Source organism: Pseudomonas sp. Ag1 (genome assembly GCF_000278565.1).
Classification (GTDB): Bacteria; Pseudomonadota; Gammaproteobacteria; order Pseudomonadales; family Pseudomonadaceae; genus Aquipseudomonas.
On record NZ_AKVH01000106.1, the window covers coordinates 1 to 56,004 of the forward strand.

Below are 56,004 nucleotides of genomic sequence, written 5' to 3' on the forward strand. Positions count from 1 at the left end.
AGGAGCCGAGTGGTGGGGCAAGAGCGTTTTGCTTACTTTTGCGCTGTTCAAAAGTGAGCCGCTGTAAGAGCGGAACCAATCTCAGCCATCACCAAAATAACGGATATTCACCCACCACCGGCCGTAATAAACCGCCGCGCCAAAAACCCATACAACAGATACCCAAACGCCAATACCAGCGTCGCACCAAACACCGCCTCCTCACCACACGCGTAAATCGCATACAGCGAATACCCCACGGCAATCAGCAACACCGTGGTATTGCGCGCATACACCACCGCCGCCACCCGCGCCTTGTGCATCATCACCAGCAGCCCAGTCAGCGCAGTGACGTAAGGAATCAAATTAGTCACCACCGCCAGGTTCACCAGCTTGCCGAACTGGGCGCTGGCGGTGGGCGAGATGGTCGACAAGGCAATCAGGCTCTGCAACGCCGCGCAGGCAATCAGCCCCAACACCGGCGCGTGGGCGCGGCTGACCCGGCTGAAGAAGCGCGGAAACAGACGCTGGTCCGCCGACATCTTGGCCGTTTGCGCCAGGGTGAATTGCCAGCCCAACAGCGAACCAATACACGCCACTACCGCCAGGGCCATGATGATATCGCCCACCAGCGGCGTGAAGATCTGCGCATACACCAGGGCAAACGGCGCGGAAGACTCGGCCAGTTCGGCGTTAGGCACGATGCCCTGGATCACGCTGGTGGACAGCACATACACCAGCGCCGCGCCGAGGGTGCCCAGCAGGCAGGCCAGCGGCACGGTGCGCTTGGGGTCTTCCACCGCGTCATAGCCCTGGGCCGCGGACTCCATGCCGAGGAACGCCCAGAGGGTCAGCGGGATACTCGCGCCAATCGCATCCCACAGTTGCAGTTGGTTGGGGTTCCAGGCATTGCTGAACACCTCGGCCTTGAAATAGAACCAGCCGATCACGCTCAAGCCCGCCACGGGAATGATCACGCCCCATACGGTGATCACGCCGATCCGCCCGGTCAGGCGCGGCCCGCCGAAGTTGGCCACGGTGGTCAGCCAGATCAGCCCGAGGGTGCCGATGAACAAGGGGATGGGGCCGCTGCCCAGCCACGGGATGAAGGACGACAGGTAGCCCACCGCCGAAATCGCAATCGCCACATTGGCGATGATCAGCGACAGGAAATACAGGAACGAACAGAGGAAGAACCCGGACTTGCCGTGGGCCTCTTCGGTGTAGGCCGACATGCCGCCGGTGCGGGTGCAGAAGAGGCCGCACTGGGCAAAACAGTACGCGATCGCCATCGAGCCCACGGCGGTGATCAGCCACGACAGCAGCGAAATCGCACCCAATTGCGCCATGCTGGCGGGCAGCATGATGATGCCCGAGCCCATCATGTTGATCGCCACCAGGGTGGTCAGGCCCATCAGGCTCATCTTTTTGCTTGGCTCGGCCATCGGCAACTCCTTGTCGTGGGGGCGTGCGATGGCAGGCTAGCACGTTGTGGTCAGCGTGCCTTCGGGCTCCGGTTTTCTCCGAGGATTCGCGCGGCATCGCGAGCCGGCGGCAGGCCGAACACCCGGGCGTAATCGCGGCTGAACTGAGTGGCGCTTTCATAGCCGACTTCGAAGGCGGCGCTGGTGACGTTCCTGGCGCCGCCCACCATCAGCGTGCGCGCCTGTAGCAGGCGCACGCGCTTCTGGTACTGCAACGGGCTCAGGTTGGTGACGGCCTTGAAGTGGCGGTGAAAGGCCGACACGCTCATTGCGGCTTTCTGTGCCAGGGCTTCGACCCGGATCGGTTCGGCGAAGTCTCGGCGGATCCACTGGATGGCCTGGCTCACCCGGGCCATGGCGGTGTCCGGCGCGGCGATTTCACGCAGCATCCAGCCGTGGGGGCCTTGCAATACGCGGTAGAGGATCTCGCGCTCGTATACCGGTGCGAGGGCTGTGATCGCCTCAGGGTTGCCCATCAGCCGCAGCATGCGCAGCCAGGCGTCCATCAGTTCGGGGGTGACGGCGGCCACGGAAAAACCCGCATCGTGGTCGTAGCGCCCGGCAGGTTTGGGCAAGTCGCTCAGTAGCGTCGCGAGTACCGTCGGGTCGAGGGTCAGGCTGACCGCCAGGTAGGGTTCGCCGGTCACCGCCGGGTGCACGGTGCCCACGGCGGGCAGTTCGATGGACATCACGAAATAGGTCGCCGGGTCGTATCGCAGCCTGCGATCACCCACCGTCATGGATTTGCTGCCCTGCAGGATCAGGTTGATCATCGGGTCGTACACCGCGGCCAGCATGTGCTCGGGAATCGCGCCCTGGACCATGGCCACTCGCGGGATGCCGGTTTCAGTGCGACGGTTTTCAGCCTTGGCGGCCAGGGTACGCAGTTCGATCAGTTGTGTGTTCATGCCGGGCATGCTGAGCGCCCAGGTGTGCCCTGTGCAAGCAAAAAGCAGAAACAGGCAGGTTTCGAGCAGGAACGGCTGCGTCGGCGCAGGCGCGCAAGCCTACTGTTGTGACTCATTTGAGCAAGCAGTGGAGCCACACATGGGCGTTATCCTTATCACCGGCGGCAGCCGTGGCATTGGTGCCAGCACTGCAGAGTTGTGTGCCCGGCAAGGCATGGGCGTGATCCTGACTTACAACAGCCATCCAGAGGCCGCACACGCCGTAGTGCAGAAGATTGAGGTTGCAGGCGGCAAGGCGGTCGCGCTGCCATTGGATGTGGCTGACGTCGGCGCCTTCGAGGGTTTTGCCGAGGCGGTAAAACGGGCGTTGTCGGCGACCTGGGGCGTAAGTGGCTTGAGTGGGCTGGTGAATAACGCCGGTTATGGACTGTTCAATCCCCTGGAATCGGTCACCGAGGCCCAGTTCGACGGCCTGCTGAATGTGCACCTCAAAGGGCCGTTTTTCCTGACTCAAACCCTGTTGCCGCTGCTGCAAGCCCACGCCTGCATCGTCAACCTCACCAGCGCGACAACTCGCGTCGCCACCGCTGGCGTAGCACCTTACGCAGCCTTCAAGGGCGCGCTGGATGTACTCACCCGTTACATGGCCAAGGAGTTTGGCGAGCGGCATATCCGTGCAAATGCCGTCTCTCCGGGAGCCATCCGTACCGAACTGGGCGGCGGGCTCAATGATGAGTTCGAAGCGCTGCTGGCTGCACAAACCGCCCTTGGTCGGGTTGGGGAGCCAGAGGACGTGGCGCGTGTGATCGCCATGTTGCTGTCTGACGAAGGCCGCTGGATCAATGCCCAGACGATCGAGGTCGCGGGCGGTTACCTCATCTGAAAAGCGAGGCTGAACTATGCTGGATCATCTGTTTTTGTCGGTCAGCGACATACAACGCTCGATTGATTTCTACCGTGCTGCACTTGCGCCGCTGGGCATCACCACGCGCCACGACTACGACGGCAAGGACGGTCCGCCGGGCCACCCGGACCTCAAGGGGTTCGGCGCGAACGGGCGGATCTTCTTCTGGTTGCGCGAGGGCGCGGTCGAGGGGAGGGCGGTGCATGTGGGGTTCGTCGCCGGCAGCCGGGTCGAGGTCGATGCGGCTTACCTGGCGGCGATGAACGCGGGCGCCGTCGACAATGGAGCCCCTGGGGCACGATTGCACTATGACCCGAACTACTACGCGGCCAACGTGCTGGACCCCGACGGCTACAGCCTGGAATTTGTCTACAAGAACTGGCAGCACATCTAGCGGTAGCCGTCGATGATCAGCCCGCGGCCTGCGGCTGCATCCGCAACTCACCTTCCACATCCTTGACCAACCCACTGGCCAGGAACAGCGGCGCCACGCGCTTGTGCAGCTGCGGCTCGACAAATTCCTTCACCGTGTCCAGCGCCAGCGCGCCGCTCAACGGCAGCTCGGCCTTGGTGTAAGACAACCAGGCTTTCTTCAGTATCAGCAGCACGTCGCTGCCGGCGGTGGAGGCGAAGCGGCGGTGGGTTTTTTTGCCGTCGAAATCGAAGGTGTGCTGAAACTCGTAACCGGCCTCGTTGCCTTCGCTGGCGACGCAGCGGATGCAGGTGCAGGGGCCATCGCCGAAGGCACTGCGCAGGTAGTTGTTGAAGTCCACCACGGGCTTGAGTGACAGGCGCTTATCCACCTCGAACAGGTCCCCGGTCATTTTTTCGTCAGTGTTCAAGGTCCATTTCCTCGCAGCGGTTTTTTCAAGGGCGGCACGATACCAGCCGAAGGGCGTGGGCGGGTAGTTTTTGGTCGCCTCAGTGGGGACGTCCATTCGCCAATGCCCTTGTTACAGTTTCCTTAAATCATCGCCCAAGGAAACCGACATGAGCAGCAAATCCACGATCTACAACCACGGCGTTTCATGGGAAGAGGGCAACAGCGTCAGCCAGGGCTACCGCGTCAATGGCACGATCTATATTGCCGGGCAGTTTTCTCACACCCTGGAAGGTGAGTTCGTTGACGGTGATGCCGCCGCCCAGACCCGCCAGACACTGGAGAACCTCGACCATGTGCTGGCCGGCTTCGGCGTTGGCCGCTCGAACATTGCCGCGGTGGATTTCTTCCTGGTGCATGCCAAGCGCGATTTTGAAGCGGTGGTCAATGTGTGGAAAGAATACATCGGTGAGCATCGCCCGGCCGCGACTCTGGTCGGCGTGAATTACCTGGCGTCCGATGCACAGATCGTCGAGATCAAGGTGATTGCCCACGCCGACTGATCAGTCCGCCAGCTCATCCACCATCAGGTCGATAAAGCGCCGTACCCTAGGCTCCAGGAAGCGTTTGCTCGGGTACATCGCCAGGATCTCCACGTCCCCGGCGTCCAGGTCGGGCAGCACCTGTGCCAGGCGTCCGGCGGCCAGGTCCTCGGCCACTACGAAGTCCGGCAGCAAGGCGATGCCCAGCCCGGACACGGCAGCGTCGCGCAGTGCTTCGCCGCTGTCCAGGCTCAGGCGGCTGCGCCCGTACGCCTTGACCCAGGTGCCGTCCGCTTCGCGAAAGCGCCAGCTTTGCTTGCGCGTGCGGCTGCTGAAATACAGGCAGTCGTGGTGGGCGAGGGCGTCCATGTCGCGGGGTATGCCGCGCTCGGCGAGATAGTCCGGTGCGGCGCACAGCAGCGCCTGATAACGAGCGACCACCCGGGACACCAACTGGCGGTCGGTGTTGGCGCTGCCGATGCGGATGGCCAGGTCGAAGCCGTCCTCGACGATATCGGCGGTGCGGTCGCTGAAGCTGACTTCCACCTGCACCTCGGGCCAGGCGCGCAGGTATTTCTTCAACAACGGCAGCAACACCTTGCGCCCGAACGCATCGGGCAGCGTAAGCCGCAATAAACCGCGCGGTACCCCGGTGGGCTGGCCGATGCGGCTTTGGGCGTTGTCCACTGCGGCGAGGATCTCCAGCCCCTGGTCATACAGCGCGCGGCCTTCGTCGGTGAGGCTCAAGGTGCGGGTGGTGCGGTTCAACAGGCGCACACCAAGGCTGTCCTCCAGGCGCGCCACCGCCTTGCCGGCCGCCGAGCGCGTCAGGCCCATCGCCTGGCCACCGGCGACGAAGCTGGCGCCATCGACCACCGCCATGAAGATCAGCATCTCGTTGAGGTTGGTGCGCAGCATGCAGAGTGGCTCCGGGGATGACATCAGGCACAGGCGCGCAATATAGCAGCGCCGGCGGGCAGTGTTTTTCGTATATCCATAGATCGCGATATTCTTTTTCGCACTGTACGTGGGCCGCTACGCTCGCAACCCTTCTCAACCTCGCGGCAGCGTTCTCATGATAATAAAACGACCCACCCTGACGCTCCTGGCAGCAGCCAGTGCGCTCCTCAGCCTTGGTGCACACGCCGAAGGCAAGATCAGCATCGCCCAGCAATTCGGCATCGGCTACTTGATCCTCGACGTGGTTCGTGACCAGAGCCTGATCGAGAAACACGGCAAGGAGCAGGGCCTGGACATCAAGGTGGAGTGGAACAGTATCTCCGGCGCCACCGCGATGAACGAGTCGCTGCTGGCCGGCGCGCTGGACGTGGTGTCGGCGGGTGTGCCGCCCATGCTCACGCTGTGGGACCGCACCAAGGGCAAGCAGAACGTCAAGGCCATCGCCTCGCTGGGCTCGATGCCCAACTACCTGCTGACCAATAACCCGGATGTGAAGACCCTCAAGGACTTCAGCGAAAAAGACCGCATCGCCGTACCGGCCGCCGGTGTGGGTTTTCAGTCGCGTACCTTGCAGATTGAAACCGCCAAGCAGTTCGGGAACGACAACTACAAGAAGTTCGACGATATCTCCATCAGCCTGGCGCATCCGGACGCCACTGCGGCGCTGATTGCTGGCGGTTCGGAGATCAACGCGCATTTTTCCAGCCCGCCGTTCCAGTACCAGGAGTTGTTGAATCCCAAGGTGCACAAAGTGCTGAGTTCCTACGACATTCTCGGCGGCCCGGCGACGTTCAACGTGCTGTACACCACCGAGAAATTCCACGACGAGAACCCCAAGACCTACAAGGCGTTCTATGACGCGTTGGCCGAGGCCGAGAAAATCATCAAGGCCGACAAGCCGGCAGCGGCCCAGGCTTACATTCGTGTAGAGCAGTCGAAGCTACCGCTGGCGCTGGTGGAGAAGATTGTCCAGGACCCGGAAATCGACTTCACCATCGTGCCGCAGCGTACCTATATCTATGCCGAGAAATTGCAGGAGTTGGGGGTGTTGAAGAACAAGGCGGGGAGCTGGAAGGATTACTTCTTTGAAGAGGCGCACGGCGGGAACGGCAGCTGACTCCATTCTGAATTGAAACGCACACAAAAATGTGGGAGCGGGCTTGCTCGCGAATGCGGTGGGTCAGTCGATACATGTGCTGGCTGAACCACCGCATTCGCGAGCAAGCCCGCTCCCACATTGGATCTGCGGTGTTTTCAGGTTCCCGCAAGGTTGTTCTTGATCCAGTCGTACAAGTGATTCCCCTCGCTCGACAACTCGCTGTTGGCCCGCCGGCACAGGTAGTACTGGCGGCCATCATCGACCTGTAGATCAAACAGCTTCACCAACTCCCCATTTGCCACATGCGGCGCCACCAGTGGCGCGCGCAGCAGTGAGCAGCCCAATCCGGTCAGCGTGGCCGTCAGCGCCAACTGACCATCCTCCAGCAGCAAACCATTCAACGCGGTCCCGTGATGCACGTCGGCGGCCTGGAACCATTGGCTCCAGGTGCCGCGCTCTTCGTCGTGCAACAGCGGTAATTCACTCAGCGCCTCAGGTGTGTCGATCGGCCCGTGTTGCTCCAGGAATGCGCGGCTGCAATACGGCGTCACCGCCCCGGAAATCAGCGGCTCGCTGTGGTACCCCGGCCAGTGCCCGGTGCCGAAGCGGATCGATAAATCGGCAGCGTCGCTGGGGTAGCTGCGGTGGTTGGCGTAGGTGACGTTGATGTCCAGCGCCGGGTGGTCCTTGAGGAACTGTGCCAGGCGCGGGATGAACAGGTTGATGCCGAACAGCGGGATCAGGCTGATGGTGACCTGGCGTGTGGCGCTTTTTTCCCGCACGTGTTCGGTGGCGCTGCGCAGTACGGCGAAGGCCGAGCGAATTGCGCGGTAGTACTCGCGGCCTTCTTCGGTGAGCACCAGGTTGCGGCCCTGGCGCAAGGTCAGCGGTTGCTGCAGAAAGCTTTCCAGCAGGTGCAATTGATGGCTGACGGCGGAGGGCGACACGTCCAGCTCGCGGGCGGCGGAATTCACTCCGCCGTGGCGGGCAAACGCTTCGAAGGTGCGCACGGCACGCAACGGCGGGTCATTGGCTAACTGTTCTAAATTATTCATGTGTTGAATTAAATACTAAGTGATATGGCAAATAAAGAGCCATAAATGCCGTATTTATGGCGGTTATAGCGCTTTATGCGTTTGGCATAACCATATGAATTTCTGATATTTGATAAAAACAGAATAGATGCTTAGTGTGCCGCCCTCGTCAGTAGTGAGGTCGATGGTTTCCATGGATGCGTTTATCCAGCAGCTGCTCAATGGTTTGATGACGGGCAGTCTCTACGCGCTAGTGGCCTTGGGTTACACCATGGTCTACGGCATTTTGCGGATCATCAACTTTGCCCATGGCGATGTGTTGATGATTGGCGCTTTGGTGGGCCTCTCGGTGATTCGCCTGTTGCAGGTGACATGGCCGGCGATGCCGCCGGTGCTGGTGCTGCTGGCAGCCACTGTGATTGCCATGGCGTTCTGCGCGGTACTCGCGGTGCTGATTGAGCGGGTCGCTTATCGGCGCCTGCGCAATGCGCCGCGCCTGGCGCCATTGATCAGCGGCATCGGGGTGTCGTTGTTGCTGCAAACCGTCGCCATGTTGGTGTGGACGCGTAACCCGCAGATGTTCCCGCAACTGCTGCCGCTGGAACCGATTGAAGTGCTCGCGGGCGCTTCGGCGCATCCGGCGATCACCAACGCTACCGCCCTGACCACCATTGCCGTCGCACTGTCGGTAATGGTCGCGCTGCTGGTGCTGGTGGAACGCACACGCTTTGGTCGGGCCATGCGCGCCGTGGCCGAGAACCCGCAGGTGGCGAGCCTGATGGGCATCAACCCGAATCGCATCATCGTGCTGACCTTTGCCATTGGCGGCGCCCTGGCGGCATTGGCCGGGATCATGATGGCGAGCAACTACGGCAGCGCGCATTTCTACATGGGTTTCCTGCCGGGCATCAAGGCGTTCACCGCAGCCGTATTGGGCGGCATCGGCAACCTCAAGGGCGCGATGCTTGGCGGCCTGCTGCTGGGGTTGATCGAGGCCCTGGGTACCGGCTACCTGGGCGCTGCCACCCAGGGTGTGTTCGGCAGCAATTACCAGGATGTGTTTGCCTTTATCGTGTTGATCGCGGTGCTGGTGTTTCGTCCTTCGGGGCTGCTGGGCGAACGACTGGCGACCCGCGCATGAACTTCCTGAATACTTCCAGCCAGCGTGCCAGCCTCGGCCTCGTGTTGTTCGCCGTGGCGCTGGTGCTGGCGCCTTGGATTGTCGGGCATGCCGGCGGCAATACCTGGGTGCGCACCCTCGATTTCGCCTTGCTGTACATCATGCTGGCCCTGGGCCTGAACATCGTCGTGGGCTACGCCGGGCTGCTGGACATGGGTTTTATCGCGTTTTACGCAGTGGGCGCGTACCTCGCCGCATTGCTGTCCTCGCCGCATCTGTTGCAGCAATTCCCGGCGCTGATGGCGCTGCTGCCGGCGGGCATGCACACCTCGATCTGGTTGATCCTGCCCTTGGCCGCGTTGCTGGCAGCGGGCTTTGGCGTGTTGTTGGGCGCACCGACCTTGCGCCTGCGCGGCGATTACCTGGCCATCGTGACCCTGGGCTTTGGTGAAATCATCCGCATATTGCTGCGCAACCTGGATCGCCCGGTGAACATCACCAACGGGCCCAAAGGTATTTCCCAGGTCGACCCGGTCAACCTGCTGGGGATCAACCTCGGGCGCACCCAGGAGCTGTTCGGCCTGCGCCTGCCTTCGGTCTATCTGTACTACTACCTGTTCGCCGCGCTGGTGGTGCTGATCCTGTTTGCCTGCATTCGCCTGGAGCGTTCGCGCATCGGGCGGGCCTGGGTGGCGATTCGTGAAGATGAGGAAGCGGCCCAGGCCATGGGCGTCAACACCTTGCGCTTGAAGCTGCTGGCGTTTGCCATCGGTGCCGGGTTTGGCGGCGTAAGCGGGGCGTTGTTCGCCTCGTTCCAGGGCTTTGTCTCGCCGGAGTCCTTCACTCTCAATGAGTCCATCGCGGTGCTGGCGATGGTGGTGCTCGGCGGCATGGGCCATATCCCCGGGGTGATTCTCGGCTGCGTATTGCTGGCGGCGTTGCCCGAAGCCTTGCGCGCGAGCATGGGCCCGTTGCAGCAGGCGCTGTTCGGACAGGTGCTGGTGGACCCGGAAATCATTCGTCAGTTGTTCTACGGGCTCGCGCTGATCCTGGCGATGCTCTATCGACCGGCAGGCCTGTGGCCAAAAGGAGTGGCGCGATGAATCAGCTGCTGTTGCAGATTGACCAGGTGAACAAGCGCTTCGGCGGCGTGGCGGCGCTGACCGACGTGAGCCTGAGCATCCAGCCTGGGGAGATCTATGGCTTGATCGGCCCCAATGGCGCCGGTAAAACCACCTTCTTCAACGTGATGACCGGCCTGTATACCCCGGATTCCGGGCGCTTCCAGCTCGACGGCGAGGACTACAAGCCGGCCAGCGTGCACCAGGTGGCCCAGGCCGGCATCGCCCGGACCTTCCAGAATATCCGCCTGTTCAACACCATGAGCGCGTTGGAAAACGTCATGGTCGGCCGCCATGTGCGCACCCGCAATGGCGTGTGGGCCGCCTTGAGTCGCCATCGTCGAGCCCGGGAAGAAGAAGCGCAAACCCGCGCCCATGCCCATCGCCTGTTGGCGTATGTCGGGCTGGCGGGGTTCGCCAATTACCGCGCCGACAGCCTGTCCTACGGCCATCAACGCCGCCTGGAAATCGCCCGCGCCCTGGCCACTGAACCACGTTTGCTGGCCCTCGACGAGCCGGCCGCCGGGATGAACGCTGCCGAGAAAGTACAACTGCGCGGCCTGCTGGAAAAGATCCGCGACGACGGCCACACGCTGCTGCTGATCGAGCATGACGTGAAGCTGGTGATGGGGGTGTGCGACCGCATCAGCGTGCTCGATTACGGCCAGGTGATCGCGGTGGGCGCGCCCGCCGAAGTGCGCCGCGACCCGGCGGTGATCCAGGCCTATCTGGGAGCCAGCGCCCATGTCTGAACCTTTATTGAAAGTCGACGGCTTGCAGGTGCGCTACGGCGCCATCGAAGCGGTCAAGTCCCTGGATTTACACATCGGCGAAGGCGAGCGAGTGACGTTGATCGGTGCCAACGGTGCCGGCAAGACCTCCAGCCTCAAGGCCCTGACCGGATTGCTGCCGGCAGCGGCGGGGCAGATTCACTTCGCCGGGCGTTCGATCCTCGGCCAGGCGCCGGACCAATTGCTGCGCCAGGGCATTGCGATGGTACCGGAAGGACGCGGGATCTTTGCGCGCATGAGCGTCCTGGAAAACCTCCAGGCCGGGGCCTTCCTGCGTCGTGACACCGAGCAGGTGAACCGCGAGATCCGCCAGTTGTTCGAGCACTTCCCGCGTCTGGAGGAGCGCCTGCAGCAGTCCGCCGGCCTGCTCTCCGGTGGCGAGCAACAGATGCTCGCGCTGGCCCGGGCGCTGCTCTCCAAGCCGCGCTTGCTGGTGCTGGACGAACCGTCCATGGGCCTGGCGCCGATCATGGTGGAAAAGATCTTCCAGGTGATCGACGACGTGTGCCGCCAGGGCATGACCCTGCTGCTGGTAGAGCAGAACGCCCGGCTCGCGCTGCAGGTCACCGACCGTGCCTATGTGATGGACACCGGGCGCATCAGCCTCACTGGCCCGTCCCATGAATTGCTCGACCACCCCGAGGTGCGCAGTGCCTACCTCGGTGAATGAATTAACCCTGACGCTACCGGACGCCCGGCGTGTTCCGACCAGCCCGTAAAGAAACAGGAACCACTGATGAAGACTTTCAAGCACACCCTAGTGATCGGCCTGGCCCTGAGCAGCCTGGCGAGTGCCATGGCCCAGGCCGACCAGACCGTATTGATCGGCCTGGCCGGGCCGTTGACCGGCCCGTCGGCGCGGATCGGCAAGGACCTGGAAAACGGCGCGCAACTGGCCATCGACGCGGCCAACGCCAAGCACCCGAAAATCAACGGTGAGGCGGTGACCTTCAAGCTGCTGTCCGAGGACGACCAGTCCGACCCGCGCACCGCCGTCACCGTGGCCCAGCGCCTGGTGGACGAAGGCGTGGTGGGCGTGGTGGGCCACTGGAACACCGGCACCAGCATTCCGGCGGCGCGGGTTTATCACGATGCAGGTATCGCGCAAGTCGCCCCGGTTGCTACCGGGCACGCGTATACCCAGCAGGGCTTCGACACCAGCTTCCGGATCATGGGCCATGACGACGATGGCGGCCAGGTGGCCGGCGACTATGCTTTGAACACCCTCAAGGCCCGGCGCATTGCGGTGATCGACGACCGCACCGCATTCGGCCAGGGCCTGGCGGACCAGTTCGTCAAATCCATCGAGGCCGGTGGCGCCAAGGTGGTGTCTCGTGAATACGTCGACGACAAGACCATCGATTTCAGCGCAGTGCTGACCAATATCCGCAGCCAGAACCCGGACCTGATTTTCTTTGGTGGCGTCGATTCCCAGGCCGCGCCTTTGGCCAGGCGTATCAAGCAACTGGGGATCAAGGCACCGCTGATGGGGGCTGGTGGGTTTGTCAGCCAGACCTTCCTGCAACTGGCGCAGAACGAAGGCGAGGGCGTGATTGCCCTGGAGCCGGGCCTGGCGGTGGCGCAGATGCCGGGTGGCAAGGCGTTCGAGCAGGCTTACAAGGATCGCTACAAGGCGCCGATCGAACTGCACGCGCCGTTTGCCTATGACGGTGTCGGGGTGTTGGTGGCGGCGATCGAGAAGGCCGACTCGGTGGACCCGCAAAAGTACCTGCCGGTGCTGCGCGCCATCAGCTATCAGGGCGTGACCGGGACCATTGCGTTTGATACCGAGGGCAATTTGAAGAAGCCGTCGTTCACCGTGTATGAGGTCAAAAGTAATCAGTGGCAGCCAGTCAGTGTGGCGGGCGGCAAGTAACAACCCACCCCTGTAGGAGCGAGCTTGCTCGCGAAAAATGTACAGTCAACGCAGCGATGCGCCTGGAATATCTTCGCGAGCAAGCTCGCTCCTACAGGTTTACGGAGGCACACAATGAGCAAGCTGGAAGGTGAACTGGGCATCCTGGCCCGGCGGCGGATCGAAGCCGAAATCATCAAGCCGATCTACGAGATCCTGGTGCGCGAGCAGGGCAAGGCCTTTGCGGCGGCGGTGATCGGCGAGGCGGTGGGCAATGCGGCGATCCAGGCCGGCAAGCACTTTGCCGAGCTGGAAGAGCAGGGCGCCGACCTCAAGAGCTTCGTCGAGCTGCAAGTGCTCTGGGAAAAGGACGATGCGCTGAAGGTCGAGATCATCGCCAGCGACGCCGAGCACTACGACTATGACGTGAAGCGCTGCCGCTATGCCGAGATGTATCACGAGATGGGCCTGGGCGAGATCGGTCACTTGCTGTCCTGCAACCGCGACGAACTGTTTATCGTCGGCTACAACCCGGACATCAAGCTGACCCGCACCCAGACCATCATGGGCGGTGCCCATCACTGTGACTTCCGCTACCGGGCCAAACCCCAGGAGCCGCGTTCATGAACGACTTGGCGCGGGTCAATGGCGAGCGCCTGTGGGGCTCGCTGATGGAAATGGCGCAGATCGGCGGCACCGAAAAGGGCGGGGTCTCGCGCCTGGCCCTCACGGATGAGGACCGCCGCGGTCGCGACCTGTTTGTGCAATGGTGCGAGGCGGCCGGTTGCAGCATTCGGGTGGATGCCATGGGCAATATCTTTGCCCGTCGCGCCGGGCGCCAGAATCACCTGGCCCCGGTGCTGACCGGTTCCCATGGCGATTCCCAGCCGGCGGGCGGCAAGTACGATGGTATCTACGGCGTGCTGGCCGGGCTGGAGGTGGTGCGCACCTTGAATGACCTGGGGATTGAAACCGAGCGGCCAATCGAAGTGGTGAACTGGACCAACGAAGAAGGCTCGCGGTTTGCGCCGGCGATGATTTCCTCGGGGGTGTATGCCGGGGTGTTTGACCTGGAGTACGGCCTGTCCCGGGAAGACAAGGCCGGGATCACCATCGGCCAGGCGTTGCAGCAGATTGGCTATGCCGGTGCGCATCCGGTGGGTGGCCAGGCGGTGCATGCGGCGTTTGAGTTGCATATCGAACAGGGGCCGATTCTTGAGGCACAGGGCCTGACCATCGGTGTGGTCACCGGCGCCCAGGGCCAGCGCTGGTATGAAGTGGAACTGAGCGGGCGCAGTGCTCATGCCGGGACGACGCCGATGGATCACCGGCTCGATGCATTGCTCGGATTTGCCCGGGTGGTGGAGGCAGTCAATCAGATCGGCCTGGAACAGGGCGCCGAAGGGCGGGCGACGGTGGGCATGGCGAATATCTTCCCCAATTCACGCAACGTGGTGCCGGGGCGGGTGTTTTTCAGTGTGGAGTTTCGGCATCCGGATGAAGCGGTGCTGGGGTATCAGGATCGGCAGTTGCAGGCGGCGGTGGCGCGGATCGCCGAGGGGATTGGTTTGCAGCACAGCGTGAAGCAGATTTTCCAGTACGCGCCGATTGCCTTCGACCCTGAGTGTGTGGAGGTGGTGCGGGCTTCGGCGCAAGCGTTGGGGTATAGCCATCGCGACATGATTTCCGGGGCCGGGCATGATGCCTGCTACCTGAACCGGGTGGCGCCGACGGCGATGATTTTTGTGCCGTGTGTGGATGGGCTGAGCCATAACGAGGCGGAGGAGATTCATCCGCAGTGGTCGACGGCGGGGGCGGATGTGTTGTTGCAGGCGGTGTTGGCCAAGGCGCAACGCTAACGGGATCAACGCGGGACAAAATGTGGGAGCGGGCTTGCTCGCGAATGCGGTGGGTCAGTCAATACATGTGCTGGCTGAACCACCGCATTCGCGAGCAAGCCCGCTCCCACGGGGGCCCTGTTCTCTTTTTGAGGTCTTTGTTGTCTGATGATCAGAGGAAGAACTCACCGGGTGTGGCGTCGAACTGCTGGCGGAAGGCGTTGATGAAGGCCGAGGTGGATTCGTAGCCGCAGGCCAGCGCCACATCGGTCACGCGTTCGCCTTGTTCCAGGGCGGGCAGGGCGCTCAACAATCGCAGGCGCTGGCGCCACGCACGGAAGGTCAGGCCGGTGTCGCTCAGGAACAGCCGGCTGAGGGTTTTCTCGCTGACCGCCAGTTTCTGGCTCCACTGCCCCAGGGTGGTTTGCTGCTCCGGGTGCAGGTTCAGGCTGCGGTAAATCTGCCGCAAGCGGCTGTCGGCGGGCAGCGGCAACATCAGGTCGACCTGGGGCGCGGCGGCCAGTTGGTCCAGCACCACTTGGGCCAGCCGTCCATCCGGGCCATCCTCGGCGTATTCCACCGGCAATTCGCTGAAGCTGCGAATCAACTCGCGCAACAGGCTGCTCACCGCCAGCACCTGGCAGCGGTCAGCCGCCCAGGCGGTGACGCTGCAATCGAGGTACAGGCTGCGCATCTCGGTATGGGGCGAACTGAACACCCGGTGTGGCATGCCGGCCGGTATCCACACGGCTCGCTGGGGTGGCGCGACGAAGCGTCCTACGCCGGTCTGGATCTCCAGCACCCCGGATATTGCGTAGGACAACTGCACCCACGGGTGACTATGGCGGCGGGTCAGCGCGCGGTTGGGCAGGGATTCGGTGCGGCCATACACCGGCCTGGGCAGGCTGGAAAGCCCGGGCACGCTGCGGCGCACGGTTTTGTCATGTCCTTTTGGCGGCATTTACTGGCTCATTGGCGTTAGTCGGTAACAAGCCGTTACGTTAGAGTCGCGACGATGCTCTTGGCAACCCCTGGAAGATTGGCCTATGACCCGCCCACGCTTTTTACCTGACAACTTCACCCTGACCCTGGTGGCCACGGTGATCCTCGCGTCCCTGCTGCCCGCCAGTGGCCAGACCGCCGTGGCCTTTGGCTGGGTGACCAACCTGGCCATCGCGCTGCTGTTTTTCCTGCACGGCGCGAAACTGTCGCGCCAGGCCATTGTTGCCGGTGCGGGTCATTGGCGCCTGCACCTGCTGGTGTTCAGCCTGACCTTCGTGCTGTTTCCGTTGCTGGGCCTGGCGCTCAAGCCGGTGTTGTCGCCGCTGATCGGTAAAGACCTGTACATGGGCATGCTCTATTTGTGTGCGTTGCCCGCCACCGTGCAGTCGGCGATTGCCTTTACCTCGCTGGCCCGGGGCAATATCCCGGCGGCGATTTGCAGCGCGGCGGCGTCGAGCCTGTTCGGGATCTTCCTGACGCCATTGCTGGTGACGTTGCTGCTGAATGTGCATGGCGATGGCGGCTCCACCGTCGATGCGATCCTGAAAATCAGTGTTCAATTGTTGCTACCGTTCATCGCCGGGCAAATCGCCCGTCGCTGGATCGGCGAGTGGGTAGGGCGTAACAAATCCTGGCTGAAGTTCGTCGACCAGGGCTCGATTTTGCTGGTGGTCTACGGCGCCTTCAGCGAAGCGGTCAACGAGGGCATCTGGCACCAGATTCCGTTGTGGGAACTGGGTGGCCTGGTGGTGGCGTGCTGTGTGTTGCTGGCGCTGGTGCTGGTGGCGTCCACGGTGCTGGGCAGGGCTTTTGGCTTCAGCCAGGAAGACCGGATCACCATTCTGTTCTGCGGCTCGAAGAAAAGCCTGGCCACCGGTGTGCCGATGGCCCAGGTGTTGTTTGCCGGGGCGAGCATGGGGGTGCTGATCTTGCCGCTGATGCTGTTTCACCAGATCCAGTTGATGGTCTGCGCGGCGCTGGCCCAGCGCTATGCCAAGCGTCCTGAGTCGATTCCCGAGCTGATGGGGCAAGTCGATCCCTGAATCGTCGTGTTACTATTTTTTGCGCGCGGCTCAAGGCCCGGCATCGGGCCGGCTTGATCTGCGCGCAAACGAGTACGACGACCTGTCAATGAGCATTTCCGCCGCAACACCTCAAGCCAACTGGCAACCGGTCTTCGCTCTCGCGTTGGCCGCTTTCGTTTTCAATACCACCGAATTTGTACCGGTCGGCCTGCTGAGTGCCATCGGCGCGAGCTTCGACATGCCCATCGCCAGCGTCGGCCTGATGCTGACCATCTATGCCTGGATCGTGTCCCTGACCTCGCTGCCGGTGATGCTGCTGACCCGTAACGTCGAGCGGCGCAAGCTGCTGATCGTGCTGTTCGGCATGTTTATCGCCAGCCATATCCTGTCCAGCGTGGCCACCAGCTTTGGCATCCTGATGCTCAGCCGGGTCGGCATTGCCCTGTCCCATGCGTTGTTCTGGTCGATTACTGCCTCCCTCGCGGTGCGTTTGGCGCCGGAGGGCAAGCAGGTGCAGGCCCTTGGGTTGCTGGCTACCGGTACTTCCCTGGCGATGGTTCTGGGTATCCCGCTCGGCCGCTTGCTGGGCGAAGCCATGGGCTGGCGCACCACCTTCCTGGTGATCGGCGCGTTTGCCGCCGGGCTGGTGTTCTGGCTGGCGCGCACCTTGCCGCTGCTGCCGAGCCAGAACTCCGGTTCGCTGCGCAGCTTGCCGCTGTTGTTCAAGCGCCCGGCGCTGGTGGCGTTGTATGTGCTGACGGCGATGGTGGTGACGGCGCAGTTCACTGCCTACAGTTATGTTGAGCCGTTTGTTGAAGGTGTTGCCGGTATGAGTGGCAATACGGTGACCCTGATCCTGCTGGTGTTTGGCGGCGCGGGAATTATTGGTTCGTTGTTGTTCAGCCTGGTGCATCGCTTTAGCCCCCATCGTTTCCTGATCAGCGCGGTGACCATACTGGCGCTGTGCCTGGCGTTGTTGCTGCCGTTGAGTGGCGAGGTGTCGTACCTGGTGACCCTGAGTGTGTTCTGGGGCATGGCCATCATGGGTTTTGGCCTGGCGTTGCAATCGAAGGTGCTGGTGCTGGCGCCGGATGCCACGGATGTGGCGATGGCGATGTTTTCCGGGATCTACAACATCGGTATTGGCGGTGGGGCGTTGATGGGCAGTTGGGTGGGCAGCCACTTTGGTTTTGCCTGGATCGGCGCGGCGGGCGGGTTGCTGGCAGCGGTGGCGTTGATTGGGTATTGCCTGGCGATTTATCGGTTTGGGCAGGGTGTGGCGCGTAGCCCTCTGTAGGAGGTAATTTTCATGGCAGTTCGTTTGATTAAACCGGCGGTATTCGCAGTGCTCGCCGGTTTTTCTGTGTTGTGGCTCAGCCCTGTGAGCCTGGCGGCCAGTTTTGACTGTGACCGGGCGAAGGCGGCTGACGAGAAAACCATCTGTGCCACGCGCTCCCTGAATGATCAGGACGTGACCATGGCGCTGCTTTATGACCTGAACCGGCACTCCATGGCCATGGGCGGGCGCGGTTCGTTGATGGATGATCAGGCTGTGTGGCTCAAGCAACGGCATACGTGCGGCGCCCAAGTCAGTTGCCTGAGCAAAGCCTATACGGAGCGTATTGCGATGTTGCGTAGCTTTATTGATGAGCGGGTGATGACGAAGGGGCCGTTCTGAATAACGGGCATAAACGTACAACGCCGGCTAAAGTCAGTTTTCTCAACAGAGTCTGAAAGCACATCAACACACCGCAGCAGGTTTGCCATGGACGAAAAACCAAACGCGTTACACATAGCGGAAATTCCCTACGAGACCGGTGAGGTTCGATTCAGGTATTCGCGTTACCTGTCCGAGGACGGCACGCAATGGATTCGACATGGGCTTTTTCGCGCCTACCACCCAAACGGCAACCTGGCTTCCGAGGGGAATTACGTGGATGGCGCCGAACACGGCGACTGGCGGGACTACCACGACAATGGACAGGTGGCGGCGCAGGGCGTTTATGAGCGTGGCCAGGAAGTTGGGCTGTGGTCGTTCTGGGATGCAGATGGATCTCTGGAGGAGTCCTCATGACCACTGAGCTTGCAGCGTCGCTGCACGAAGAGATCCAGTCGTTATGCAGTGCAGGTGATCAATTGGCCGATGACGGCCGTTATGAAGAGGCCATCGAGCAATACAACAAGGCCTGGATCTTGATCCCCGAGCCGAAAAATGATTGGGAAGCCTCCACCTGGGTATTGGCTGCCATCGCTGATGCATGCTTTGTATCCGGATTCAACGGCTCAGCCCGGGATGCCTTGGACTATGCGATGACCTGTCCGGGCGGTCTCGGAAATCCGTTTTTACATCTGCGCCTAGGGCAGGTTTTGCTGGATCAAGGCCACGATGATCAGGCCGCCGATGAATTGATGCGGGCATACATGGGCGCAGGGGCCGAGATCTTTGACAACGAGGATGGGCGCTATCTGCGCTTTCTTGGCACGCGGGCAAATCTCTAGACGCGAGGGCGGGTGTTGATGTCCACGTTGGCAATGATCCGGCAGCAATGTTTGCTTTTGAATGGCGCGCGCGCCGTTGAGCCTGGGTTTCTTGATGAGGTGCAGAGCCACCTTGGCCTGGAGCTTGCGGATGATTTTCGTGAGGCTGCCGAGTTCTTCGATGGCTCTGGAATCTACGTTTTGCCCTTGCACGCAATAGGGTGGGCGCCTGCGCCGAATGTCCTGGACGAAACCAGACGTCTTCGAGAGCGTGCCGGGCTTGCGCGGCAGTTTTTGGTATTAGCCCAGCCGCCGGCCAGTTTGATCGTGATGGATTGCTCGGGCGGAGGCGGTCGGGTGATTTGGTGTGATGACGTGGATGTGTGCCGCCTGGGTAGGGAGGCCTTGTTGACTGCGCCGGATTCATGGCCGACGTATACCGCGTTTCTTGAATACCTGATCAGTGAAGAGCAGCAAGATCGTGTGAATCTGCCCGACGATAAAGCTTGATGCTACGAGCCTGGCTGAAGTCCGGCGAGAGGGTGACGCGGAGCGTCACGGTATGCATTCCCACGCAGAGCGTGGGAACGATCAAATGCTCAAAATTTGTTATGGGCTGTCCCAACCATAGTGAAAAATTGTTGGCTCACGACATTCTCCCTAATATCAGAATGTTCGATCCTACAGATCTTGTAATAGTTTTGCATTGTAGGAAATTCTTGTTTCGCCTGTACGATTCAAGTCCTTTTTCCACAACAGGAACTACATGAACACCCTCTCGGAGCCTCCCAGTCGTCTTTCCCCAAGACATTCACTGCCGCCGTTCCCGCTGATCGCCTGCCTCCGGGCCAAGCATCCCGTCTTCCGATTGCCTACCCTTACCCGGTCCCTCGACCGTGCGTTGCCGTGCCCGGCATTCTGAAAAACTTGAAGAGATACTGAAAAATGGAATGGTTAGCGGATCCAACGGCCTGGCTCGGCCTGTTGACTTTGATTGTGCTGGAGCTGGTGCTGGGCATCGACAACCTGGTGTTTATCGCGATCCTGGCGGACAAGCTGCCGCCGGAGCAGCGTGACCGTGCGCGTCTGATCGGTTTGTCCCTGGCGTTGCTGATGCGTCTGGGCTTGCTGGCAAGTATTTCCTGGTTGGTGACCCTGACCCAACCGCTGTTCGAGGTGTTCGACAAGAGTTTCTCGGGCCGTGACTTGATCATGCTGTTTGGTGGTGTGTTCCTGTTGTTCAAGGCCACCATGGAATTGCATGAGCGCCTTGAGGGGCATGTGGCTCAGCGCACTGGCAACGTGGCCTATGCGATGTTCTGGCCGATCGTTGCGCAGATTGTGGTGCTGGATGCGGTGTTCTCCCTCGATGCGGTGATTACCGCCGTGGGCATGGTGGATGAGCTGGCGGTGATGATGATCGCGGTGATCATTTCCATCGGCCTGATGATCATTGCCAGCAAGCCGCTGACCCGTTTCGTCAACGCCCACCCGACGGTGATCATGCTGTGCCTGGGCTTCCTGATGATGATCGGTTTTGCCCTGACGGCCGAAGGCCTGGGCTTCCACATTCCCAAAGGCTATCTTTACGCGGCCATCGGCTTCTCGATCCTGATCGAGCTGTTCAACCAGATCGCCCGGTCGCGCCGCAAGAAGTCGGCCCAGGGCACGCTGCCGAGGCGTGAGCGTACGGCCCACGCGGTGATGCGTTTGCTCGGCGGGCGTAATCTGGCAGTGGAGGAGGTGGGTGAAGAGGTCGCCGACCTGCTGGACAACCCCGATGCCAACGGCGGGCCGCTGTTCGACCGGCGCGAGCGGGTGATGATCAGTGGCGTGCTGCAACTGGCTGAACGCCCGATCCGTACGCTGATGACGCCTCGGGCGAAGGTGGACTCTATAGATCTGTCGGACGATCCCGACACTATCCGCCTGAAACTGATGCATTCGTCTTACTCGCGCCTGCCCTTGATCCGCAACGGTAATGTCGACGAGCCATTGGGCTTTGTGCACAAGAAGGAGTTGCTCAAGGAATACCTGGCCGGTAACGAGCCGAACCTGGAGCACCTGGCGCGCCGGGCGGTCAACTTGCTGGAGAGTTTTTCGATTCTCAATGCCTTGGAGCAGATGCGTCAGGAGTCGACTCACATTGCCTTCGTGATCAACGAATTTGGCGACTTTATCGGGGTGTTGAGCATGACCGACATCCTCGAGTCCATCGCCGGTGAGTTGCCGGATGCGAGTGAGGTCGAAGGCCCGGATATCGTCGAGGAGGAGGGTGGTTTTCGCGTCAATGGCGCCTTGAACCTCAACCTGATCCGCCAGCGCACCGGCTTCAAGGCTGTGGCGACGGAGGATTACCAGACCCTGGCCGGGCTGGTGATGAGCCTGCTGGATCGACTGCCGGTGGTCGGTGACAGCCTGGAACATGAAGGCTGGCGCCTGACCGTGGCGGCGGTGGAGGAGCGGCGGGTCACGCAGGTGTTGCTGGCCCCTCTTTAACGGGTGAATTTCATTCGACGCTGGGCTGGCCTTTGGATAGCATCGCCGCTCACTGAACCGTTAAGGAAGGGTTACCCGAATGACTTTGGACGTGCTTAAGATTTCTGCATTCTGTGACGGCAACCAGGGCGGTAACCCTGCAGGTGTTTGGATCGGTGACAGCCTGCCGGAAGCTGTAGAAATGCAGCGTATCGCCCACGAAGTCGGGTTTTCGGAAACCGTATTTGCCTGCCCGCAGGATGACGGCTGGCGCGTGCGGTACTTCGCGCCGGAGTCCGAAGTTGCGTTTTGCGGGCATGCCACAATCGCCCTCGGTGCGGCCTTGAGCCTGGCGCTGGGCGATGGCGAATTCCACCTGGCGTTGAACAATGGCGATATCTCGGTCAGCGGTCGCAGCGAAGGCGACCTGATCGAGGCCGCGCTGCAATCCCCGCCAACCCGCAGCGCACCGGCCAACGATGCCCTGGTGGACGCGGGCCTGACCTTGTTCGGTTACACCCGCAATGACCTGGACCCGAGCATTCCGCCAGCGATCATCCATGCCGGCATTTCCCACCTGGTGCTGGCGCTCGCCAGCCGCGCCAAACTCAGCCAGATGCACTATGAACTGGAAGCCGGTCGCCGCTACATGACCGACGCCGGGCTGGGTACCGTGGTGCTGGTGTTTGCCGAAAGCCCGACACTGTTCCACACCCGCAACCCGTTTGCGGTGGGCGGCGTGTACGAAGACCCGGCCACGGGTGCCGCGACCGCTGCCTTTGCCGGCTACCTGCGGGACCTGGGCTGGCCACACAACGGGCGCATCGACATCATTCAAGGCGAGGACATGGGCAGCCGTTCGCGCTTGCAGGCGCAGATCACCGATGAGAAGGGTGCCTCGATTCGGGTTTCGGGGACGGCGCGGTTGATGTTGGAGGACTGATTCTGGTCCTGGCGAACGTCTCCCTCAGCGTTTTTTCGTCGAACCCCTCCAGCTTATTGATCATCTTGCCATTCTGGAAAACCAGCAGGGTAGGCGTGCCGGTAACCTCGGGATGCCTCGGGGTTCGGGCAGTGTCGAGCACCAGGCTCTTCACGGAGCTGGCGTATTTCCCGGCAATCCGTTCAAACAGTGGCCCGGCTTCCCCGCAGGCCGGGCAGTGCTGCGAAACAAACAGCATGAACACCGTTCTATGCGTCTTGAGCAACTGCTGATACTGCTCGGCATCGGCAATCACCGCCGTTGCAATTCCCATGATGATCTCCTTGAGCGAAAGGCCTGTCCCACGCTAATCCCGGCGATCAAAACCGTCTACTGTCAAAACTAACAGGTACCCACCTCCAACTGGCCCATTGTGGCGAGGGAGCTTGCTCCCGCTGGGCTGCGCAGCAGCCCAAAGCCTTCAGCGCTCCGCCCGCTCCCGAGCCTTCTTCGCCAGCCCCACGCACTGCTTATAGTCACCCTGATCCTTGGCATCCTTGGCCCGACGATACCCATGATGATTCTGCGTGGTGTAGTTCGTACTGAACGCCGCCTTCAGCCTGACCAGCTCGGCCTTGCATTCGCGCCGGTCATCCTTGGCGAACACCTGGGTGGCAAATGCCAGCGACAACAACATAAGGACAAGACTGATCTTCATCTGAACGCGTTCCTTGGGGGGCTCGATCATCTGCCAAGACTAGCCCAGCCACGGAATTCTTCCATCCGGCCACTGCACCGCTTTCGTGCACGGTAACGACCCGCCCGCGCACCCAAATGTGGCCTGTCACCCCGGTGTGTAGCCAACGGTAGCAATCTGATTGCAGCAGCCGGCCCAGTGCCTTATCGCTGATAAAAATCTATCCCGTTGATTTAAAAAGAAATTAATCCCGCAATATTTTTATGTTACTGCGTGTGGCACACTTTCTGCTGTCTATTCCGTTGTTACATACTAAGTTCCGGTATAGCGGAATACACAATCCCTGGAGTGCTTGTCATGCATCACCGACCTTCCGTGTTCAAAGCGTGTGTTTTTCTCTTCGCCGCATCGGCTTCCCTCGCCAGCGTAGTGCAGGCGGCGGACAGCAAGCTCGATACAGTGCTCAAGCGTGGGCACCTGATCGTGGGTACAGGCAGTACCAATGCGCCGTGGCACTTCCAGGGAGCGGATGGCAAGTTGCAGGGTTTTGACATCGACATCGGCCACATCGTGGCCAAGGGTCTGTTCAATGACCCGAGCAAAGTCGAATACGTGGTGCAGTCTTCCGATGCCCGCATTCCCAACCTGTTGACCGACAAGGTCGACATGAGCTGCCAGTTCATCACCGTCACGGCAAGCCGTGCGCAGCAAGTGGCCTTCACCCTGCCGTACTACCGCGAAGGTGTGGGCCTGCTGCTGCCGGCCAACAGCAAGTACAAGGAAATCGAAGACCTGCAGGCCGCCGGCGACAGCGTCACCGTGGCCGTGCTGCAAAACGTCTACGCCGAAGAGCTGGTGCACCAGGCATTGCCCAAAGCCAAGGTCGACCAGTACGACAGCGTCGACCTGATGTACCAGGCCGTGAACTCCGGGCGTGCCGACACCGCCGCCACCGACCAGTCCTCGGTCAAGTACCTGATGGTGCAAAACCCGGGCCGCTACCGCAGCCCGAGCTACGCCTGGAGCCCGCAAACCTATGCGTGCGCTGTCAAGCGTGGCGACCAGGACTGGCTGAACTTCGTCAACACCGCCCTGCATGAAGCCATGACCGGTGTGGAATTCCCGATGTACAAGGCCTCGTTCAAGCAATGGTTCGGTGTGGACCTGCCAGAGCCTGCGATCGGTTTCCCGGTTGAGTTCAAGTAATTCGTAAACCCTGGGGCGTCGCTGACGGCGCCCCAATCAGGTACTGCCGACCATGAACTATCAGTTGAACTTTGCCGCTGTGTGGCGCGATTTCCCCAGCTTGCTGGCGGGGCTCGGCCTCGGCCTTGAACTGGCACTGCTGTCCATCGCCATCGGTTGCGTGATCGGCCTGTTGATGGCGTTTGCGATGCTGTCCAAACACCGTGCGCTGCGCATCGTGGCCTCGGTGTATGTGACGGTGATCCGCAACACCCCGATCCTGGTGCTGATCCTGTTGATCTACTTCGCCTTGCCCAGCCTGGGTATCCGGCTGGACAAGATCCCTTCGTTCATCATCACCCTGTCGTTGTACGCCGGTGCCTACCTCACCGAAGTCTTCCGCGCAGGCCTGCTGAACATTCCCAAGGGGTTGCGTGAAGCGGGCCTGGCCATTGGCCTGGGCGAATGGCGTATCCGCGCGTACATCACCGTGCCGGTGATGCTGCGCAATGTGCTGCCGGCGCTGTCGAACAATTTCATTTCGCTGTTCAAGGACACCTCCCTGGCCGCCGCGATCGCGGTGCCGGAGCTGACCTATTACGCCCGCAAGATCAACGTCGAAAGCTACCGGGTGATTGAAACCTGGATGGTCACGACCGCGCTCTACGTGGCTGCCTGTTACCTCATTGCCATGCTGCTCCGTTACCTGGAACAGCGTTTGGCAATTCGCCGCTAAGGAGCGCCCATGTACGAATCCCCCAGCTGGCTGCATGAGTTGTGGATCGCCCGGGAAACCCTCTGGGCGGGGTTCCAGACCAGCGTCTACTGCTCGGCCCTGGCCATTATCTTCGGCACCCTGATCGGCATCGTCGCCGGCTTGGTACTGACCTACGGCAAATTCTGGATGCGCGCACCGTTTCGCCTGTACGTCGACCTGATCCGCGGTACGCCGGTATTTGTGCTGGTATTGGCGTGCTTCTACATGCTGCCGGCGCTTGGCTGGCAGATCACTGCGTTCCAGGCCGGTGCCGTGGGCCTGACGCTGTTCTGCGGCTCTCACGTTTCGGAAATCGTGCGCGGTGCATTGCAGGCCATTCCCAAGGGGCAACTGGAAGCGGGCAAGGCCATCGGCCTGACCTTCTATCAATCCCTGGGCTACGTGCTGTTACCCCAGGCGCTGCGGCAGATCCTGCCGACCTGGGTCAACTCGTCCACCGAAATCGTCAAGGCTTCCACCTTGCTGTCGGTGATCGGTGTGGCCGAGCTGCTCCTCAGCACCCAACAGGTCATCGCCCGGACGTTCATGACCCTGGAGTTCTACCTGTTTGCAGGCTTTATGTTTTTTGTCATCAACTACGCCATCGAATTGTTGGGGCGTTACATTGAAAAGCGGGTGGCGTTGCCATGAACCAACTCTCAAAAGAAAGCCAGCCACTGCTGAACATTCGCGGCCTGCGTAAACAGTACGGCCCGGTGGAAGTGCTCAAGGGCGTCGACCTGAGCATGCAGCGCGGCAACGTCGTGACATTGATCGGCTCCAGCGGTTCGGGCAAGACCACGCTGCTGCGTTGCGTCAACCTGCTGGAAGAATTCCAGGGCGGCCAGATCACCCTCGACGGCGAATCCATCGGCTACAGCGAGGTCGGCGGCAAGCGCGTGCGCCACCCGGAGCGGGTGATCTCCCAGCACCGCGCAATGACCGGCATGGCCTTCCAGCAGTTCAACCTGTTCCCGCACCTGACCGCCTTGCAGAACGTCACCCTGGGCCTGCTCAAGGTCAAGAAGATGGGCAAGGACGAAGCGGTTGCACTGGCGGAAAAATGGCTGGATCGTGTCGGCCTGCTGGAGCGCCGCAATCACTTCCCGGGCCAACTGTCGGGCGGCCAGCAACAGCGCGTGGCGATTGCCCGGGCGATTGCGATGAACCCGAGCCTGATGCTGTTCGACGAAGTCACCTCGGCCCTGGACCCGGAATTGGTGGGCGAAGTGCTCAGCGTAATCAAGGGTTTGGCGGAAGAGGGCATGACCATGTTGCTGGTCACCCACGAAATGCGCTTTGCCTATGAAGTCTCGGACAAGATCGTCTTCATGAACCAGGGCCGCATTGAAGAACAAGGGCCGCCGAAAGACATTTTCGAACGCCCGCAATCGCCGCGACTGGCGGAATTTCTCAAGAACATTCGTTTTTAAATCATCACTTCAGGAGATCCATTATGAGCATTACTCGTTACGGCACCGGCGCCACTGCAGGCGGCGGCCAGCCTCGTCCTTTCGCCCGCGCGGTGGAAGCGGATGGCTGGTTGTACGTGTCGGGCCAGGTGCCGGCGGTGGACGGTGAAATCATCACGGGCGGGATCGTCGAGCAGACCCACCAGACCATGCGCAACGTGGTGGCGATTCTCGAAGAAGCCGGCTACGCCCTGGAAGACGTGGTGCGCGTCGGTGTATGGCTGGAAGACCCACGGGACTTCTGGAGCTTCAACAAAGTCTTCGGCGAATACTTCAACCCGGAACATGCTCCGGCGCGGGCGTGTGTGCAGGCGAACATGATGGTCGATTGCAAGGTTGAGATCGATTGCGTGGCCTACAAGAAAAAAGGCTAAATGCCCGTCTCTTGAGACCACAGGAGACCCAATGTGGGAGCGGGCTTGCTCGCGAAAGCGGTGTGTCAGTGAATACATCTACAACTGATCCACCGCTTTCGCGAGCAAGCCCGCTCCCACAGGGGATCTGTGTTGATAGCTACATCTTCAAACGGGACCGACGACTGCCATGACCGAAGACACCATCAAACGCCGCGCCAAAGGCCTCGACCGGGCGTTCGATATCCTCGATTTCCTCAAGGAAATCGGCCAGCCCCTGCGCCCGAATGACATCGCCAGCGGCATCGGCAGCCCCAAATCCACGGTCTACGAATTGGTGGCCTCGCTGCTGGAACGGCGCATCCTCGAAACCGTCGGCAAGGACGGTCACGTCTACCTCGGCCGTCAGCTGTACTTCCTCGGCCAGGCCCACCTGCGCCATTTCGACCTGACCCGCGAAGCCGACCACGCCCTGCAGGAAATCGTCAGCCAAACCCACGAAACCGCCCAGATGTGCCTGCTCAATGGCCGCAAATACACCGTGGCCCTGATGCGCGAAGGCGAGCGGCATTTCCGCATTTCCTCAGACATCGGCGAGAACGCGCCGATCCCCTGGACCGCCTCCGGCCGCCTGCTGCTGGGCCACCTGAGCGACCAGCAAATCATCGACCTGATCGACTACGACGACTTCATCCTCCCGGACGGTCAGCGCCTGCCTCTGGAAACCTTCCTCGGGCAAATCCGTCAGGCCACCCTCGACGGATTCTTCTCCTTCGACAGTGTCGCCGACACCTTTACCCACTGCTTTGCCGCCCCGGTTCGGGACGCCCAAGGCATCAGCATTGCGACCCTGTGCATCGTCGCCCCACGGGCCGATGCGATCAAAAACTACAACGACTACCGCCGGGTGCTGATCGACAGTGCGAACAACCTGGCCCGTCGCATCAACGAATAGGAAACCCTTATGTCTGCCTTCAATGCCGTTGAAAAAGGCGCCGCCGCCATCGGTGCACATCTGGTCCGTGACGTCAGCCTGCCAGCCCTGGTGTTGCACCGTGACGCCCTGGAACACAACATCCGCTGGATGCAGGATTTCGTCAGCAACAGCGGTGCGCAATTGGCGCCTCACGGCAAGACCAGCATGATGCCCGCGCTGTTCCAGCGGCAGATCGAGCAGGGCGCCTGGGGCATCACCCTGGCCAACGCCGTGCAGACCCGCGCTGCGTACGCCGGTGGGGTTCGCCGGGTGTTGATGGCCAACCAACTGGTGGGCGCGCCGAACATGGCGCTGATCGCCGACCTGCTGGCCGACCCCGAATTCGACTTCCACTGCATGGTCGACCACCCGGACAACGTCGCCGACCTGGGCCTGTTCTTCGCCGCCCGTGGCCTGCGCTTGAACGTGATGATCGAATACGGGGTGGTCGGCGGGCGTTGCGGTTGCCGCACCGAACAACAGGTGCTCGACCTGGCCAAGGCGATCAAGGCCCAGCCTGCGCTGGCCCTCACCGGCATCGAAGGCTACGAAGGGGTGATCCATGGCGAGCACGCCATCAGTGGCATCCGCGAATTCGCCGCCTCCCTGGTACGCCTGGCCGTCGACCTGCAAAACAGCGGCGCCTTCGACCTGGCCAAGCCCATCATTACCGCCTCGGGTTCGGCCTGGTACGACCTGATTGCCGAATCCTTCGAAGCCCAGAACGCCGCTGGCCGCTTCCTCAGCGTATTGCGCCCGGGCAGCTACGTGGCTCACGACCACGGCATCTACAAAGACGCGCAGTGCTGCGTACTGGATCGTCGCAGCGACCTCAACGAAGGCCTGCGCCCGGCGCTGGAAGTCTGGGCCCATGTGCAGTCGCTGCCGGAGCCGGGCTTCGCGGTGATCGCCCTGGGCAAGCGCGACGTCGCCTACGACGCCGGCCTGCCGGTGCCGCTCAAGCGCTACAAGGCTGGCGTGCTGCCAGCCGAGGGTGATGACGTGACCGCGTGCAAGGTCACCGCCGTGATGGACCAGCATGCGTTCATGGTCGTCGCACCGGGAGTTGAGTTGCGCATTGGCGACATCATCTCCTTCGGCACATCCCACCCGTGCCTGACCTTCGACAAGTGGCAAGTGGGTAATCTGGTGGATGAGCAGTTGCAGGTGATCGAAAGCCTGCATACCTGCTTCTAGACCGAGTCGCGCCTTTCGCGAGCAAGCCCGCTCCCACATTCGACCGAGTTCCTTCAGTTGAAATGCATTCAAATGTGGGAGCGGGCTTGCTCGCGAAGAGGCCCTCCAGTACATCGAGAGACCCCAGGCATGAACACAAAACCCCGCATCGCCCTCATCGGCGAATGCATGATCGAACTGCAACACCGCGCCGACGGCAGCCTGCAACAAAGCTTCGGCGGCGACACCCTGAACGCCGCCGTCTACCTGCGCCGCGAACTGGGTGAACCGAGCACCGTCGACTACGTCACCGCCCTGGGCGATGACAGCTTCAGCGATGCCATGTGCAAGCACTGGGCCGAAGAAGGCCTGGGCCTGGGCATGGTCCAGCGCCTGCCCGGGCGCCTGCCGGGTTTGTACTGCATCCAGACCGATGCCAACGGCGAGCGCAAATTCCTCTACTGGCGCAATGAAGCGGCCGTGCGCGACTGCTTCACCACTCCGGCGGCCGAGCCGATCCTGGCAGCGTTGCCGACGTACGACGTGGTGTATTTCAGCGGCATCACCCTGGCGGTGCTGGGCGAAGTGGGCCGTGCGCGCCTGCTGGAAACCCTGGTCGAAACCCGCAAGCGCGGCGGCAAGGTGGTGTTCGACAACAACTACCGGCCACGCCTGTGGGCCAGCGTGGACGCCGCACGCGCGGCGTATCACGCGGTGTTGGCCGAGGTGGATATCGCCTTGCTGACCGAGGATGACGAGCGGGCGTTGTTCGGCTATGAAGACAGCGAGCAGGTGTTTGCGGCGTACCCGACGATTGCCGAGGTGGTGCTCAAGCGGGGGGCGGATGCGTGTTTGATTCGCTGGGAGGATGAGCGGTTCGAGGTGTCGGCGCTGGTGGTGGAGAAGGTGGTCGACACTACGGCGGCGGGGGATTCGTTCAGTGCGGCGTACCTGGCCAGTCGGCTCAAGGGCGGCTCGCCGCAGGAAGCAGCCTTGGCCGGGCATCGGCTGGCGAGCCGGGTGATTCAGGTGCCGGGTGCACTTATTCCCCGAGACTAACGCTGATCGTTCCCACGCTCCGCGTGGGAATGCAGCCAGGGACGCTCTGCGTCCCAAGAGCGGACGCAGAGCGTCAGGTGAGGCATTCCCACGCGGAGCGTGGGAACGATCAGCCATCAATCGCGATAAAACACTTGCACCAGGTGATACCCGAACTTGCTCTTGATCGGCCCATGAACCAGCTTCACGGGCTTCTTGAAGATCACCGCATCAATCACCCCCACCATCTGCCCCGGCCGCACTTCACCCAAATCACCGCCGCGCTTGGCGGAAGGGCAGGTGGAGTACTTCTTGGCCAACACATCAAACGCTTCGCCCTTGGCAATACGCTGCTTGAGCTGTTCGGCTTCCTCACTGGTTTTCACCAGAATGTGACGGGCTTGGGCTTTCATTGATCGGTCCTGATGTGAAACGGCGCGCGATTATGCCTGAAGTCAGGCCTCTGAGCTGATCATGCTGCGGATTTTGTTGGCCAGCAGGTCAATCGAAAACGGCTTGGCCACCATGTCCATGCCTTCCTCCAGGAACCCCTGGCGCTCGGCGGCTTTCTCGGCGTAACCGGTCATGAACAGCACCTTCAGGTCCGGCCGGTGTTGCCGGGCGATTTCCGCCAGTTGCCTGCCGTTCATCCCCGGCAAGCCCACATCAGTCACCAGCAAATCCACGCGCAAGTCGGACTCCAGCAACGGCAGCGCCGCCCGTGCATCCGCCGCCTGGTGTGCGGTGTAGCCCAGTTCATCCAGCACATTCACCACCAGCATCCGCACTGCCGGGTCGTCCTCGACCACCACCACGGCTTCGCCTTCCAGCGCCACCGGGGCTTCGCCCTGGGTAGCGGGTGTGGTCCGCTCCAGTGCCGTGCCATGCAGGCGCGGCAGGTACAGGCGCACGCAGGTGCCCTGGCCCGGTTCGCTTTGGATGGTCACGTGGCCGCCGGATTGCTGTGCAAACCCATAGATCATCGACAGCCCAAGCCCAGTACCCTGGCCGATGGGCTTGGTGGTGAAGAACGGGTCGAAGGCCTTGGCGAGGATTTTCGCGGTCATGCCTGCGCCGTTGTCGCTCACGCCGAGCATCACATAGTCGCCGGCCTTGACCGGTTCCAGGGTGGTGATGTCGGTGCCGTCGAGGTAGCTGTTGGCGGTCTCGATGCACAATTGCCCACCGTCGGGCATCGCATCGCGGGCGTTGATCACCAGGTTGAGCAGAGCGTTTTCCAGCTGGCTGGCGTCGGTGTTCACCGGCCACACGTCGGTGCCCAGTTGCACCTTGAGTTCGATGTGCGCGCCCTTGGTGCGGCGGAACAGGTCTTCCAGGGACGCCACCAATTGATTCGGGTCGACCGGCTTGCGGTCCAGGGATTGGCGGCGGGAGAAGGCCAGCAGGCGATGGGTCAGCGCAGCGGCGCGATGAGCCGAGGATACGGCGGCGTCGGTGAAACGGCCGATCTCGTCGCTGCGCCCGGCGGCGATATAGCGTTGCATCAGGTCCAGGCTGCCGATGATCCCGGTGAGCATGTTGTTGAAGTCATGGGCGATGCCGCCGGTGAGCTGGCCGACCGCTTCCATCTTCTGGGCATGGCGCAGGGCGTCTTCGGCACGCTCGCGCTCGAACATCTCGTTTTGCAGGCGCTGGTTGGCTTCGGCCAGGGCCTGGGTGCGCTGGCTGACGCGCTCTTCGAGGTTTTCGTTGAGGTGGCGCAGGGCTTCTTCGGTCAGTTTGCGCTCGGTCTCGTCGATCACAAAAATATAGAAACCGTTGACTGAACCGTCAGCGCTGAAACGCGGCAGGTACTTCATCAGCGCGTGGCGTGGCCGCCCGTCATGGTGCGGGGTGACGGTAACGAAACTGCAGGCCTTGCCCTTGAGCGCCGCCTCGATCTTGTCGACGCGCCCGGCATAGATTTCGTCGCCCACGACTTCGCGGATGCTCTTGCCGTACAACTCCTGCGGGGTCATGCCGTACCATTCCAGATAGGCACTGTTGTTCAGGCGAAAACGCTGCTCGTGGTCGACATAACCGATCAGCACCGGCATGGCGTTGATGATCAGTTGCAGCTCGGTCTGGCTTTGGCGCAGGGCCTGTTCGGTGTGCTTGCGTTCGGTCAGGTCGAGGGCGGCGCCGAGAAAACGCGCCGGTCGGCCATGGTGGTCCTTGTAGCAGCGGCCCCGGGCAAACACCCAGCGCACTTCGCCGTCGGCGCGCTGCAGGCGGTATTCCTCGGCGTACTCGGTGCCGTGGGTGATGCAGTGCTTGATGCTGCGGGCCACCATGCCACGGTCTTCGGGGTGCACGCCTTGCAGGTAGTCGCTGATGGGCAGCAGGTCGGCGTCGCACGGGTCAACACCGTGCAATTGGGCGAAATGGGCGTCGGCGATAAAGCGGTCTTCGCCGATATCCCAGTCCCAGGTGCCCACGGCATCGGTGGCGGCCAGGGCCAGCTGCAGGCGTTGCTCGGTGTTGCGCTGGGCCTTGAGGCTGTTCTCGGTGCGCTGCTGCAGTTCCAGGGCGATGCGCCGGCGCTCGTTGGTTTCGATGGCGGTAATCAGGATCCCGGCGACCTCGCCACGCTCGTCGCGGATCGGGCTGTAGGTCAGGTCGAGCCAGATCTCGGTGTCGCGGTCGTTGCGCTGCAGGACGAAACGCTGCTCGGTGAAGGTGCGCACCTGGCCCATGAGGACGGCGCTGTAGATCGGGTCGGTAAACGGCTTGAGCTCAGGCCAGATCAGGTCAGCCGGTTGGCCGAAGGCGGCCGGGTGCTTGTTGCCGGCCAGCATCGCGAAGCCATCGTTGTAGATCTGGGTGAGTTCGGCACCCCACAGCAACAGCATCGGCATCGGTGAATGGATCACGATGTCGACGGCTGTACGGAGACTTTGCGGCCAATCAATGGCGTCACCGAGGGGGCTTCGTGCCCAGTCCAGCCGCGCAATCAGTGCTGCGGCCTCGCTGCCGGTGGGTGATACGTTCATGTAAATGCCCTGCGCGTAACGCTTGAAGAATGACAAAAGCCGATTATCCCGCGACCCGGGGCCGGCTTTCCACCCTCGAAAAATAGCATGCTTGAGGGGTTTGTCTTCAAATGAGTGCTTAAAGGCTAAAACGTTTCATCTTTCTGCCAGCTCCGGTCGATCACGAAATTGCTCCAGCGCCTCGGGGTTGGCCAGTGCGTCGGTGTTCTTGACCGCCTCCCCATGCACCACGTTGCGCACCGCCAGTTCGACGATCTTGCCGCTGATGGTGCGCGGGATATCCGTCACCGCGAGAATTTTCGCCGGCACGTGGCGCGGCGTGGTGTTGGCGCGGATCACCTGGCGGATCTGCTGCTCCAGGCCGTCGTCCAGTTCGATGCCATCGTTGAGGCGCACAAACAGCACCACCCGCACGTCATCCTGCCAGCGTTGGCCGATGGCCAGGCTTTCCAGGACCTGAGGCACTTTTTCCACTTGGCGATAGATCTCTGCGGTGCCGATGCGCACGCCGCCGGGGTTGAGCACGGCGTCCGAGCGGCCATGGATCAGCAAGCTGCCATTGGGTCGCTGTTCGGCGTAGTCGCCCTGGGCCCACACGCCGGGGAACTGGCTGAAATACGAGGCCCGCAGTTTTTCCTGGTGCGGGTCATTCCACAGACCGATAGGCATTGCGGGGAAGTGCCGGGTGCACACCAGTTCGCCTTTTTCGCCCACCAGCGGGTGGCCCTGGTCGTCCCACACTTCGATAGCCATTGCCAGGCTCTTGCACTGCATCTCGCCACGGCGCACCGGCAGCACGGGGTTGCCGATCACGAAGCAGGACACGATATCGGTGCCACCCGACATCGACGACAGGCACAGCTCGGGCTTGATCTCGCGGTACACGTAGTCGTAGCTCTGGGGTGACAGCGGCGAGCCGGTAGAAATCAGGCCCTTGAGGCTGCCCAGGTCATGGCTCAGCCGCGGTTGCAGCCCGGCTTTCTCCAGGGTGGCGAGGAACTTGGGGCTGGTGCCGAACACGCTGATTTTTTCCTGGTCGATCAGGTCCATCAGGCGTTCCGGCCCGGGGTGAAACGGCGAGCCGTCATACAGCACCGCCGTGGCGCCGATGGCCAGTACCGACACCAGCCAGTTCCACATCATCCAGCCGCAGGTGGTGTAGTAGAACAGGCAGTCGTCCCGCGACAGGTCGGCGTGCAGGCCGTGTTCCTTGAGGTGGGTGAGCAGCACGCCGCCGGTGCCGTGGATGATGCACTTGGGCACGCCGGTGGTGCCGCTGGAATAGAGGATGTACAGCGGCTGATCGAAGGGCACGGCGACGAAATCGGGCTCGCCGCCGGGGCTGTAGAAGTCGTCCCAGAGTGCGACGTGGGCCCGGGTCTGATAATCCTCGGGCCGGGCTTGCGGGCGGGCATACGGCACGATGATCAATTGTTGCAGGGACGGCAGCCGTTCGAGGATTTCATTGAGCTTGCTGCTTTGGTCGATGACCTTGCCGGCGTAGCGGTAACCGGCGCAGGTGATCAGCACCTTGGGTTCTATCTGGCCGAAGCGGTCGATCACGCCCTGGGTGCCGAAGTCCGGCGAGGAGCACGACCAGATGGCGCCGAGGCTGGTGGTGGCGAGCATGCCCACCAGGGTTTGCCAGGTGTTGGGCATGCACGCGGCCACCCGGTCCCCCACGCCCACGCCGGCCGCCCGCAGGCTGCGTTGCAGGCCGGCGACATGGCGGGCCAGTTCGGCGTAGGTCAGTTGCTCGCGTTGGCCGTCTTCGCTGATCGCGACCACGGCGGGGTGATCGTCGCGGCGGCGCAGCAGGTGTTCGGCAAAGTTCAGGGTAGCGCCGGGAAACCACTGGGCGCTGGGCATCTCGGCGTCTTCGATCAGTACCGCGCTGGGCGGCGTGCGGAACTGCACGTCGAAGAACTCGACAATCGACTGCCAGAAGTCCGGGCGCTGGTCGATGCTCCACTGGTGCAGGGCCGGGTAGTCGCTGATCTGCAAGGCATGGCGATCATTGATGAAGCGCCGGAACTGGTCCATCCGGGTGTTGTGGATGCGTTCGGGGGAGGGTTGCCAGAGTATTTCGGACATAAGGAAATCTCTTTTTTATTATCTGATCTATCTAACGACACCGATCAAAATGTGGGAGCGGGCTTGCTCGCGAATGCGGTGGGTCAGTTCCAGATGTGTTAACTGATACACCGCATTCGCGAGCAAGCCCGCTCCCACATTTGAGCTGCGGTGTCTTGGGAATCGTCGTTTACTGGGCCAGCCAGCCACCGTCGATATTCCACGCCGCGCCCCGCACCTGGCTGCCGGCTTCGCTGCACAGGAACAGCACCAGCTCCCCCAATTGCGGCGGTGTCACGAACTCCAGCGACGGCTGCTTCTCCGCCAGTAAATCCTGCTGCGCCTGCTGCGGGTCAACCCCGCTGGCAATGCGGTCATCAATCTGCTTCTGCACCAGCGGCGTCAGCACCCAGCCCGGGCAGATGGCATTGCAGGTGACATTACTCTGGGCTGTTTCCAGGCCCACCACCTTGGTCAGCCCGATCACCCCGTGCTTGGCAGCGACGTAAGCCGCCTTGCCCACCGAACCCACCAGCCCATGCACCGAGGCGATATTGACGATCCGCCCCCAACCCTTGGCTTTCATGCCCGGCAGGCTCAAACGCGTGCTGTGGAACACCGACGACAGGTTGATCGCAATGATCGAATCCCAGCGCTCCACCGGGAATTCGTCCACCGGCGCCACATGCTGGATCCCGGCGTTGTTCACCAGAATGTCGATGCCGCCAAACTCGCGCTCGGCGTAGGCGATCATCTCGGCGATCTGCGCCGGGTCGCTGACGTCGGCCGGATGATGCCCGACCTTGCCGCCGAAGGCCTGCACCTGGGCGATCACCGCGCTGGCATCGCCGAAGCCGTTGAGGATCAGGTTGGCGCCGGCCTTGGCCAGGCTCAGGGCGATGCCCAGGCCGATGCCGCTGGTGGAGCCGGTGACCAGGGCGGTCTTGCCGTTCAATGTCGTCATATCAACCTCACACAATGCCGGTGGCGTAGAAAGTACCAATCACCACGAACACCGCGAGGGTCTTGATGATCGTGATGCCGAAAATATCTTTATAGGCTTCGCGGTGGGTCAGCCCGGTGACCGCCAGCAGCGTGATCACGGCGCCGTTGTGGGGCAGGGTGTCCATGCCGCCGCTGGCCATGGCCGCGACCCGGTGCAGTACTTCAAGGGGGATATTGGCCGCATGGGCCGCTGAAATAAAGCTCTCCGACATGGCCGCCAGCGCGATGCTCATGCCGCCCGAGGCGGAACCGGTGATGCCGGCCAGCAGGGTCACGGTAATCGCTTCGTTGACCAGTGGGTTGGGAATGCCCTTGAGCCAGTCCGCCAGCACCAGGAAGCCCGGCAGCGAGGCGATCACCGCACCAAAACCGTATTCCGAAGCGGTGTTCATCGCCGCCAGCAGCGCGCCGCTGACGGCACTCTTGCTGCCCTCGGCGAGCTTGCTGCGAATCGCCGAGAAGCCGAACACCAGCACCACGATAATCCCCACCAGCAACGCCGCCTGCACCGCCCAGATTGCCGTGAGCTTGGCGACTTCGGTCTGCACCGGCGCGCTCATGCCCGGCAGGCTGAGGGTGTGGGTCTTGCCGTACCACAGCGGAATCCAGTGGGTGAACAGCAGGTTCATGATGCCCACCAGCAGCAGCGGCGACAGGGCGATCCATGGGTTGGGCAGCTTGATGTCTTCGGCGGTTTCCGGCTCGTTGCGCAGCTCGGTCCCATAGCCTTCACCGGCGCGCTGGGCCTTGTTGCGCTGGCGGGCCAGGTACAGCATGCCGGCGCAGAACACGAAGATCGTGCCGATCAGCCCCAGCCACGGCGCGGCCCAGGCGGTGGTGTTGAAGAAGGTGCTGGGGATGATGTTCTGGATCTGCGGCGTGCCGGGCAGGGCGTCCATGGTGAACGAGAACGCGCCTAGGGCGATGGTCGCCGGCAGCAGGCGCTTGGGGATATTGCTCTGGCGGAACATCTCGGCGGCAAACGGGTACACCGCGAACACCACCACGAACAGCGACACGCCGCCGTAGGTCAGCAGGGCGCACACCAGCACGATCACCAGCATCGCCTGGCGGGTGCCGAGCACCTGGATCGCAGCGGCGACGATGGAGCGCGAGAAGCCGGAGATTTCAATCAGCTTGCCGAACACCGCGCCGAGCAGGAATACCGGGAAATACAGCTTGAGGAAGCCGACCATTTTCTCCATGAACACCCCGGTGAACGCGGGAGCGACGGCGGAAGGGTCGGTGAGCAGCACGGCGCCGAGGGCGGCGATGGGGGCGAACAGGATGACGCTGTAGCCACGGTAGGCGGCCAGCATCAGCAGCGCCAGGGCGGCGAGGGCAATGATCACACTCATGGTGTGTCTCCATCTGATTGTTATTTTTGTGGGGGTGAGGCGGTGGGGAGGGGCTATAGCGAGATGTGTGCCAAGTTATTAACCTGTTGAAATATATAGAGAAACTCTTGATCTGTGAGAATGTTCTCAAGTTTTGTCCCGAATTTGAGACTGTTGGAGATCAAATGTGGGAGCGGGCTTGCTCGCGAATGCGGTGTATCAGGCAGTAATTCAGGCACTGACACACCGCATTCGCGAGCAAGCCCGCTCCCACATTGGATTTTCTCTGTATTTGGAATTGTGTCTCTGTTTTGAGATTATGCGATGCCCAGCGCAACCATTTTCTTGTACAAGGTCGACCGGCCCAGCCCCAGCCGCTTCGCTGCCTCCACCACATTCCCCTCACAGTGCTTCAACGCCGCCCCAATCACCTGCCGATCAAACCGCTCCCGGGCCTCGCTGAAACTCTCGCCCTCAACGGTCTCTACCGAACTCTGCTCAACCGGGCTGAATGTACCAATTGCTGCGCGAATTTCACTGGCATCCAGCACCAGGTCATCACTCAACAGTGCCGCCCGCTCCAGCACATTGCGCAGCTCGCGGATATTCCCCGGCCACGCATGCTGCGCCAATAACGCCAAGGCCTCGCGGTCCAGCTCATGCTGGCTGCGCAACTCCTCCAGAATCGCCTCGCTCAACGCCGGCAAATCATCCAGCCGCGCGCGCAACGGCGGCACCTGGATCGGCAGCACATTCAGCCGGTAATACAGGTCCGCCCGAAACTCCCCGCGCTTGATTGCCGCTTCCAGGTCCATGGACGTGGCCGCAATCACCCGCACATCACTGTGGATCATCTCGTTGGAGCCCACCGGCTCGAACTCTTTCTCCTGCAACACCCGCAGCAATTTGCTTTGCAGTGGTAGCGGCATGTCGCCGATCTCATCCAGAAACAGCGTGCCGCCCTGGGCAATCTGCAACTTGCCGGGGCGGCCCTTGCGGTCGGCGCCGGTAAACGCGCCCGGTGCCGTGCCGAAGAATTCGGCTTCCAACAAATCATGGGGAATCGCCGCGCTGTTGATGCTCACAAAGGCTTTGTGCGCCCGAGGCGATGCACCATGAATCGCCTGGGCCAGCAGCTCCTTGCCGGTCCCGGTTTCCCCCAGCAGCAACACTGGCGACTCCGCGCTCGCACTGCGCCGCGCCCGACGTTTGACTTCCAGGCTGGCCGCGCTGGTGCCGATAAAGTGCGCGAAGTTGTATTTACTCTGCCGCGACCTCAGCAGCGACCGAGTGGAAGCCAGTTCCTGCTGCATGCTCAGGTAGCGCTCGATCAGCGGCGACAGGTTGCGCAGCTCATCAAACAACGCAAACCCGATGGCGCCGATCACCTTGCCGGCGTCGTCATGGATCGGCAGGCGCATCACCACCAGCGGGCCTTTGGGCGTGTCCTGAATATCCAGCAATATCGGCTGGTCGTTACGCACCACCTGGCGCAACAGGCTGTTGGAAATCACCTGCTCGCAGGGTTGCCCGATGGCTTCGTCGGCGCTTTTCAGGCCGAAGCGCTTGGCGTAGCGCTCGTTCATCCAGACGATGTTCGCGTCACCGTCGACAATCACCGTGCCTTCGCTGGACTGCTCGATGATCTCGAACAGCGACTGGATCGCCAGGCCGCGAACGTATTGGTAATCCTTGAGGCTGCCGGTGGTGCTCATGGGTGCGCCGCCGCGAGGAGTTCCCGGGTGTAAGGGTGTTGAGGCGCGGCAAACACTTCATCGCTGGGCCCGCGTTCCACCACCTTGCCGTCCTTGATCACGATCATGTCGTGGGCCAGGGCCCGCACCACCGCCAGGTCATGGCTGATAAACAGGTACGTCAGGCCGTACTTTTCCTGCAGCTCAAGCAGCAGGGCGACCACCTGTTTCTGCACGGTACGGTCCAGCGCCGAGGTGGGTTCGTCCAGCAGGATCAGCGCCGGCTTGAGCACCAGCGCACGGGCGATGGCGATGCGCTGGCGCTGGCCGCCGGAGAATTCATGCGGGTAGCGATGGCGGCTGGCAGGGTCCAGGCCCACGTCTTCCAGCACGCGGATCACTTGGGCTTCGCGGTCCTTGAGGCTGCACGGCGCATGCACTTCCAGGCCTTCGCTGATGATCTGCGCCACCGACATCCGCGGGCTGAGGCTGCCGAACGGGTCCTGGAACACCACCTGCATCTGCTTGCGCCACGGTTGCATCTGCTTTTGCGTCAGGCCGTCGAGGGCCTCGCCCTGGAAGCGAATCGCGCCGCTGGAATCCAGCAGCCGCAGAATCGCCTGGCCCAGGGTGGATTTGCCCGAGCCGGACTCGCCGACAATCCCCAGTGTCTTGCCGCGCTGTACCTCCAGGCTGATGCCGTCCACCGCTTGCAGGTACTGCTTGCGCCGGAACAGCCCGCCGCCCAGCGGGAACTGCACACTCAGGTTATCCACCTGCAACACCGTCTCCCGCGCCTCGTGGTTCAAGACGATGCCTGCCGGTTCAGCATCCAGCAGCAGGCGGCTGTAAGGGTGCTGCGGGGCGCAGAACAGGGTTTCGCAATCCGCCTGTTCGACAATTTCCCCGGCCTTCATCACGCACACCCGCTGGGCAATGCTGCGCACCAGGTTGAGGTCGTGGCTGATCAGCAGCAGCGACATGCCCAGGCGTTGTTGCAGGGACTTGAGCAGCAGCAGGATCTTGCGCTGCACCGTCACATCCAGTGCAGTCGTCGGCTCATCGGCAATCAGCAGTTCCGGTTCACAGGCCAGGGCCATGGCGATCATCACCCGCTGGCGCTGGCCGCCGGAGAGTTGGTGTGGGTAGGCCTTGAGGCGTTCCCGGGGCTTCTGGATGCCCACCAGTTCGAGCAATTCGAGGATCCGCGCCTGGGCCTGTTTGCCGCCCAGGCCCTTGTGCAACAGCAGGGTTTCGCCGATCTGCTTCTCGATGCTGTGCAGCGGATTCAGGGACGTCATCGGCTCCTGGAAGATCATCGCAATCCGGTTGCCCCGCAGTTTTTGCAGGGTGGCGGGCGAGGCGCCGAGCAGTTCCTGGCCGCGATAGCGCACCGAGCCGGTGGTTTCGGTGCCGGCTTCGGGCAGCAGTTGCAGGATCGAATGGGCGGTCACCGATTTGCCCGAACCCGACTCGCCCACCAGCGCCAGGCACTCGCCGGGGCGCACGTCCAGGCACAGCTTGCGCACCACGGTCTGGCCGTTGAAGGCGACACTCAGGTCGCGAATCTCGATCAGGTTTTCAGTCATCTCAACGGCCTTCATGAGCGTGGGTCGAAGGCGTCACGCAACGCCTCGCCGATAAACACCAGCAACGACAGGATCAGCGCCAGGGTGAAAAACGCGGTCAGCCCCAGCCACGGCGCTTGCAGGTTCTGCTTGCCCTGGGCGATCAGCTCACCCAGTGACGCGCTGCCGGCGGGCATGCCGAAACCGAGGAAATCCAGGGCGCTCAAGGTGGAAATCGCCCCGGTCAAAATGAACGGCAAGTAGCTCAAGGTGGCGGTCATCGCGTTCGGCAGGATATGCCGGCGGATGATCTTGCCGTCCCCCAGGCCCAACGCCCGCGCGGCCTTGACGTACTCCAGATTGCGCCCCCGCAGGAACTCGGCGCGCACCACGTCCACCAGGGCCAGCCAGGAAAACAGCGCCATGATCCCCAGCAACCACCAGAAATTCGGTTCGACAAACCCTGACAGGATGATCAACAGATACAGCACCGGCAGCCCGGACCACACTTCCAATATTCGTTGCCCGAGCAAGTCGACCCAGCCGCCGTAATATCCCTGCAAGGCACCGGCGGCGATGCCGATGGCGGCGCTGATGGCGGTGAGGGCCAGGGCAAACAGGATCGACACCCGGGCGCCGAAGATCACCCGCGCCAGCACGTCGCGGGATTGGTCATCGGTGCCCAGCCAGTTCACGCTGGAGGGCGGGCTGGGGGCAGGGCGGGTCAGCTCATAGTTGGGCGTGTCGTCGCTGAACGGGATTGGCGGAAACAGCATCCAGCCGCCGTCCTTCTTGATCAGGTTCTGCACGTATTCACTGCGGTAATCCGCCTGGAATGGCAATTGCCCGCCGAACTCCTGCTCGGTGTAGCGCTTGAACACCGGGAAATACAGTTCGTTCTGGTAGCTGAGCACCAGGGGTTTGTCATTGGCGATCAACTCGCCGCCGAGGGTCAGGATAAACAGGCCGATAAACAGCCACAGCGACCACCAGCCGCGGCGGTTTTTCTTGAAGCGTTCAAAGCGCCGACGGGCCACGGGAGAGAGCTTGAGCATCAGGCGTTCCTCGCGGCGAAGTCGATACGCGGGTCCACCAGGGTGTAGCAGAGGTCACCGATAAGTTTTATCAAGAGGCCAAACAGCGTGAAGATAAACAACGAACCGAACACCACCGGATAATCCCGTGAAACCGCAGCTTCGTAGCTCATGCGACCGAGGCCGTCGAGGGAGAAGATCACCTCGATCAGCAGCGAACCGGCAAAGAACACCGCGATAAATGCCTGGGGAATCCCCGAGATCACCAGCAGCATGGCATTGCGGAACACATGCCCGTAAAGCACCCGGCGTTCACTCAAGCCTTTGGCCCGGGCGGTGACCACGTACTGGCGGGTGATTTCATTGAGGAACGAGTTTTTCGTGAGGATGGTCAAGGTGGCGAAGCCGCCGATCACCAGGGCGCTGACCGGCAGTACCAGGTGCCAGAAGTAATCGGCGATCTTGCCGACGGTGCTCAACTGGTCAAAGTTTTCCGAGACCAGCCCGCGCACCGGAAACCAGTTCAACGAAGTGCCGCCGGCGAACACCACGATCAGGAACATCGCAAACAGAAACGCCGGCATCGCATAGCCAATCACGATCGCGGTGCTGCTCCACACATCGAAACTGCTGCCATGGCGCACCGCCTTGCGAATGCCCAGCGGGATCGACACCAGGTAGGTGATCAAGGTGGCCCACAGGCCGAGGGAAATGGTCACCGGCATCTTTTCGAGGATCAGGTCGGTCACGCTTTTGCCACGGAAGAAACTGTTGCCGAAGTCCAGCTGGGCGTAGCTCTTGAGCATCAGCCACAGGCGTTCCGGCGCGGGCTTGTCGAAGCCGTATTGTTTTTCGATGTCCTTGATCAGTTTCGGGTCCAGGCCACGGCTGGCCCGTGAGCCGCTGCTGAGGCTTTCGGCAGACGAGCCGCCGACGCCACCGCCGCCGATGCCTTGCAGGTGGGCGATGGCCTGTTCCACCGGCCCGCCGGGCGCGGCCTGCACGATAACGAAATTCACCAGCAGGATAATCACCAGGGTGGGAATGATCAGCAGCAGGCGCCGCACGATATAGGCAAACATCAGCGGGCTCCCGGGCGTTTGGTCAGTTCGGCTTTCATCTGTTCATTGGTCAGCGGCGTGGGGCTGATTTCCCACCAGGTTTCCAGGGCCTCATCGGTCTTGGCTTCCACGGCCGGGCGGCCGAAGCGGTTCCACCACGCGGCGGAGGTGCCCGGCGGGTAGTAGTTGGGGATCCACAGGTAATTCCATTGCAGCACGCGGTCCAGGGCGTGGGCGTAACTGAGCATCAGCGACTGGGTATCGGCCTTGACCAGGCCGTTGATCAGGCTGTCGACGGCCGGGTCTTTCAGCACCATGTAGTTGTTGGCGCCGGTATCAAACGCGGCGGCCGAACCGAAGTAGTTGTACAGCTCCATCCCCGGCGAGGTGGTAACCGGGAAGCCGGTGACGATCATGTCGTAGTCCCGGGCCATCAGGCGGTTGACGTATTGCGAGGAGTCAATGCGGCGGATGTTGAGGGTGATGCCGATCTGCGCCAGGTTGCGCTTGTACGGCAACAACAGGCGCTCAAGGCCGTTCTGGGCGTTGAGGAAGGTGAACTCCAGCGGCTCGCCCTCGGCATTCACCAGCTTGTCACCGTCGGGCTTCCAGCCGGCCTGTTCCAGCAGGGCCAGGGCTTGCAGCTGCTTGTCGCGGATCATCCCGGTACCGTCGGTGGTGGGGGCCTTGAACACCTGGGTGAAGACTTCGTCGGGAATCTGCCCGCGCAGGGGTTCCAGGATCGCCAGCTCCTGGGCGTCCGGCAGTTGGGTCGCTGCCAGCGGGCTGTTGGAGAAGAAGCTCTGCTGGCGGATGTACATGTTGCGCATCATCTGCCGGTTGGCCCACTCGAAGTCCCACAGCATGGCCAGGGCCTGGCGCACGCGGCGGTCCTTGAACATCGGTTTTTGCACGTTGAACACGTAGCCCTGGGCCGGCTGCGGTGCCTCCTTGGCCAGGTGCGCGCGTTGCAGGCGGCCATCATCGAGGGCCGGGCCGTTGTAGCCGATGGAGTAGCCGGTGGCGGAGAATTCGCGGTTGAAGTCGTAGGCACCGCCCCGCAGGACCTGGCGCGCGACTTCGGTGTCGCCGAAGTATTCCAGGCTCAGGTGATCGAAGTTGTACAGGCCACGGCTGATGGGCAGGTCCTTGCCCCACCAGTTCGGGTCACGCTTGAACATGATGGTGTTGCCGGCATCCACCTTACTGATGGTGTAGGGGCCGCTGCCGAGGGGAATCTCGTAGCCGCCGCCGTCGGCGAAGTTGCGGGTCTTCCACCAATGCTCGGGGAACACCGGCAGAGTCGCGACATCCAGGGGCAGGGTGCGGTTTTCATTGCTTGCGAAATCGAAGCGCACCTGGCGCGGGCCTTCGACTTCGACGTGTTTGACGTCGGCGAACAGCGTGCGGTAGCGCAGGCTGCCCTGGGTCATCAGCAGGTCAAAGGAGTAACGCACGTCTTCGGCGGTGATCGGTTGGCCATCGGCGAAACGCGCCTTGGGGTTCAGGTAGAAACGCAGGGACAGACCGTCGTCTGACCGCTCCATCTTTTCCGCCACCAGGCCGTAGACCGTGTAGGGTTCGTCCAGCGAACGCAGGGCCAGGGGCGAATACAGCCAGCCATCGACCTGGCTGACCCCGATGCCTTTGTCGCCATAAGGCAGTACATGGTCGTAGCGCCCGATTTCGATCGCCGAACGCCGCAGGCTGCCGCCCTTGGGGGCATTGGGGTTGGCGTAGTCGAAATGGGTGAAGCCGGGTTGGTATTTGGCCGGCTCGCCGTACACGGTCAATGCCGATTGCGGCGCGGCGATCACGGCGGTGCTGGCCAGCAACAGGGCCAGGGTGGAGCAAAACAGGGTAGAAAAAGCGACTCGCATTATCAGCCTTGGGCGCCGGGTGAAGAGGTAAAGGGATTTGTACGCTATGCACGTACGCCTCGCCAGTCATCACACTGTCACAGATGCACAACGGCCCACCAAAGGGTGGGCCGTTGTTTTAAACATTAGCGCGGACTGGATCAGTCCTGACGGCTGGTTACTTCCAGCAGGTGATAACCGAACTGGGTTTTCACTGGGCCTTGCACGGTGTTGACCGGGGCGCTGAATACGACGGTGTCGAATTCCTTGACCATTTGGCCCGGGCCGAACGAACCCAGGTCGCCGCCTTGACGGCTGGACGGGCAGGACGAGTTGGCTTTGGCAACTTCGGCGAAGTCGGCGCCGCCTTCGATTTGCGCTTTCAGTTCGTTGCACTTGTCTTCGGTGGCAACGAGGATGTGACGGGCGGTGGCTTTGGCCATGAGGGGTATCTCCTTGGGTAAAAATGCTGAGCGTACCGGATTCAGGTGGTTATTTCCTGGCAAAGTTCCCCCGGGTTGCATGGACGGTTCAGGATCGGGCCATTACGCCGCTGTGGGTCAGCCAATCGATAAACAGCGCAAACAGCTCCGCCTGGGAGTTGATTTCAAGCTTGGTATACAAATGCTTGCGGTGCATGCGCACGGTTTCCGGGGAAATGCCCAGCACCTGCGCGGTGGATTTCACCGAGTGCCCGCGCAATATCAGGTGGGCGATTTCCCGTTCGCGCACGGTCAATACGCCGCTGCCAAAATGCATGAACGCCGCTTCAATCTGCTGATGCACCTGGGTCTGGGTGAAGGCCTCGTCGCTGATCACCTTGCACAGCCCGCCCGTGGTGCCGAAGCGGCGCAGCAGTTCGCGCACGATGGGTTGGGCGGTTCGTTGCAGTGCCAGTTGTTCGTCGCTGAACTGGCCGGCACTCAGCCCCTGGAACATGCACAACGAAATCTTGCTGTTGGGGCACAGGTCGACGATGTAGTAGCTCTCCTGGGCGCCGCCGCTGCGCAGGTAGTAGGTTTTGTAGTACTCGCTGTTGAAGAAATCGTCCGGGGCGATCTGCGCCAGGTGGTAGAAACCTTCGGCCAGGCCCTTGTCTACCGCGAGGCAGAACGGGTCCAGCAGGTAGCCCCGGGAGAAGTAACGGTTGATGATCTCTTCGTAGTGCGGCCGGGGGATGCCTTGCTGGTAGAGCAAGTGTGGCGCCTGGCCCTGGCGCTCCAGGCTGATCATCATCGATTCGATAGGGGTCAGCGCACTGAGGGCGCAGGCCAGGTGTTCAAGGAATGACGCTTCGTCGACGCTGGCGAAGGCGTGGGCCAACGCACCATTCCAGGCGTCAAGCACCTGGAAGGACGGGGCAGGGCAGTGATCGGCATGCTGGTTCATGCCGGCCAGTCTACCCGCCGGCCAGGGCCCCGGCAAAAGCACCGGGGCGCCCAGGCTCATCGGCCTTGATACTCGCCGCTCTGGCGCAGCTCTTCGGCGGTGTCGAGGATGCACTGGCGCAGGATTTCCACCACTTGATCCACCTGGGCATGGGTGATGATCAGCGGCGGCGACATCACATTCAGGTGGCCAATGGGCCGTACCAGCAAGCCTTTGGCCTGGGCCCGCAGGTGGATCTTCTCGCCGATGTTCACCGCGTCCGGCAGCAGCGCCTTGGTGTGTTTGTCGGCGACGAACTCAATGCAGGCCATCAGCCGCTGGCAGCGCACATCGCCCACCAGCGGCAGGCTGGCCAGGGTTTGCAGGCGCTGTTCGAGGTACACGCCGACGTCCTCGACATGGGCCAGCAGGTTCTCCCGCTCGATGATCTCGATGTTCTTCAGCGCCGCCACGCAACTCACCGGGTGGCCGCTGTAGGTGAAGCCGTGGGTAAAGCAGCGGCCCTTGCCCGGCTCGCCGATCACTTGCCAGATGCGCTCCGAGAAAATACACGCGCCCAACGGCAGGTAGCCGGACGTCAGGCCCTTGGCGGTGGTGATGATGTCCGGTTGCATGTCGAACACTTCCTGGGAGGCGAAGAATTTTCCCAGCCGGCCGAAGGACGTCACCACTTCATCCGCCACGTAGAGCAGGTCATAACGTTGGCAGACTTCCCACATGCGGCGGTGGTAACCCTTGGGCGGAATGATCACGCCGCCCGAGCCCATGATCGGTTCGGCAAAGAACGCGGCCACTTTGTCGGCGCCGATGGTCAGGATCTTGTCTTCGAACTCATCCACCAGGAAATCGAGGAACTGCGCCTCGCTCATGCCCTGCGGCGCCCGGTAGTAGTTGGGGCACGAAATGTGGTGGAACAAGTCGCTCATGAAATCGAATTCCGGCGCGCGGTCGGCGGCCTTGTTGCCGATGGACATCGTGAGGAACGTCGAGCCGTGATACGCACTGAAGCGCGAGATGATGTGTTTCTTCTCATGCTTGCCGCGACTGTTCTGATAGAACTGCACCAGACGATAGGCGGTATCGACAGCCGTGGAACCGCCGGTGGTCAGGAACACATGATCAAGATCGCCGGGAGCCAGGCTGGCAAGCTTGGCGCACAGTTCGATGGCGGTGACGTTGGCCATGTCGCAGAACGGGTTGGAGTACGCCAGCTGGCGAACCTGGTTGGCGATGGCGTCTGCCATTTCCTCGCGGCCCAGGCCGATATTCGTACACCACATGCCGCCGACCGCATCCAGGTAGCGGTTGCCGGCGGTGTCGTAGATGTAGGCGCCGTCACCCGCCGCGATATTCAGTGAGCCTTGTTCACGGTGTTCGTCGAACATATGAAAACCGTGCATGTAATGGGCCTTGTCGGCGGCGTCCAGTTGGTCGTGGTCGAACTGGGCGAAAAAGTCAGGATTTGGCAGGGTCATGGCGTTTACCTTCAATGGCTGGGTTTCACTTGCCGGTCTTCACGGCATTCCAGGTACGGGTGATCAGGCGCACGGCGGCTTGGGACTGGCTTTTCTGGGTGAACAAGCGTTGCATCGTCGCCGAGTCCGGGTAGATGGCCGGGTTGTCGCGTATATCGGCATTTACGAAGGGCTTGGAGGCCAGGTTGCTGTTGGCGTAGTGAATGGTGTTGCTGACGCCGGCGATAACCTCGGGTTGCAGGAGGAACTCGATGAACTTGTGGGCATTCGCCACATGGGGTGCGTCGGCCGGGATGTAGAAGTTGTCGAACCAGATCAGCGAGCCTTCCCTGGGGATGAAGTAACCCAGGTTGACCTTGGCCCCGGCTTCCGCCGCCCGGGCCTGGGACGTGGCGTAGTCGCCGGACCAGGTGGTGGCCATGCACAGCTCGCCATTGGCCAGGCCGTTGATAAAGCCGCTGGAGTCGAATTTGCGGATGTACGGGCGCACGGCCATCAGCACGTCCTGAGCGGCCTTGAGGTCTTTGGGCGCCACGCTGTTGGGGTCCAGGCCGAGGTAGGTCAGGGCCAGCGGGATCATGTCGGTAGGGGAGTCCATGAAGGTGATGCCACAGTCGGAGAAGCGCGAAACGATCTTGGGATCGAAGATCATCGCCAGGGAGCCGATGGGCGCATCCGGCATGCGTTCCTTGATCTTGTCGATGTTGTAGGTCACGCCATTGCTGCCCCAGGTGTAAGGCGCGGAATAGGTCACGCCCGGATCATGGGTTTCCAGGCTTTTCAGCACTTGCGGGTCGAGGTTGTTCCAGTCCGGCAGCAGCGCTTTGTTGAGGGGCTGGAAGGCCTTGGCCTTGATCAGCAGCGGCACCAGGGACGCGTTGAGCACCACCAGGTCATAGCCCGAACGCCCGGACAGCAGCTTGCCCTGCACGGTCTCGTAGGAATCGTAGGTGTCGTAGATCACCTTGATGCCGGTGGCTTTCTCGAAGTCGGCGAGGGTGTGTTCCCCGATGTAATCGGCCCAGTTGTAGATGCGCAAGGTGTTGCCCGGGTCGTCAGCGGCCTGGCTGACGGACGTTGATGCAAGCAAGACAGCGCTGAACAGGGCGATAACGGCTTTATGCATGGCGAACCCACCTTGATGTTGTGCTTGTTGTCAGGCCGAGGGGCTGATTGCACTTTCAGGCAGGTGGCGGGTGGGGCGCCATACCCCGTTCGGGTAGGAGGCGGTCAGGGCAGTACGATGTAGTCGTTTCGCGTGACGACCGGGCGGTGTACGCCGGGTTCCAGGTGGATGTAGCGCCCGTCTACCAGGTCGATGGGCAGGCAGTCGTCGATATCCAGTACGCCATCGGTGTGGGATTGCGTCCAGTGCGTGAGCATCTGCTGTTTGCCTTGGGCTGCCGCTTCCCTGGCCGTGCGCGCAACCACCAGCAGGTAGTGGTGTGCCTCGCCAAAGACGTTCGATTCATACCCGCCCAGGTTGATGAAGTACAGGCGCGGCGCCCCGGCGTTCGGCGCCAGGTGGCTGAGCTGGACTTTCCAGCCGTCAACGCCATCCACCGTCATCCAGGAGTCGATATGCACACCTTTCTGGCTGCCGAACCAGCCCTCGCGCAGTTGCGGGTAGGCGGCTTCCAGGGTGTCGGCGACGGCGAACACCACATCATGCACTTCGATTTTCGCCCGGGGGTGCTTACCCCCCAACATGACCACAAACAGCATTGCAGGCCCTTTCTATGGCTGGGATGGAAAGGGCCACCTTCCTTCGATTGAACCCTTTTGTCCAGTCGGTGCCACACTGTTAATTCGCAAATTCATCAGGAGGTTGTCATGCGCACCATTGATCTGGCCGGCGTACCCGTCCCTGTCATCGGCCAGGGGACCTGGCGCATGGGCGAGGATCCCGGCAAGCGCAGCGCCGAAGTGGCCGCGTTGCAACTGGGTATCGATGAGGGCATGACCCTGATCGATACCGCTGAAATGTATGGCGAAGGCGGTGCCGAAGAAGTCGTCGGCGAGGCGATTCGCGGCAAGCGCGACCAGGTGTTCCTGGTCAGCAAGGTGTACCCGCACAATGCCAGCCACAAGGGCATTCCACGTGCATGTGAGGCCAGCCTCCAGCGCCTGGGCACCGACTACATTGATCTGTATCTGTTGCATTGGCGTGGGCAATACCCCCTTGAAGAAACGGTAGAAGCCTTCGAGCGCTTGCGTGAGGCAGGCAAGATCGGTCGTTGGGGTGTGTCCAATTTTGATGTGGCAGACCTGCAGGAGCTGGCTTCCCCGGCCTGTGCCACCAATCAGGTGCTCTACAACATCGAGGAGCGCGGCATCGAGTTCGACCTGCTGCCATGGTGGCAGCAACACAATTTACCCTTGATGGCCTACTGTCCCATCGCCCAGGGTGGCGACCTGTTGGCCAGCCCGACCCTCAAGCAAATTGCCCGTCGCCACGAGGTCACACCCGCCCAGGTTTCCCTGGCCTGGGTCTTGCGTCAGGACGGTGTGATCGCGATTCCCAAGGCGGTTACGCCAGAGCATGTCCGGCTCAATGCCGCAGCGGCGAAGCTGGTGCTGGATGAGCACGACCTGGACGCGATTGACCGGGTTTTTGGGGCGCCGAAGCGCAAGCATCCGCTGGCGATGGTCTAGTGGCCGACAGAAACGGTGCCGTCCATGGCGATGCCGTTTCTGTTTCGGTGGCTGCTTAGCCGGCTACCGGGCTGCGCCAGTCATCAGAGCCAGAGGTACCGGAGACCTCATGGGTCCAGACGATTTTCCGGTAAGTGAAATACACATCCTCCAGGTGCGTGAAGTGTGCGTTGTTCGGGTCCTGGCAGTTGGGCATCCGTGACTGGATGTCCACCAGGATCGCGTCTTCCAACTCGATGGTGAAGTAGTGTTCCTGGGTTCCGGCTGAAGAGGTTCGGTACCACTCAAGGCGGCACTTGACCATTTCCCCGGAGGTCAATGCGCTGAACAGCAATGGCGACGATTTATCGAATACCTTGCTGATCATCAGGGGCTTGTGCACACGCTGGCCGGTGGGCTGGCCGGATTGCGGGTCACGGGGAATGATCACCTGATGCTGGAATGCTTCCACCAGGATCTGGTCTTCATGGCCTTCCTGGTAAATGTTGCCGACCGAGTCCTGGGTGAACGTGCCTGCCGTGATCAAGCCTTGCTTGGTGCCGGTGATGGATAGATACGCGGGTGTTGGCATGACGGTTTTCCTTGCCTGATAAATGAGGTCGTCCCGGCCGACGGACTTGCCGGCCGGGTAATGCTCGATATCAAGAAGCGTGCCGGAAAGTTCGAGCGTCAATGAAAGCAGGGGGGTAAGGTTTTATTGGTTTTCATTTTGAGCGGCATTAAAGGTTTTAATTCGATTTAGTTGTATTTGTTTGCGCAGGGGTGTGCAGTTAGTTGCTCATGTTGATGGGCGTTGTTATTCGCAGAGTTCACCTCATTCATGATGAAGCCTGGCGCCTTGGCTGCGCAAATTCTTGCGCGTCGGTGATTTTTCTATTCTTGTAGGAAACTCCTTAACTGCTATTTGGTGGCTTGAACAATGCTTTTTGCATGGATAAGGTTCGTGCTCTTCTCGTAGGGAAGGCAAACTTTAATCAATGTCCTGATGTGCGCTTGAATGGCCATTAGTTCACTGGACATGTTCAGGAAAGTAAAGTGCGGCCCATAATGGTTTACTCAGACAGGCTTTCCGATTATTACCTCGAACTTGCGCAGGCACCCCACTCGAAAACGAGTTATGCGGGGGCCGATATGCGTTTTTCGACCGAGTATGAGGCGCTTGAAACTGAACTGGGCAAGGCGCACTCCATTCACGGAAACAGTCAGCCTGACTGGCAATGGGTCGTGGAAAAAAGCGAGGCGCTGTTACGCCACCAGTCCAAGGACTTGCGGGTCGCTGTCTGGTTGACCTGGGCCTTGCATCAGCGCGAGTCCTTCCCCGGGCTACTCGCAGGCCTCGGATTGCTGCGCTACCTCTGTGAGCATCATTGGGCGGTCGTTTATCCGGGCAAGCTGCGTACCCGCAGTGCCGCCTTTGGCTGGCTGGTCCCGCGCCTTGAGCAGGTGCTTGCACAACCTGTTTCGTTCAAGGATCAGCGGCCCTTGTTCCACTGCATGCTCGAACACCTGGCGCGGCTGGACGAGTTGTGGACCGAACACCTTCTCGAAGATGCGCCACTGTTACTGCCGGTTCGCAGGCAGCTGTCGGACCGATTGCAACAGTCCACCGAAAGCGAACCTCCAGCAGGCGGTAGCACAGGGGTGATCGCCCATATCAAGCAGGTCGCGACTCAGTTGATGGCGCCCGAGCCCATTGTGGAAAACGAAAAGGACGCCCACAAGCTGCTGCGCACGCTGCAGGAACATGCCCGGCCCTTGTCGGCCTGGTGGCAGCGTCAGAATGCCACTGACCTGCGCGCACTGCGTCTGAACCGAACGTTGACCTGGCTGACGATCACCAGTCTTCCGGACTGTGACAGCGAACAGGTAACGCCTTTGCGCGGGCCGGCGCCCGACAAGCTCAAGCGGTACCAGGAGCGCTTTGCCCAAGGGCAGCATACCGACCTGCTGCTGGAGCTTGAGGGCAGCCTGGCCGGAGCACCTTTCTGGTTCGACGGCTTGTACCGGGTGTGGGAGTGCCTGCAGGCACTCCAGGCCGACCTGGCCATGACCGAGCTGGAAGTGCACTTCGCGCTGTTGCTCCAGCGCTTGCCGGGGCTTGCACAGCTGCGCTTCCACGACGGAACACCCTTCGCCGACGACGTCACCCGTGGCTGGATCAACACCCAGGTTGCCCGCCATTTGCAAGCCCCGGTCCCACTCAGGTCGGCACCTGATGCCCCGGCTGCGCCTTGGGACAAAGCGTTGCACGACGTCATGCCCGTGCTGCGCAAGGACGGGTTCAAGGTGGCTGTGCGGTCCCTCAAGCAGGGCATGCAAACCGCAACAGGTGATCGTGCCCGGTTTCATTGGCGGCTTGGCCTGGCCAGGTTGTGTTTGCTGGCAGGCAAGCATGACCTGGCCAAAGTCCAGCTCGATCACCTGGACCACGAGCTGCAGCACTCAGGCCTGCAGCGCTGGGAGCCCGAGCTGGCGGTTGAAGTGCTGCAGCTCTTGCATGGCTGCTGTGACGTATTGCCCCAAAGCCATTCCGTGCGTGAGCGCAAGGAAGATGTCCATCGCAGGCTGTGCCACTTCGATCTCGAAGCGGCACTTGAATAGGCTTTCGAGCCCCCCGAAAAAGGAGAAACACCATGGCGAAAGAAGGTTCGGTAGCCCCCAGGGAACGCATCAATATCACGTTCAAACCCGCCGTCGGCACTGCGCAGGAAGAGGTCGAGCTGCCGTTGAAATTGCTGGTGCTTGGTGACTTCACCCAGCGTGAAGACCTGCGCAAGCTCGAAGACCGCAAGCCCGTCGGCATCGACAAGAACAGCCTCGACGAGGTGCTGGCCAAGCAGGCCTTGAGCCTGGCCTTGAGCGTCCCCAACCGGCTGCAGGATTCAGCCGAACCTGACGAGTTGGCGATCCGGGTCAGGATCAATTCGATGAAGGACTTCAATCCTGCACAGCTGGTTGAGCAGATACCCGAGCTGAAAAAGCTCATGGACCTGCGCGATGCACTTGTGGCGCTCAAGGGGCCGCTGGGCAACACGCCGAGCTTTCGAAAGGCCATTGAAAATGCCCTCGCCGATGACGATTCGCGCAAGCGGGTATTGGCTGAATTGGGGCTGGACAGCTCCGCCGTATGACTCTCTCAGTTAAAAGGACACTGACACCATGACTACCAGCCAAAGCCCGTTGCATGCGCCCATCACGGATGAGTACAGCATTCTCGACAACATCATTGCCCAGACCCGCCTCAACGCCGACGACGAGGCCTACAGCATTGCAAAGCGTGGAGTCTCGGCATTTATCGAGGAGCTGATCAAGCCGCAAAACAAGGGCGAGCCGGTCAAGAAGCGCCTGGTTGACCGGATGATTGCCGAGATTGACGCAAGGCTCAGCCAGCAAATGGATGAAATCCTGCACCATCCCGACTTCCAGGCACTGGAGTCTTCCTGGCGTGGCCTGCAGTTGCTGGTTGATCGCACCAATTTTCGTGAAAACATCAAGATCGAACTGCTCAGCGTCTCCCGCCAGGACCTGCTGGATGACTTCGAGGACTCACCGGAGGTGACTCAGTCCGGACTCTACAAGCACATCTACAGTGCCGAATACGGTCAGTTCGGCGGCCAGCCCGTAGGGGCAATCATCGCCAATTATTTCCTTTCCCCCAGTGCTCCCGATGTCAGGCTGATGCAGTACGTTTCCAGCGTGGCCTGCATGGCTCATGCACCGTTCATTGCGGCGGCCGGCCCTGGCTTCTTCGGCCTGGAGAGCTTTACCGGCCTGCCTGACCTCAAGGACCTGAAGGACCATTTTGAAGGGCCGCAGTTTGCCAAATGGCAGAGTTTTCGCCAGAGCGAAGATGCCCGCTACATCGGCCTCACCGTACCGCGCTTTCTATTGCGTACGCCGTACGATCCCGTTGATTGTCCGGTCAAGACGTTCGCCTACCAGGAACATGTGGCCAGCAGCCACGAACACTATCTGTGGGGTAATACGGCCTATGCCTTTGCTACCCGCTTGACGGACAGTTTCGCCCGGTATCGCTGGTGCCCGAACATTATCGGCCCGCAGAGTGGTGGTGCAGTGGAGGACTTGCCGCTGCATCACTTTCACAGCATGGGCGAGATCGAAACCAAGATTCCTACCGAGGTGCTGGTATCCGACCGACGCGAATACGAGCTGGCGCAAGAGGGCTTCATTGCCCTGACCATGCGCAAGGGCAGTGACAATGCAGCGTTCTTTTCCGCCAGTTCGGTGCAAAAACCCAAGTCTTTTGGAATCAGTGCCGAAGGCAAGGCTGCCGAGCTGAATTACCGGCTCGGTACCCAATTGCCGTACATGATGATCGTCAATCGCCTGGCCCACTATCTCAAGGTGCTGCAGCGTGAACAGCTGGGGTCGTGGAAGGAGCGCACCGACCTTGAGCTGGAACTCAACAAATGGATTCGCCAATACGTCGCCGACCAGGACAACCCCAGCACCGAAGTGCGGGGACGGCGCCCGCTTCGGGCTGCGCGCATTGTTGTCAGTGATGTCGACGGGGAGCCCGGCTGGTATCGCGTCAACCTGAGCGTTCGCCCGCACTTCAAGTACATGGGGGCAGACTTCACTCTGTCGCTCGTCGGCAAGCTCGATAAAGAATGAGCCGCCGCCACGTGATTACCCAAAACCGCAGCCTTTTCGAGCGCCTGGAGTCCGGCGTGGGGCGCAGCCCGCAAGGTTGCGTCGTGGAATCCGTGGCGGGGCATCTGGCGAAAATGCTCAGCACCCGTGCGGGCAGTGTCCAGACGCTACCTGATTACGGGTTACCTGATCTGAATGACATGCGCCTCAGCCTGCATGACGCGTTGAGCCAGGCTCGGTTCCTGATTGAGCGCTTTATCCAGGCCTACGAACCCCGTCTGAAGGATGTCCGTGTCAGGGCATTGCCACAGGGCCGTGACCCGATGGTGCTGGCTTTTTCCATCGAGGGGGCCATGGAAGTCAATGGCATGACGCAAGCGGTCGCCTTTTGCGCCAGCCTGGCTCACGGCGCACGGGTCGAGGTCAAACCGAATGTCGTTTAACCGCTACTACCAGGGCGAGCTGAGCGCACTGCGACAGTTGGGGCGACGCTTCTGCGAGCGCAACCCGGCACTCGCGCCGTTTCTCGGGGACGCTGGCCAGGACCCGGACGTAGAACGGTTGCTTGAGGGTTTTGCATTCCTCACCGGTCGCCTGCGGCAGAAGCTTGATGATCAATTGCCGGAGTTGAGTCACTCGTTGATGCATCTGCTGTGGCCCAACTATATGCGGCCGCTGCCGTCGTTCAGCATGCTGCAGTTTGATCCGCTCAAGCGCACAGGGCCGGCCATCAGGGTCGAGCGGGATACACCGGTGGAAAGCATTGCGATCGACGGTGAACGCTGCCGTTTTCGTACCTGTTACCCGACGCAGGTCTTGCCGCTGCAACTGGCCGCCATGGAGTACTCGGTACAGGGCGAGGGCGCTTTGCTCTGCCTGCGTCTGGAGATGACGGCCGAGGGCAACTTCAGTGAGCTGGAACTGAACTGCCTGCGTTTGCATCTCGCGGGGGAGCAGCCCGTCAGCCAGGCGCTTTACCTGGGGCTTTTGCGCCACCTGGACGGGTTCGAGTTGCTGCCTTTCGGGCGCGACGGGCTGCCGGTCATCGGCGCCGACGGCGAGCCTGTTTCGTTGCGTCTGTCCAGCAACGATATCAGTCCTGTGGGCTTTTCCGAGGATGAGGCACTGATCCCTTATCCGTTGAATACCTTTCGTGGCTATCGCCATTTGCAGGAGTACTTCGCCTTTCCCGACAAATACCTGTTTGTCGATGTGAGTGGCCTTGGCGCGTTG

General features: G+C 61.5%; 57 protein-coding genes (1 of these 57 only partly in view). 33 read left to right on the forward strand and 24 right to left on the reverse strand.

What is annotated here, in order from left to right:
* Window positions 1-107: 107 nt before the first annotated feature.
* The gene (potE, locus tag A462_RS10520; RefSeq protein ID WP_008436904.1) at window positions 108-1,424 is read right to left on the reverse strand and encodes a putrescine-ornithine antiporter; all 1,317 of its coding nucleotides are present in this window, start codon (window positions 1,422-1,424) and stop codon (window positions 108-110) included.
* A 50-nt stretch (window positions 1,425-1,474) separates the two neighbouring features.
* Window positions 1,475-2,371 (reverse strand): AraC family transcriptional regulator, encoded by an 897-nt coding sequence (locus A462_RS10515; RefSeq protein WP_008436905.1) that lies wholly within the window; start codon window positions 2,369-2,371, stop codon window positions 1,475-1,477.
* A gap of 139 nt (window positions 2,372-2,510) precedes the next feature.
* Here A462_RS10515 and A462_RS10510 point away from each other — a divergent pair, with 139 nt between their 5' ends.
* Together A462_RS10510 and A462_RS10505 are read left to right on the forward strand one after the other, a co-directional pair.
* On the forward strand, window positions 2,511-3,254 hold the full coding sequence (locus A462_RS10510; protein ID WP_008436906.1) for an SDR family NAD(P)-dependent oxidoreductase: 744 nt from the start codon (window positions 2,511-2,513) through the stop codon (window positions 3,252-3,254).
* Window positions 3,255-3,270: 16 nt separating this feature from the next.
* Window positions 3,271-3,669 carry a VOC family protein gene (locus A462_RS10505; RefSeq protein ID WP_008436907.1) on the forward strand — a complete coding sequence of 133 codons (399 nt, stop codon included), beginning with the start codon at window positions 3,271-3,273 and terminating at the stop codon, window positions 3,667-3,669.
* A 16-nt stretch (window positions 3,670-3,685) separates the two neighbouring features.
* Here A462_RS10505 and A462_RS10500 read toward each other — a convergent pair whose 3' ends face one another.
* The gene (locus A462_RS10500) at window positions 3,686-4,117 is read right to left on the reverse strand and encodes a hypothetical protein (RefSeq protein WP_032899607.1); all 432 of its coding nucleotides are present in this window, start codon (window positions 4,115-4,117) and stop codon (window positions 3,686-3,688) included.
* Between the two features lie 148 nt (window positions 4,118-4,265).
* Here A462_RS10500 and A462_RS10495 point away from each other — a divergent pair, with 148 nt between their 5' ends.
* Window positions 4,266-4,658, forward strand: a complete 393-nt coding sequence (locus A462_RS10495; protein WP_008436909.1) for a RidA family protein — start codon at window positions 4,266-4,268, stop codon at window positions 4,656-4,658.
* Here A462_RS10495 and A462_RS10490 read toward each other — a convergent pair whose 3' ends face one another.
* On the reverse strand, window positions 4,659-5,555 hold the full coding sequence (locus tag A462_RS10490; protein ID WP_008436925.1) for a LysR family transcriptional regulator: 897 nt from the start codon (window positions 5,553-5,555) through the stop codon (window positions 4,659-4,661).
* 157 nt (window positions 5,556-5,712) lie between these two features.
* On the opposite strand from A462_RS10490, the gene A462_RS10485 reads away from it, so the two are divergent.
* A complete protein-coding gene (locus A462_RS10485) occupies window positions 5,713-6,714 on the forward strand; it encodes an ABC transporter substrate-binding protein (protein ID WP_008436927.1) in 1,002 nt (333 codons plus the stop codon).
* Between the two features lie 137 nt (window positions 6,715-6,851).
* Here the strand turns inward: A462_RS10485 and A462_RS10480 are convergent, their stop codons facing one another.
* Window positions 6,852-7,751: a LysR substrate-binding domain-containing protein gene (locus tag A462_RS10480; protein WP_003207960.1), complete on the reverse strand. Its 900-nt coding sequence runs from the start codon at window positions 7,749-7,751 to the stop codon at window positions 6,852-6,854.
* Window positions 7,752-7,923: 172 nt separating this feature from the next.
* On the opposite strand from A462_RS10480, the gene A462_RS10475 reads away from it, so the two are divergent.
* The 7 genes from A462_RS10475 to A462_RS10445 all read left to right on the forward strand — a co-directional run bounded on the left by A462_RS10475 (window position 7,924) and on the right by A462_RS10445 (window position 14,476).
* Window positions 7,924-8,871: a branched-chain amino acid ABC transporter permease gene (locus A462_RS10475; protein WP_008436930.1), complete on the forward strand. Its 948-nt coding sequence runs from the start codon at window positions 7,924-7,926 to the stop codon at window positions 8,869-8,871.
* Entirely contained in the window at window positions 8,868-9,953 is a 1,086-nt protein-coding gene (locus tag A462_RS10470; protein ID WP_008436932.1) for an ABC transporter permease subunit, read from the forward strand. Before A462_RS10475 ends, A462_RS10470 begins: the two co-directional genes overlap by 4 nt.
* Window positions 9,950-10,723 carry an ABC transporter ATP-binding protein gene (locus A462_RS10465; protein ID WP_008436934.1) on the forward strand — a complete coding sequence of 258 codons (774 nt, stop codon included), beginning with the start codon at window positions 9,950-9,952 and terminating at the stop codon, window positions 10,721-10,723. The genes A462_RS10470 and A462_RS10465 overlap by 4 nt, the downstream gene beginning before the upstream one ends.
* Entirely contained in the window at window positions 10,716-11,432 is a 717-nt protein-coding gene (locus A462_RS10460; RefSeq protein WP_008436935.1) for an ABC transporter ATP-binding protein, read from the forward strand. The genes A462_RS10465 and A462_RS10460 overlap by 8 nt, the downstream gene beginning before the upstream one ends.
* A gap of 66 nt (window positions 11,433-11,498) precedes the next feature.
* Complete coding sequence (locus A462_RS10455; protein WP_008436936.1) at window positions 11,499-12,638, forward strand: branched-chain amino acid ABC transporter substrate-binding protein; 1,140 nt, start codon at window positions 11,499-11,501, stop codon at window positions 12,636-12,638.
* Window positions 12,639-12,752: 114 nt separating this feature from the next.
* Window positions 12,753-13,244: an L-2-amino-thiazoline-4-carboxylic acid hydrolase gene (locus tag A462_RS10450; RefSeq protein WP_003207973.1), complete on the forward strand. Its 492-nt coding sequence runs from the start codon at window positions 12,753-12,755 to the stop codon at window positions 13,242-13,244.
* A complete protein-coding gene (locus tag A462_RS10445) occupies window positions 13,241-14,476 on the forward strand; it encodes a Zn-dependent hydrolase (protein WP_008436937.1) in 1,236 nt (411 codons plus the stop codon). The genes A462_RS10450 and A462_RS10445 overlap by 4 nt, the downstream gene beginning before the upstream one ends.
* A 151-nt stretch (window positions 14,477-14,627) precedes the next feature.
* Here A462_RS10445 and A462_RS10440 read toward each other — a convergent pair whose 3' ends face one another.
* On the reverse strand, window positions 14,628-15,416 hold the full coding sequence (locus A462_RS10440) for an AraC family transcriptional regulator (RefSeq protein ID WP_008436938.1): 789 nt from the start codon (window positions 15,414-15,416) through the stop codon (window positions 14,628-14,630).
* Window positions 15,417-15,501: 85 nt separating this feature from the next.
* Between A462_RS10440 and A462_RS10435 the strand changes: the two genes are divergently transcribed.
* The 8 genes from A462_RS10435 (at window position 15,502) to A462_RS10400 (ending at window position 22,381) form a co-directional block, all read left to right on the forward strand.
* Window positions 15,502-16,500: a bile acid:sodium symporter family protein gene (locus tag A462_RS10435; protein ID WP_008436939.1), complete on the forward strand. Its 999-nt coding sequence runs from the start codon at window positions 15,502-15,504 to the stop codon at window positions 16,498-16,500.
* An 88-nt stretch (window positions 16,501-16,588) separates the two neighbouring features.
* The gene (locus A462_RS10430) at window positions 16,589-17,779 is read left to right on the forward strand and encodes a sugar transporter (RefSeq protein ID WP_008436945.1); all 1,191 of its coding nucleotides are present in this window, start codon (window positions 16,589-16,591) and stop codon (window positions 17,777-17,779) included.
* A gap of 12 nt (window positions 17,780-17,791) precedes the next feature.
* Window positions 17,792-18,160, forward strand: coding sequence for a lysozyme inhibitor LprI family protein (locus A462_RS10425; RefSeq protein WP_008436946.1), 369 nt, complete (start codon window positions 17,792-17,794; stop codon window positions 18,158-18,160).
* A gap of 192 nt (window positions 18,161-18,352) precedes the next feature.
* The gene (locus A462_RS10420) at window positions 18,353-18,556 is read left to right on the forward strand and encodes a toxin-antitoxin system YwqK family antitoxin (RefSeq protein WP_371132908.1); all 204 of its coding nucleotides are present in this window, start codon (window positions 18,353-18,355) and stop codon (window positions 18,554-18,556) included.
* Complete coding sequence (locus A462_RS10415) at window positions 18,553-18,981, forward strand: hypothetical protein (protein WP_008436948.1); 429 nt, start codon at window positions 18,553-18,555, stop codon at window positions 18,979-18,981. The genes A462_RS10420 and A462_RS10415 overlap by 4 nt, the downstream gene beginning before the upstream one ends.
* Window positions 18,982-18,999: 18 nt before the next feature.
* Window positions 19,000-19,470, forward strand: coding sequence for a hypothetical protein (locus A462_RS10410; RefSeq protein ID WP_008436949.1), 471 nt, complete (start codon window positions 19,000-19,002; stop codon window positions 19,468-19,470).
* Window positions 19,471-19,905: 435 nt separating this feature from the next.
* Window positions 19,906-21,459: a TerC family protein gene (locus A462_RS10405; RefSeq protein ID WP_008436957.1), complete on the forward strand. Its 1,554-nt coding sequence runs from the start codon at window positions 19,906-19,908 to the stop codon at window positions 21,457-21,459.
* A 79-nt stretch (window positions 21,460-21,538) separates the two neighbouring features.
* Window positions 21,539-22,381: a PhzF family phenazine biosynthesis protein gene (locus A462_RS10400; RefSeq protein WP_008436960.1), complete on the forward strand. Its 843-nt coding sequence runs from the start codon at window positions 21,539-21,541 to the stop codon at window positions 22,379-22,381.
* On the opposite strand, the gene A462_RS33570 is transcribed toward A462_RS10400, so the two are convergent.
* Both A462_RS33570 and A462_RS10395 read right to left on the reverse strand, forming a co-directional pair.
* Complete coding sequence (locus A462_RS33570) at window positions 22,317-22,694, reverse strand: thioredoxin family protein (protein ID WP_083853230.1); 378 nt, start codon at window positions 22,692-22,694, stop codon at window positions 22,317-22,319. The genes A462_RS10400 and A462_RS33570 overlap by 65 nt on opposite strands.
* 147 nt (window positions 22,695-22,841) lie before the next feature.
* Window positions 22,842-23,078 (reverse strand): hypothetical protein, encoded by a 237-nt coding sequence (locus tag A462_RS10395; protein ID WP_003207990.1) that lies wholly within the window; start codon window positions 23,076-23,078, stop codon window positions 22,842-22,844.
* A 336-nt stretch (window positions 23,079-23,414) separates the two neighbouring features.
* Here A462_RS10395 and A462_RS10390 point away from each other — a divergent pair, with 336 nt between their 5' ends.
* From A462_RS10390 to A462_RS10355, 8 genes are all read left to right on the forward strand, one after another.
* The gene (locus A462_RS10390) at window positions 23,415-24,263 is read left to right on the forward strand and encodes a transporter substrate-binding domain-containing protein (protein ID WP_003207992.1); all 849 of its coding nucleotides are present in this window, start codon (window positions 23,415-23,417) and stop codon (window positions 24,261-24,263) included.
* A 52-nt stretch (window positions 24,264-24,315) separates the two neighbouring features.
* Window positions 24,316-24,978, forward strand: coding sequence for an amino acid ABC transporter permease (locus tag A462_RS10385; RefSeq protein WP_003207993.1), 663 nt, complete (start codon window positions 24,316-24,318; stop codon window positions 24,976-24,978).
* Window positions 24,979-24,987: 9 nt separating this feature from the next.
* Window positions 24,988-25,650 carry an amino acid ABC transporter permease gene (locus A462_RS10380; protein WP_003207996.1) on the forward strand — a complete coding sequence of 221 codons (663 nt, stop codon included), beginning with the start codon at window positions 24,988-24,990 and terminating at the stop codon, window positions 25,648-25,650.
* Entirely contained in the window at window positions 25,647-26,432 is a 786-nt protein-coding gene (locus A462_RS10375; RefSeq protein ID WP_003207998.1) for an amino acid ABC transporter ATP-binding protein, read from the forward strand. The genes A462_RS10380 and A462_RS10375 overlap by 4 nt, the downstream gene beginning before the upstream one ends.
* Before the next feature lie 23 nt (window positions 26,433-26,455).
* On the forward strand, window positions 26,456-26,845 hold the full coding sequence (locus A462_RS10370) for a RidA family protein (protein WP_003208000.1): 390 nt from the start codon (window positions 26,456-26,458) through the stop codon (window positions 26,843-26,845).
* A 169-nt stretch (window positions 26,846-27,014) separates the two neighbouring features.
* Window positions 27,015-27,779: an IclR family transcriptional regulator gene (locus A462_RS10365; RefSeq protein ID WP_003208002.1), complete on the forward strand. Its 765-nt coding sequence runs from the start codon at window positions 27,015-27,017 to the stop codon at window positions 27,777-27,779.
* A gap of 9 nt (window positions 27,780-27,788) precedes the next feature.
* On the forward strand, window positions 27,789-28,997 hold the full coding sequence (locus A462_RS10360) for an amino acid deaminase (protein WP_003208003.1): 1,209 nt from the start codon (window positions 27,789-27,791) through the stop codon (window positions 28,995-28,997).
* Between the two features lie 129 nt (window positions 28,998-29,126).
* Window positions 29,127-30,035, forward strand: a complete 909-nt coding sequence (locus A462_RS10355) for a sugar kinase (RefSeq protein ID WP_008436973.1) — start codon at window positions 29,127-29,129, stop codon at window positions 30,033-30,035.
* A gap of 116 nt (window positions 30,036-30,151) precedes the next feature.
* On the opposite strand, the gene A462_RS10350 is transcribed toward A462_RS10355, so the two are convergent.
* From A462_RS10350 to A462_RS10280, 15 genes are all read right to left on the reverse strand, one after another.
* Complete coding sequence (locus A462_RS10350) at window positions 30,152-30,427, reverse strand: peptidylprolyl isomerase (protein WP_008436975.1); 276 nt, start codon at window positions 30,425-30,427, stop codon at window positions 30,152-30,154.
* Window positions 30,428-30,469: 42 nt separating this feature from the next.
* A complete protein-coding gene (locus A462_RS10345; protein WP_023658930.1) occupies window positions 30,470-33,007 on the reverse strand; it encodes a PAS domain-containing hybrid sensor histidine kinase/response regulator in 2,538 nt (845 codons plus the stop codon).
* Between the two features lie 135 nt (window positions 33,008-33,142).
* Window positions 33,143-35,101 (reverse strand): acetoacetate--CoA ligase, encoded by a 1,959-nt coding sequence (locus A462_RS10340; RefSeq protein ID WP_008436984.1) that lies wholly within the window; start codon window positions 35,099-35,101, stop codon window positions 33,143-33,145.
* A gap of 169 nt (window positions 35,102-35,270) precedes the next feature.
* The gene (locus A462_RS10335) at window positions 35,271-36,044 is read right to left on the reverse strand and encodes a 3-hydroxybutyrate dehydrogenase (RefSeq protein ID WP_008436986.1); all 774 of its coding nucleotides are present in this window, start codon (window positions 36,042-36,044) and stop codon (window positions 35,271-35,273) included.
* A gap of 7 nt (window positions 36,045-36,051) precedes the next feature.
* Entirely contained in the window at window positions 36,052-37,443 is a 1,392-nt protein-coding gene (locus A462_RS10330) for a GntP family permease (RefSeq protein ID WP_008436988.1), read from the reverse strand.
* Between the two features lie 296 nt (window positions 37,444-37,739).
* Window positions 37,740-39,137, reverse strand: coding sequence for a sigma-54 interaction domain-containing protein (locus tag A462_RS10325; RefSeq protein WP_008436990.1), 1,398 nt, complete (start codon window positions 39,135-39,137; stop codon window positions 37,740-37,742).
* Window positions 39,134-40,705 (reverse strand): ABC transporter ATP-binding protein, encoded by a 1,572-nt coding sequence (locus A462_RS10320; protein WP_008436992.1) that lies wholly within the window; start codon window positions 40,703-40,705, stop codon window positions 39,134-39,136. Before A462_RS10320 ends, A462_RS10325 begins: the two co-directional genes overlap by 4 nt.
* An 11-nt stretch (window positions 40,706-40,716) precedes the next feature.
* Window positions 40,717-41,739: an ABC transporter permease gene (locus A462_RS10315; RefSeq protein ID WP_003208019.1), complete on the reverse strand. Its 1,023-nt coding sequence runs from the start codon at window positions 41,737-41,739 to the stop codon at window positions 40,717-40,719.
* On the reverse strand, window positions 41,739-42,800 hold the full coding sequence (locus A462_RS10310) for a microcin C ABC transporter permease YejB (protein ID WP_003208021.1): 1,062 nt from the start codon (window positions 42,798-42,800) through the stop codon (window positions 41,739-41,741). The genes A462_RS10315 and A462_RS10310 overlap by 1 nt, the downstream gene beginning before the upstream one ends.
* The gene (locus A462_RS10305) at window positions 42,800-44,659 is read right to left on the reverse strand and encodes an extracellular solute-binding protein (protein WP_008436996.1); all 1,860 of its coding nucleotides are present in this window, start codon (window positions 44,657-44,659) and stop codon (window positions 42,800-42,802) included. The genes A462_RS10310 and A462_RS10305 overlap by 1 nt, the downstream gene beginning before the upstream one ends.
* 140 nt (window positions 44,660-44,799) lie before the next feature.
* A complete protein-coding gene (locus A462_RS10300; protein WP_003208024.1) occupies window positions 44,800-45,081 on the reverse strand; it encodes a peptidylprolyl isomerase in 282 nt (93 codons plus the stop codon).
* Window positions 45,082-45,169: 88 nt separating this feature from the next.
* On the reverse strand, window positions 45,170-46,027 hold the full coding sequence (locus tag A462_RS10295; protein ID WP_032899610.1) for a response regulator transcription factor: 858 nt from the start codon (window positions 46,025-46,027) through the stop codon (window positions 45,170-45,172).
* Window positions 46,028-46,083: 56 nt separating this feature from the next.
* Window positions 46,084-47,502 (reverse strand): aminotransferase, encoded by a 1,419-nt coding sequence (locus tag A462_RS10290; RefSeq protein WP_008437001.1) that lies wholly within the window; start codon window positions 47,500-47,502, stop codon window positions 46,084-46,086.
* Between the two features lie 25 nt (window positions 47,503-47,527).
* A complete protein-coding gene (locus A462_RS10285; protein ID WP_008437002.1) occupies window positions 47,528-48,628 on the reverse strand; it encodes a polyamine ABC transporter substrate-binding protein in 1,101 nt (366 codons plus the stop codon).
* 104 nt (window positions 48,629-48,732) lie between these two features.
* Complete coding sequence (locus tag A462_RS10280) at window positions 48,733-49,227, reverse strand: DUF1543 domain-containing protein (protein WP_008437003.1); 495 nt, start codon at window positions 49,225-49,227, stop codon at window positions 48,733-48,735.
* Window positions 49,228-49,335: 108 nt separating this feature from the next.
* Here A462_RS10280 and A462_RS10275 point away from each other — a divergent pair, with 108 nt between their 5' ends.
* Complete coding sequence (locus tag A462_RS10275) at window positions 49,336-50,157, forward strand: aldo/keto reductase (protein WP_008437004.1); 822 nt, start codon at window positions 49,336-49,338, stop codon at window positions 50,155-50,157.
* Window positions 50,158-50,212: 55 nt separating this feature from the next.
* Here the strand turns inward: A462_RS10275 and A462_RS10270 are convergent, their stop codons facing one another.
* The gene (locus A462_RS10270; protein ID WP_003208034.1) at window positions 50,213-50,728 is read right to left on the reverse strand and encodes an Hcp family type VI secretion system effector; all 516 of its coding nucleotides are present in this window, start codon (window positions 50,726-50,728) and stop codon (window positions 50,213-50,215) included.
* Window positions 50,729-51,204: 476 nt separating this feature from the next.
* Here A462_RS10270 and tssA point away from each other — a divergent pair, with 476 nt between their 5' ends.
* The 5 genes in view from tssA to tssF are tightly spaced (at most 32 nt apart) and all read left to right on the forward strand, a layout consistent with a single transcriptional unit that may run on beyond the window.
* A complete protein-coding gene (tssA, locus tag A462_RS10265; protein WP_032899578.1) occupies window positions 51,205-52,758 on the forward strand; it encodes a type VI secretion system protein TssA in 1,554 nt (517 codons plus the stop codon).
* Between the two features lie 32 nt (window positions 52,759-52,790).
* Complete coding sequence (gene tssB, locus A462_RS10260; protein ID WP_008437006.1) at window positions 52,791-53,288, forward strand: type VI secretion system contractile sheath small subunit; 498 nt, start codon at window positions 52,791-52,793, stop codon at window positions 53,286-53,288.
* Window positions 53,289-53,316: 28 nt separating this feature from the next.
* The gene (gene tssC / locus A462_RS10255; RefSeq protein ID WP_008437007.1) at window positions 53,317-54,792 is read left to right on the forward strand and encodes a type VI secretion system contractile sheath large subunit; all 1,476 of its coding nucleotides are present in this window, start codon (window positions 53,317-53,319) and stop codon (window positions 54,790-54,792) included.
* Window positions 54,789-55,214 carry a type VI secretion system baseplate subunit TssE gene (gene tssE / locus A462_RS10250; RefSeq protein ID WP_008437008.1) on the forward strand — a complete coding sequence of 142 codons (426 nt, stop codon included), beginning with the start codon at window positions 54,789-54,791 and terminating at the stop codon, window positions 55,212-55,214. The genes tssC and tssE overlap by 4 nt, the downstream gene beginning before the upstream one ends.
* On the forward strand, window positions 55,204-56,004 hold the start of the coding sequence (gene tssF / locus A462_RS10245) for a type VI secretion system baseplate subunit TssF (protein WP_008437009.1). It continues 975 nt past the right edge of the window; 801 of the gene's 1,776 nt are visible here — the first part of the coding sequence; it begins with the start codon at window positions 55,204-55,206; its stop codon lies beyond the right edge, outside the window. The genes tssE and tssF overlap by 11 nt, the downstream gene beginning before the upstream one ends.

Coding starts and splice junctions, on each gene's coding strand:
- A462_RS10295 (WP_032899610.1), bottom strand. CDS start 46,027: ATGAACCAGCATGCCGATCACTGCCCTGCCCCGTCCTTCCAGGTGCTT.
- A462_RS10325 (WP_008436990.1), bottom strand. CDS start 39,137: ATGAGCACCACCGGCAGCCTCAAGGATTACCAATACGTTCGCGGCCTG.
- A462_RS10405 (WP_008436957.1), top strand. CDS start 19,906: ATGGAATGGTTAGCGGATCCAACGGCCTGGCTCGGCCTGTTGACTTTG.
- A462_RS10330 (WP_008436988.1), bottom strand. CDS start 37,443: ATGAGTGTGATCATTGCCCTCGCCGCCCTGGCGCTGCTGATGCTGGCC.
- A462_RS10310 (WP_003208021.1), bottom strand. CDS start 42,800: ATGTTTGCCTATATCGTGCGGCGCCTGCTGCTGATCATTCCCACCCTG.
- tssE (WP_008437008.1), top strand. CDS start 54,789: ATGAGCCGCCGCCACGTGATTACCCAAAACCGCAGCCTTTTCGAGCGC.
- A462_RS10445 (WP_008436937.1), top strand. CDS start 13,241: ATGAACGACTTGGCGCGGGTCAATGGCGAGCGCCTGTGGGGCTCGCTG.
- A462_RS10305 (WP_008436996.1), bottom strand. CDS start 44,659: ATGCGAGTCGCTTTTTCTACCCTGTTTTGCTCCACCCTGGCCCTGTTG.
- A462_RS10460 (WP_008436935.1), top strand. CDS start 10,716: ATGTCTGAACCTTTATTGAAAGTCGACGGCTTGCAGGTGCGCTACGGC.
- A462_RS10335 (WP_008436986.1), bottom strand. CDS start 36,044: ATGACGACATTGAACGGCAAGACCGCCCTGGTCACCGGCTCCACCAGC.
- A462_RS10375 (WP_003207998.1), top strand. CDS start 25,647: ATGAACCAACTCTCAAAAGAAAGCCAGCCACTGCTGAACATTCGCGGC.
- A462_RS10480 (WP_003207960.1), bottom strand. CDS start 7,751: ATGAATAATTTAGAACAGTTAGCCAATGACCCGCCGTTGCGTGCCGTG.
- A462_RS10370 (WP_003208000.1), top strand. CDS start 26,456: ATGAGCATTACTCGTTACGGCACCGGCGCCACTGCAGGCGGCGGCCAG.
- A462_RS10430 (WP_008436945.1), top strand. CDS start 16,589: ATGAGCATTTCCGCCGCAACACCTCAAGCCAACTGGCAACCGGTCTTC.
- A462_RS10425 (WP_008436946.1), top strand. CDS start 17,792: ATGGCAGTTCGTTTGATTAAACCGGCGGTATTCGCAGTGCTCGCCGGT.
- A462_RS10285 (WP_008437002.1), bottom strand. CDS start 48,628: ATGCATAAAGCCGTTATCGCCCTGTTCAGCGCTGTCTTGCTTGCATCA.
- A462_RS10315 (WP_003208019.1), bottom strand. CDS start 41,739: ATGCTCAAGCTCTCTCCCGTGGCCCGTCGGCGCTTTGAACGCTTCAAG.
- A462_RS10435 (WP_008436939.1), top strand. CDS start 15,502: ATGACCCGCCCACGCTTTTTACCTGACAACTTCACCCTGACCCTGGTG.
- A462_RS10400 (WP_008436960.1), top strand. CDS start 21,539: ATGACTTTGGACGTGCTTAAGATTTCTGCATTCTGTGACGGCAACCAG.
- A462_RS10350 (WP_008436975.1), bottom strand. CDS start 30,427: ATGAAAGCCCAAGCCCGTCACATTCTGGTGAAAACCAGTGAGGAAGCC.
- A462_RS10465 (WP_008436934.1), top strand. CDS start 9,950: ATGAATCAGCTGCTGTTGCAGATTGACCAGGTGAACAAGCGCTTCGGC.
- tssA (WP_032899578.1), top strand. CDS start 51,205: ATGGTTTACTCAGACAGGCTTTCCGATTATTACCTCGAACTTGCGCAG.
- A462_RS10280 (WP_008437003.1), bottom strand. CDS start 49,227: ATGCTGTTTGTGGTCATGTTGGGGGGTAAGCACCCCCGGGCGAAAATC.
- A462_RS10390 (WP_003207992.1), top strand. CDS start 23,415: ATGCATCACCGACCTTCCGTGTTCAAAGCGTGTGTTTTTCTCTTCGCC.
- A462_RS10415 (WP_008436948.1), top strand. CDS start 18,553: ATGACCACTGAGCTTGCAGCGTCGCTGCACGAAGAGATCCAGTCGTTA.
- A462_RS10300 (WP_003208024.1), bottom strand. CDS start 45,081: ATGGCCAAAGCCACCGCCCGTCACATCCTCGTTGCCACCGAAGACAAG.
- A462_RS10475 (WP_008436930.1), top strand. CDS start 7,924: ATGGATGCGTTTATCCAGCAGCTGCTCAATGGTTTGATGACGGGCAGT.
- A462_RS33570 (WP_083853230.1), bottom strand. CDS start 22,694: ATGGGAATTGCAACGGCGGTGATTGCCGATGCCGAGCAGTATCAGCAG.
- A462_RS10360 (WP_003208003.1), top strand. CDS start 27,789: ATGTCTGCCTTCAATGCCGTTGAAAAAGGCGCCGCCGCCATCGGTGCA.
- A462_RS10355 (WP_008436973.1), top strand. CDS start 29,127: ATGAACACAAAACCCCGCATCGCCCTCATCGGCGAATGCATGATCGAA.
- A462_RS10275 (WP_008437004.1), top strand. CDS start 49,336: ATGCGCACCATTGATCTGGCCGGCGTACCCGTCCCTGTCATCGGCCAG.
- A462_RS10290 (WP_008437001.1), bottom strand. CDS start 47,502: ATGACCCTGCCAAATCCTGACTTTTTCGCCCAGTTCGACCACGACCAA.
- A462_RS10510 (WP_008436906.1), top strand. CDS start 2,511: ATGGGCGTTATCCTTATCACCGGCGGCAGCCGTGGCATTGGTGCCAGC.
- A462_RS10365 (WP_003208002.1), top strand. CDS start 27,015: ATGACCGAAGACACCATCAAACGCCGCGCCAAAGGCCTCGACCGGGCG.
- A462_RS10490 (WP_008436925.1), bottom strand. CDS start 5,555: ATGCTGCGCACCAACCTCAACGAGATGCTGATCTTCATGGCGGTGGTC.
- A462_RS10270 (WP_003208034.1), bottom strand. CDS start 50,728: ATGCCAACACCCGCGTATCTATCCATCACCGGCACCAAGCAAGGCTTG.
- tssB (WP_008437006.1), top strand. CDS start 52,791: ATGGCGAAAGAAGGTTCGGTAGCCCCCAGGGAACGCATCAATATCACG.
- A462_RS10340 (WP_008436984.1), bottom strand. CDS start 35,101: ATGTCCGAAATACTCTGGCAACCCTCCCCCGAACGCATCCACAACACC.
- A462_RS10485 (WP_008436927.1), top strand. CDS start 5,713: ATGATAATAAAACGACCCACCCTGACGCTCCTGGCAGCAGCCAGTGCG.
- A462_RS10505 (WP_008436907.1), top strand. CDS start 3,271: ATGCTGGATCATCTGTTTTTGTCGGTCAGCGACATACAACGCTCGATT.
- A462_RS10410 (WP_008436949.1), top strand. CDS start 19,000: ATGTCCACGTTGGCAATGATCCGGCAGCAATGTTTGCTTTTGAATGGC.
- A462_RS10495 (WP_008436909.1), top strand. CDS start 4,266: ATGAGCAGCAAATCCACGATCTACAACCACGGCGTTTCATGGGAAGAG.
- A462_RS10345 (WP_023658930.1), bottom strand. CDS start 33,007: ATGAACGTATCACCCACCGGCAGCGAGGCCGCAGCACTGATTGCGCGG.
- A462_RS10320 (WP_008436992.1), bottom strand. CDS start 40,705: ATGACTGAAAACCTGATCGAGATTCGCGACCTGAGTGTCGCCTTCAAC.
- potE (WP_008436904.1), bottom strand. CDS start 1,424: ATGGCCGAGCCAAGCAAAAAGATGAGCCTGATGGGCCTGACCACCCTG.
- A462_RS10385 (WP_003207993.1), top strand. CDS start 24,316: ATGAACTATCAGTTGAACTTTGCCGCTGTGTGGCGCGATTTCCCCAGC.
- A462_RS10380 (WP_003207996.1), top strand. CDS start 24,988: ATGTACGAATCCCCCAGCTGGCTGCATGAGTTGTGGATCGCCCGGGAA.
- A462_RS10450 (WP_003207973.1), top strand. CDS start 12,753: ATGAGCAAGCTGGAAGGTGAACTGGGCATCCTGGCCCGGCGGCGGATC.
- A462_RS10470 (WP_008436932.1), top strand. CDS start 8,868: ATGAACTTCCTGAATACTTCCAGCCAGCGTGCCAGCCTCGGCCTCGTG.
- A462_RS10440 (WP_008436938.1), bottom strand. CDS start 15,416: ATGCCGCCAAAAGGACATGACAAAACCGTGCGCCGCAGCGTGCCCGGG.
- A462_RS10455 (WP_008436936.1), top strand. CDS start 11,499: ATGAAGACTTTCAAGCACACCCTAGTGATCGGCCTGGCCCTGAGCAGC.
- tssC (WP_008437007.1), top strand. CDS start 53,317: ATGACTACCAGCCAAAGCCCGTTGCATGCGCCCATCACGGATGAGTAC.
- A462_RS10395 (WP_003207990.1), bottom strand. CDS start 23,078: ATGAAGATCAGTCTTGTCCTTATGTTGTTGTCGCTGGCATTTGCCACC.
- A462_RS10515 (WP_008436905.1), bottom strand. CDS start 2,371: ATGAACACACAACTGATCGAACTGCGTACCCTGGCCGCCAAGGCTGAA.